51 protein-coding genes and 1 pseudogene (1 of these 52 running past the window's edge) are annotated in these 57,671 nt (G+C 32.8%); 29 read left to right on the forward strand and 23 right to left on the reverse strand.

Annotated elements, in window-relative coordinates; translation table 11 throughout:
* Both MSM_RS06880 and MSM_RS06885 read left to right on the forward strand, forming a co-directional pair.
* Window positions 1–139 carry the 3' portion of a DNA glycosylase gene (locus MSM_RS06880; protein WP_011954463.1) on the forward strand. The gene continues 797 nt to the left of window position 1, outside the view, so 139 of the gene's 936 nt are visible here — the last part of the coding sequence; its start codon lies beyond the left edge, outside the window; it ends in the stop codon at window positions 137–139.
* Between the two features lie 4 nt (window positions 140–143).
* Entirely contained in the window at window positions 144–500 is a 357-nt protein-coding gene (locus MSM_RS06885; RefSeq protein ID WP_011954464.1) for a VOC family protein, read from the forward strand.
* A gap of 10 nt (window positions 501–510) precedes the next feature.
* Here MSM_RS06885 and MSM_RS06890 read toward each other — a convergent pair whose 3' ends face one another.
* Entirely contained in the window at window positions 511–945 is a 435-nt protein-coding gene (locus MSM_RS06890; RefSeq protein ID WP_004032545.1) for a peptidylprolyl isomerase, read from the reverse strand.
* Between the two features lie 74 nt (window positions 946–1,019).
* Here MSM_RS06890 and MSM_RS06895 point away from each other — a divergent pair, with 74 nt between their 5' ends.
* A complete protein-coding gene (locus MSM_RS06895) occupies window positions 1,020–2,186 on the forward strand; it encodes an acetylornithine transaminase (RefSeq protein ID WP_011954465.1) in 1,167 nt (388 codons plus the stop codon).
* Here the strand turns inward: MSM_RS06895 and MSM_RS06900 are convergent.
* Window positions 2,183–2,587 carry an NUDIX hydrolase gene (locus MSM_RS06900; RefSeq protein WP_011954466.1) on the reverse strand — a complete coding sequence of 135 codons (405 nt, stop codon included), beginning with the start codon at window positions 2,585–2,587 and terminating at the stop codon, window positions 2,183–2,185. The two genes, MSM_RS06895 and MSM_RS06900, sit on opposite strands and share 4 nt — an antisense overlap.
* 161 nt (window positions 2,588–2,748) lie before the next feature.
* Here MSM_RS06900 and MSM_RS06905 point away from each other — a divergent pair, with 161 nt between their 5' ends.
* The 3 genes from MSM_RS06905 to dapF all read left to right on the forward strand — a co-directional run bounded on the left by MSM_RS06905 (window position 2,749) and on the right by dapF (window position 6,066).
* Window positions 2,749–3,825, forward strand: coding sequence for an acyltransferase (locus MSM_RS06905; protein WP_011954467.1), 1,077 nt, complete (start codon window positions 2,749–2,751; stop codon window positions 3,823–3,825).
* A gap of 88 nt (window positions 3,826–3,913) precedes the next feature.
* Window positions 3,914–5,197 carry a diaminopimelate decarboxylase gene (gene lysA, locus MSM_RS06910; RefSeq protein ID WP_004036328.1) on the forward strand — a complete coding sequence of 428 codons (1,284 nt, stop codon included), beginning with the start codon at window positions 3,914–3,916 and terminating at the stop codon, window positions 5,195–5,197.
* Window positions 5,198–5,205: 8 nt separating this feature from the next.
* Complete coding sequence (gene dapF / locus MSM_RS06915; RefSeq protein ID WP_011954468.1) at window positions 5,206–6,066, forward strand: diaminopimelate epimerase; 861 nt, start codon at window positions 5,206–5,208, stop codon at window positions 6,064–6,066.
* 18 nt (window positions 6,067–6,084) lie between these two features.
* Here dapF and MSM_RS06920 read toward each other — a convergent pair whose 3' ends face one another.
* The 10 genes and pseudogenes from MSM_RS06920 to polC all read right to left on the reverse strand — a co-directional run bounded on the left by MSM_RS06920 (window position 6,085) and on the right by polC (window position 17,529).
* Window positions 6,085–6,666 (reverse strand): HemK2/MTQ2 family protein methyltransferase, encoded by a 582-nt coding sequence (locus tag MSM_RS06920; RefSeq protein ID WP_004032535.1) that lies wholly within the window; start codon window positions 6,664–6,666, stop codon window positions 6,085–6,087.
* A gap of 6 nt (window positions 6,667–6,672) precedes the next feature.
* Window positions 6,673–7,584 carry a 16S rRNA (adenine(1518)-N(6)/adenine(1519)-N(6))-dimethyltransferase RsmA gene (gene rsmA / locus MSM_RS06925; protein WP_011954469.1) on the reverse strand — a complete coding sequence of 304 codons (912 nt, stop codon included), beginning with the start codon at window positions 7,582–7,584 and terminating at the stop codon, window positions 6,673–6,675.
* 9 nt (window positions 7,585–7,593) lie between these two features.
* Window positions 7,594–8,250 carry a DUF655 domain-containing protein gene (locus MSM_RS06930; protein WP_004032533.1) on the reverse strand — a complete coding sequence of 219 codons (657 nt, stop codon included), beginning with the start codon at window positions 8,248–8,250 and terminating at the stop codon, window positions 7,594–7,596.
* 249 nt (window positions 8,251–8,499) lie between these two features.
* Window positions 8,500–8,844, reverse strand: a complete 345-nt coding sequence (locus tag MSM_RS06935) for an RNA polymerase Rpb4 family protein (RefSeq protein ID WP_004032532.1) — start codon at window positions 8,842–8,844, stop codon at window positions 8,500–8,502.
* 10 nt (window positions 8,845–8,854) lie between these two features.
* The gene (locus MSM_RS06940; protein WP_004032531.1) at window positions 8,855–9,151 is read right to left on the reverse strand and encodes a 50S ribosomal protein L21e; all 297 of its coding nucleotides are present in this window, start codon (window positions 9,149–9,151) and stop codon (window positions 8,855–8,857) included.
* 194 nt (window positions 9,152–9,345) lie between these two features.
* Complete coding sequence (locus tag MSM_RS06945; protein ID WP_011954470.1) at window positions 9,346–9,642, reverse strand: putative quinol monooxygenase; 297 nt, start codon at window positions 9,640–9,642, stop codon at window positions 9,346–9,348.
* A gap of 49 nt (window positions 9,643–9,691) precedes the next feature.
* A pseudogene (locus MSM_RS06950) lies at window positions 9,692–10,766 on the reverse strand (NAD(P)-dependent alcohol dehydrogenase).
* A gap of 186 nt (window positions 10,767–10,952) precedes the next feature.
* The gene (locus MSM_RS06955; RefSeq protein WP_011954474.1) at window positions 10,953–11,564 is read right to left on the reverse strand and encodes a queuosine precursor transporter; all 612 of its coding nucleotides are present in this window, start codon (window positions 11,562–11,564) and stop codon (window positions 10,953–10,955) included.
* Window positions 11,565–11,722: 158 nt separating this feature from the next.
* The gene (nrdD, locus tag MSM_RS06960) at window positions 11,723–14,053 is read right to left on the reverse strand and encodes an anaerobic ribonucleoside-triphosphate reductase (RefSeq protein ID WP_011954475.1); all 2,331 of its coding nucleotides are present in this window, start codon (window positions 14,051–14,053) and stop codon (window positions 11,723–11,725) included.
* A gap of 170 nt (window positions 14,054–14,223) precedes the next feature.
* Window positions 14,224–17,529 carry a DNA polymerase II large subunit gene (gene polC, locus MSM_RS06965; protein WP_011954476.1) on the reverse strand — a complete coding sequence of 1,102 codons (3,306 nt, stop codon included), beginning with the start codon at window positions 17,527–17,529 and terminating at the stop codon, window positions 14,224–14,226.
* Between the two features lie 183 nt (window positions 17,530–17,712).
* Here polC and MSM_RS06970 point away from each other — a divergent pair, with 183 nt between their 5' ends.
* Together MSM_RS06970 and MSM_RS06975 are read left to right on the forward strand one after the other, a co-directional pair.
* A complete protein-coding gene (locus MSM_RS06970; RefSeq protein ID WP_019262465.1) occupies window positions 17,713–18,471 on the forward strand; it encodes a coiled-coil domain-containing protein in 759 nt (252 codons plus the stop codon).
* A gap of 23 nt (window positions 18,472–18,494) precedes the next feature.
* Complete coding sequence (locus tag MSM_RS06975; protein ID WP_004032520.1) at window positions 18,495–18,971, forward strand: nucleoside deaminase; 477 nt, start codon at window positions 18,495–18,497, stop codon at window positions 18,969–18,971.
* On the opposite strand, the gene lysS is transcribed toward MSM_RS06975, so the two are convergent.
* The 4 genes from lysS to MSM_RS06995 form a co-directional block, all read right to left on the reverse strand.
* Window positions 18,968–20,551 (reverse strand): lysine--tRNA ligase, encoded by a 1,584-nt coding sequence (lysS, locus tag MSM_RS06980; protein ID WP_011954477.1) that lies wholly within the window; start codon window positions 20,549–20,551, stop codon window positions 18,968–18,970. The genes MSM_RS06975 and lysS overlap by 4 nt on opposite strands.
* Window positions 20,552–20,854: 303 nt before the next feature.
* The gene (gene thiC / locus MSM_RS06985; RefSeq protein ID WP_011954478.1) at window positions 20,855–22,153 is read right to left on the reverse strand and encodes a phosphomethylpyrimidine synthase; all 1,299 of its coding nucleotides are present in this window, start codon (window positions 22,151–22,153) and stop codon (window positions 20,855–20,857) included.
* 186 nt (window positions 22,154–22,339) lie between these two features.
* Window positions 22,340–23,254 carry a carbohydrate kinase family protein gene (locus MSM_RS06990; RefSeq protein ID WP_004032517.1) on the reverse strand — a complete coding sequence of 305 codons (915 nt, stop codon included), beginning with the start codon at window positions 23,252–23,254 and terminating at the stop codon, window positions 22,340–22,342.
* Window positions 23,255–23,400: 146 nt separating this feature from the next.
* Window positions 23,401–24,270, reverse strand: a complete 870-nt coding sequence (locus MSM_RS06995) for a helix-turn-helix domain-containing protein (RefSeq protein ID WP_004032515.1) — start codon at window positions 24,268–24,270, stop codon at window positions 23,401–23,403.
* Between the two features lie 73 nt (window positions 24,271–24,343).
* Between MSM_RS06995 and hxlB the strand changes: the two genes are divergently transcribed.
* Window positions 24,344–24,934, forward strand: coding sequence for a 6-phospho-3-hexuloisomerase (hxlB, locus tag MSM_RS07000; RefSeq protein ID WP_011954479.1), 591 nt, complete (start codon window positions 24,344–24,346; stop codon window positions 24,932–24,934).
* Between the two features lie 8 nt (window positions 24,935–24,942).
* On the opposite strand, the gene fdhD is transcribed toward hxlB, so the two are convergent.
* Window positions 24,943–25,692, reverse strand: coding sequence for a formate dehydrogenase accessory sulfurtransferase FdhD (fdhD, locus tag MSM_RS07005; protein WP_011954480.1), 750 nt, complete (start codon window positions 25,690–25,692; stop codon window positions 24,943–24,945).
* Between the two features lie 133 nt (window positions 25,693–25,825).
* Here fdhD and MSM_RS07010 point away from each other — a divergent pair, with 133 nt between their 5' ends.
* From MSM_RS07010 to MSM_RS07025, 4 genes are read left to right on the forward strand one after another with little or no spacing between them, the layout of a single operon-like run.
* Window positions 25,826–26,926, forward strand: a complete 1,101-nt coding sequence (locus MSM_RS07010) for an ABC transporter substrate-binding protein (RefSeq protein ID WP_011954481.1) — start codon at window positions 25,826–25,828, stop codon at window positions 26,924–26,926.
* A gap of 9 nt (window positions 26,927–26,935) precedes the next feature.
* Window positions 26,936–27,949, forward strand: a complete 1,014-nt coding sequence (locus tag MSM_RS07015) for a FecCD family ABC transporter permease (protein ID WP_011954482.1) — start codon at window positions 26,936–26,938, stop codon at window positions 27,947–27,949.
* Window positions 27,940–28,743 carry an ABC transporter ATP-binding protein gene (locus MSM_RS07020; RefSeq protein ID WP_011954483.1) on the forward strand — a complete coding sequence of 268 codons (804 nt, stop codon included), beginning with the start codon at window positions 27,940–27,942 and terminating at the stop codon, window positions 28,741–28,743. Before MSM_RS07015 ends, MSM_RS07020 begins: the two co-directional genes overlap by 10 nt.
* Window positions 28,744–28,752: 9 nt before the next feature.
* On the forward strand, window positions 28,753–29,331 hold the full coding sequence (locus MSM_RS07025; protein WP_011954484.1) for an FmdE family protein: 579 nt from the start codon (window positions 28,753–28,755) through the stop codon (window positions 29,329–29,331).
* 72 nt (window positions 29,332–29,403) lie between these two features.
* Here MSM_RS07025 and MSM_RS07030 read toward each other — a convergent pair whose 3' ends face one another.
* Window positions 29,404–33,468: a right-handed parallel beta-helix repeat-containing protein gene (locus MSM_RS07030; RefSeq protein WP_048058636.1), complete on the reverse strand. Its 4,065-nt coding sequence runs from the start codon at window positions 33,466–33,468 to the stop codon at window positions 29,404–29,406.
* Between the two features lie 178 nt (window positions 33,469–33,646).
* Complete coding sequence (locus tag MSM_RS07035) at window positions 33,647–35,950, reverse strand: right-handed parallel beta-helix repeat-containing protein (RefSeq protein ID WP_011954486.1); 2,304 nt, start codon at window positions 35,948–35,950, stop codon at window positions 33,647–33,649.
* A gap of 439 nt (window positions 35,951–36,389) precedes the next feature.
* Between MSM_RS07035 and MSM_RS07040 the strand changes: the two genes are divergently transcribed.
* The 7 genes from MSM_RS07040 (at window position 36,390) to MSM_RS07070 (ending at window position 44,736) form a co-directional block, all read left to right on the forward strand.
* Window positions 36,390–38,300, forward strand: coding sequence for a right-handed parallel beta-helix repeat-containing protein (locus MSM_RS07040; RefSeq protein ID WP_048058691.1), 1,911 nt, complete (start codon window positions 36,390–36,392; stop codon window positions 38,298–38,300).
* Window positions 38,301–38,405: 105 nt separating this feature from the next.
* Window positions 38,406–39,065, forward strand: a complete 660-nt coding sequence (locus MSM_RS07045; protein ID WP_011954488.1) for a hypothetical protein — start codon at window positions 38,406–38,408, stop codon at window positions 39,063–39,065.
* An 11-nt stretch (window positions 39,066–39,076) separates the two neighbouring features.
* Window positions 39,077–39,718 carry a MotA/TolQ/ExbB proton channel family protein gene (locus MSM_RS07050; protein ID WP_011954489.1) on the forward strand — a complete coding sequence of 214 codons (642 nt, stop codon included), beginning with the start codon at window positions 39,077–39,079 and terminating at the stop codon, window positions 39,716–39,718.
* A 5-nt stretch (window positions 39,719–39,723) separates the two neighbouring features.
* Window positions 39,724–40,023 (forward strand): DUF2149 domain-containing protein, encoded by a 300-nt coding sequence (locus MSM_RS07055; RefSeq protein ID WP_011954490.1) that lies wholly within the window; start codon window positions 39,724–39,726, stop codon window positions 40,021–40,023.
* Window positions 40,024–40,592: 569 nt separating this feature from the next.
* On the forward strand, window positions 40,593–41,381 hold the full coding sequence (locus MSM_RS07060) for a formate/nitrite transporter family protein (RefSeq protein WP_302516559.1): 789 nt from the start codon (window positions 40,593–40,595) through the stop codon (window positions 41,379–41,381).
* 34 nt (window positions 41,382–41,415) lie between these two features.
* A complete protein-coding gene (gene fdhF, locus MSM_RS07065; protein ID WP_011954492.1) occupies window positions 41,416–43,524 on the forward strand; it encodes a formate dehydrogenase subunit alpha in 2,109 nt (702 codons plus the stop codon).
* A 6-nt stretch (window positions 43,525–43,530) separates the two neighbouring features.
* Window positions 43,531–44,736 carry a Coenzyme F420 hydrogenase/dehydrogenase, beta subunit C-terminal domain gene (locus MSM_RS07070; protein WP_004032501.1) on the forward strand — a complete coding sequence of 402 codons (1,206 nt, stop codon included), beginning with the start codon at window positions 43,531–43,533 and terminating at the stop codon, window positions 44,734–44,736.
* A 78-nt stretch (window positions 44,737–44,814) separates the two neighbouring features.
* On the opposite strand, the gene moaA is transcribed toward MSM_RS07070, so the two are convergent.
* Window positions 44,815–45,744, reverse strand: coding sequence for a GTP 3',8-cyclase MoaA (moaA, locus tag MSM_RS07075; protein ID WP_011954493.1), 930 nt, complete (start codon window positions 45,742–45,744; stop codon window positions 44,815–44,817).
* A 4-nt stretch (window positions 45,745–45,748) separates the two neighbouring features.
* On the reverse strand, window positions 45,749–46,798 hold the full coding sequence (gene mobB, locus MSM_RS07080) for a molybdopterin-guanine dinucleotide biosynthesis protein B (protein WP_011954494.1): 1,050 nt from the start codon (window positions 46,796–46,798) through the stop codon (window positions 45,749–45,751).
* Window positions 46,799–47,185: 387 nt separating this feature from the next.
* Between mobB and MSM_RS07085 the strand changes: the two genes are divergently transcribed.
* The 9 genes from MSM_RS07085 to MSM_RS07125 all read left to right on the forward strand — a co-directional run bounded on the left by MSM_RS07085 (window position 47,186) and on the right by MSM_RS07125 (window position 54,417).
* A complete protein-coding gene (locus MSM_RS07085) occupies window positions 47,186–47,647 on the forward strand; it encodes an indolepyruvate ferredoxin oxidoreductase subunit alpha (protein WP_004032498.1) in 462 nt (153 codons plus the stop codon).
* Between the two features lie 2 nt (window positions 47,648–47,649).
* A complete protein-coding gene (gene fwdF / locus MSM_RS07090; protein ID WP_011954495.1) occupies window positions 47,650–48,747 on the forward strand; it encodes a tungsten-dependent formylmethanofuran dehydrogenase subunit FwdF in 1,098 nt (365 codons plus the stop codon).
* 8 nt (window positions 48,748–48,755) lie between these two features.
* Window positions 48,756–48,986 (forward strand): ATP-binding protein, encoded by a 231-nt coding sequence (locus MSM_RS07095; protein ID WP_004032496.1) that lies wholly within the window; start codon window positions 48,756–48,758, stop codon window positions 48,984–48,986.
* An 11-nt stretch (window positions 48,987–48,997) separates the two neighbouring features.
* Window positions 48,998–49,567 (forward strand): molybdopterin dinucleotide binding domain-containing protein, encoded by a 570-nt coding sequence (locus MSM_RS07100; protein WP_004032495.1) that lies wholly within the window; start codon window positions 48,998–49,000, stop codon window positions 49,565–49,567.
* Window positions 49,557–50,933, forward strand: a complete 1,377-nt coding sequence (locus MSM_RS07105) for a formylmethanofuran dehydrogenase subunit B (protein WP_004032494.1) — start codon at window positions 49,557–49,559, stop codon at window positions 50,931–50,933. The genes MSM_RS07100 and MSM_RS07105 overlap by 11 nt, the downstream gene beginning before the upstream one ends.
* Window positions 50,934–50,939: 6 nt before the next feature.
* Window positions 50,940–52,652, forward strand: coding sequence for a formylmethanofuran dehydrogenase subunit A (locus tag MSM_RS07110; protein WP_011954496.1), 1,713 nt, complete (start codon window positions 50,940–50,942; stop codon window positions 52,650–52,652).
* 5 nt (window positions 52,653–52,657) lie between these two features.
* A complete protein-coding gene (locus tag MSM_RS07115) occupies window positions 52,658–53,533 on the forward strand; it encodes a formylmethanofuran dehydrogenase subunit C (protein WP_004032492.1) in 876 nt (291 codons plus the stop codon).
* Between the two features lie 191 nt (window positions 53,534–53,724).
* Entirely contained in the window at window positions 53,725–54,018 is a 294-nt protein-coding gene (locus MSM_RS07120) for a DUF2097 domain-containing protein (protein WP_011954497.1), read from the forward strand.
* 108 nt (window positions 54,019–54,126) lie between these two features.
* Complete coding sequence (locus tag MSM_RS07125; RefSeq protein WP_011954498.1) at window positions 54,127–54,417, forward strand: DUF2097 domain-containing protein; 291 nt, start codon at window positions 54,127–54,129, stop codon at window positions 54,415–54,417.
* A 5-nt stretch (window positions 54,418–54,422) separates the two neighbouring features.
* Here MSM_RS07125 and MSM_RS07130 read toward each other — a convergent pair whose 3' ends face one another.
* Together MSM_RS07130 and glnA are read right to left on the reverse strand one after the other, a co-directional pair.
* Complete coding sequence (locus MSM_RS07130) at window positions 54,423–56,102, reverse strand: DUF128 domain-containing protein (RefSeq protein WP_011954499.1); 1,680 nt, start codon at window positions 56,100–56,102, stop codon at window positions 54,423–54,425.
* Window positions 56,103–56,190: 88 nt separating this feature from the next.
* Window positions 56,191–57,549, reverse strand: a complete 1,359-nt coding sequence (gene glnA, locus MSM_RS07135) for a type I glutamate--ammonia ligase (RefSeq protein WP_048058639.1) — start codon at window positions 57,547–57,549, stop codon at window positions 56,191–56,193.
* Window positions 57,550–57,671: the final 122 nt, after the last annotated feature.

Below are 57,671 nucleotides of genomic sequence, written 5' to 3' on the forward strand. Positions count from 1 at the left end.
TGATGGTAAGGATATTAATGTTTCTAAAATAAGGGAATTTGGAATGGAAGAGTTTGGAGATTATGCAGGTTATGTTCAGTTATATTTATTCCATTATGCCAGAATGTCCGGTCTGATGAAAAAACTTAAAGGAATGTGATATTATGAAAGTAAAGTATGTTACAATTATTGTAGATGATATGGATAAGTCTGCTGAGTTCTATACAAAAGTTTTAGGTTTTGAAGTTGAGGAAGTATTTGATTTACCCGGCGGAAAAATTGTCCTGCTTGGCAATGGGAATGAAACAGGTTTTGAATTGATACAAAATAGTACTTTTAAAACGGGTTTTTATTCTGTAGGTCTGGACGTTGAAGATATCCATGAGGAGCTGGAAAATTTCAGGAAAAATAATGTTGAAATAGCTATGGAAGCAACTAGAATATCTGTTGGCATGATGGCAAGGGTTATTGATCCAAATGGTGTTAATATAGTTTTGATTCAGCATGATGAAAAAGAATAGTTAAAAATAACTATCTTTCTTCAACATGTAAATGGAGCATTTTGTCTCCTTGTTGGATTTTATTTACAACATCCATACCGTCACCAATAACATGACCAAATACAGTGTGTACTCCGTCTAAGTGTGGTTGTGGGGAATGTGTAATGAAAAATTGGCTTCCTCCAGTATCTTTTCCTGCATGAGCCATTGAAAGAGCACCGGTTCCATGTTTATTTGGGTTTCCTTCGGTTTCACATTTGATGGTGTAACCAGGTCCTCCTGTACCGTTACCGTTAGGACAGCCTCCTTGAATCACGAAATTTGGTATTACTCTGTGGAAAGTTAATCCGTCGTAAAATCCTTCTTCTATAAGTTTTTCAAAGTTAGCTACAGTATTTGGAGCATCTTCTTCGAATAATTCCAATTCAATTGTTCCTTTTTCAGTTTCAATTATTGCAACTTTCATTTTATCACTTTTAAATTTTAAATATCATTAATACTATAAATATAGTTAATATAAGTATTTTATGGAAGTATTTTATGAACACAAATGAACTTATTGAAGCTGAAGATAAATATTTTATTAACACTTTTGCAAGACAACCAATTGTTTTAGACCATGGTAAAGGTGTAAAAGTATGGGATAAAGATGGAAATGAGTATATTGATATGTTTGCAGGAATTGCTGTAAATGCTTTAGGACATGCGCATCCTAAATTAGTTAATGCACTTCAAGGCCAAGTTGAAAAGCTTATTCATGTTTCAAACATTTACTATAATGAACCAGCTATTGAATATGCTAAAAAATTACTTCCTTTAACAGAATTTGACAGATTATTCTATGCAAACAGTGGGGCAGAAGCTAATGAGGGAGCTATTAAATTAGCTTTAAAATACACGGGTAAAAGTGAAATTATTACAGCTAAAGACTCTTTTCACGGAAGAACTTTATTGACATTGGCTGCTACTGGTCATGAAGAATATAGGGAACCTTATTTAAAAAATCTCCCACAAGGATTTATTGAAGTTCCATATAATGATATTGAAGCTATTAAAGAAGCTATCAGTGATGAAACTGCAGCTATTATGCTTGAACCAATTCAAGGTGAAGGTGGAGTAAATGTTCCTTCCAAAAAGTATTTTGATGAAATAGCGGAAATCTGTGCTGAAAAGGATATTCTTTTAATTTTAGATGAAGTTCAAACAGGTTTTGGAAGATGCGGAACATTATTTGCTCATGAACTTTTTGATATAAAGGCAGATATCATGACTATAGCTAAAGGTGTTGGGGGAGGAGTTCCTATGGGAGCATTTCTTGCAACTGAAAAAGTAGCTGGCGGTTTTGCACCTGGAGATCATGGAACTACTTTTGGTGGAGGTCCTTTAGTATGTGCTGCGGCCAATGCTGTTTTAGATACTATTTTGGATGAAGATTTATTGGAAAACTCCAAAAAAGTCGGTGCTTACTTTAAAGATAAATTAAATGAACTAAAAGAAAAACATGATAAAATAGTTGATGTTAGAGGACACGGATTGATGATTGGTGTTGAATTGTCTGAAAGTGGTGCTGGATATGTTGATAAATTAAGAGAAATGGGATTCTTAATTAACTGCACTGCAGGCAATGTTTTAAGATTTGTTCCGCCTCTTATAATTACCAATGAGGAAATTGATAAATTTGTTGAAGCTTTAGACAAAGCTCTTTAAATTTTCCAATTTTTCTTTTTTAAAACTTTTTCAAATGCTGTTGATAATTCCAATGTTTTTATTTTTTCTAAATTGGCCCACATCCACTCATCATGTTCATCACTGATAGCTACATCTCCAGTGATATTTTTTAAATACATAACAACTTGAACAGTTCTTTTATGGACATAATCATCTTGTATTGCTTCGTAGAAGTCACCAACTGCTCCATCCAAATTAGTCTCTTCTTTTATTTCACGTACTAATGCTTCATCGAAAAATTCTCCGGGGTCTACCTTTCCTCCGGGTAATTCCCATTTGTGGGGGTTTGTTCTGGATTTTGGATGTCTTCTAAGTATTAATATTTCGTCATTGCTGTTTTTGACTATTCCTCTCATTGTAAGTCCATAAGGTTTATCCATTTTAAATTCACCTGTTTTACTCTTTGCCATTGGAATATTTAATTATTTTGCCTATTTATTTTGTTCATTTTCAGTATTTTTTCAAGAGTAATATTTATAAGATATTAAATTTTATATGTAGTTATTAGTTAATAGTTCAACTTTAAAGAGGGTAAAGCTCAATGGAAATTAGTGAAAGAATAAGATATGTTGATCAGTTAAGGGCAGTCAGTATACTTTTCTTAATTGCAATAAATGTAGCTATGGTTTTTAAGTATAAAAGTGTGGGAAATTTGCAGGAATATGTTGTTTTTACGACTTTTGGGTTTGGTGTTCCGATATTCCTTATGCTTTTAGGTTTATTAATGCTTGATAGGGATTACTCAGATATTGAAACATTTATTAAAACAGACTTTGTAAGGATTTTCATTCCTTTTTTAATCTGGAATACATTATTGGCTTTACTTATGACAGCATCTGCAGGCAAGCTTAGCTTTAGCTTTAGCTGTGTAGTTTATTTCATGTCTAAATTCATGACTCAGCACTGGTATGCATGGATGCTGCTTGGTCTTTACCTGTCTTTACCTATATTTTCCCCATATGTCAGGTCAACAAAATTAAGAGGTGCAAAATATTTCCTTATCCTTGCAATATCTGCATCACTTATCTATCAACTAATCGCATATATCGGGTCTCCGACCTATTTTAATCTAACTTTCTTCATAGGTCCAATCCTTTACATGTTTCTGGGATATTATTTGGAAAATCACAGGTTCAATATAAAATCCAAATGGCTGATTTTACTCGGTTTTGCCATATTTCTGATAACAACTGCTTACATGATTAATTTTGACATATTTGTAAATGGAATTCAAAAGACAATATTCCTGCATCATTATAACTTCCTTACAGAAAACTACGTAGATGTAAGTGTAGTGGCTATACTGCAGGCTGCAGGAGTATTTGTAATGATTAAATATTTGAATGATCCAAAACTTCAAAATAATAAGATTTTAAAAAGAATCCATAACAGCAGAAAGTTCAATTATTCTGTAATGACAATTAGTAGGGCCTGTTACGGGGTTTATTTACTTAACCAGTCATTATTGCTTATATTGACTACATTTGTGGATATTTCATTTTTGGATAATCCTGTTGGAATTGTTGTACTGACCTTTGTTTTAGCATTTGTATGCTGTGCAATTATTTTAGGTTTAATTGAAATGGGAGTTCCAGGTAAATATATAGGTTATGATTAAGCGGAAAATTTTTTTCCTTCCTTAATTTTAAATACAATATCTAATAAAAATTAATATTAATAATTTAAATTACAGGAGTTTTTACAAAATGGATTTAAATATTAAAATTAATGATAAAAACCACTTGGATATTGGTGGTGCTGATGCATGTGACATTGCTGAAGAGTTTGGAACTCCTACCTATGTCATAGATGAAAACAGAATAAGGGACAATTATAACAGATTCTACAATGCTTTTTCAAAATACTATCCTGATTTTCGAGTATATTATGCATGTAAAGCTAACACTAACTTAGCAGTAATGAGGATTCTTGAAAGTGAAGGATGCTGTATTGATGCAGTATCTCCTGGAGAAGTATACACTTCTAAAAAATTAGGATTCCCTGGTGAGAGGATATTATTTACAGGTAACAATGTAACTACTGAAGAATTGAAATTTGTAGCTGAACAAGGTGCAGTTCTTAACTTGGATTCAGTTTCAGCATTAAAAAGATTGGCTGAAGTTGTAGATCCTGAAGGATTTAAAATATCATTCAGAGTAAATCCTATGGTTGGTGCAGGACACCACGATCACTGTATTACCGGAGGGGTAATGAGTAAATTTGGTATTATGGATAATGAAGCTGTAGAAGTATATCAATTTGCAGAAGACTTAGGTTTCACTCCAGTAGGTATGCACTCCCACATCGGTTCAGGAATCTTGGATCCGGAACCATTTAAATTAGCTATCGAATCAACAATTGACATTGCAGGAAAAGTTCACACTGAAGCAGGCATTGATTTTGAATTTGTTGATTTTGGAGGAGGTGTTGGAATTCCATACACTCCTGAAGAAAACATTGTAGACATAGATACATTTGCAAAAGAAAATATTGCATTATTCAAATCTAAATTGGAAGAGCATGATTTAGGCAAACCAACAATGTATCTTGAACCTGGAAGATACTTGGTAGGAGATGCAAGTGTGCTTTTAACCCGTGTAAACAGTGTAAAACAAAGTTACAGAAAATTCTTAGGTGTAGATTCAGGATTCCATACTTTACTTAGGCCTGCAATGTATGATTCATACCATCATATTGTATTAGCTAATAAAATGGATGCACCAAACACTCAGGAAGTAGACATTGCCGGAAATGTATGTGAATCAGGAGATTTATTTGCAAGAGACAGGCCAATGCCCGATGTTGAAGAAGGAGATTTATTAGCTATTCTTAATGCAGGAGCATATGGATTTACCATGTCTTCAAACTACAACTCAAGACCAAAAGCATCTGAAGTCCTTGTTAAAGACGGAGAATGTTTCTTAACACGTGAAAGAGAAACTTTTGAAGATTTATTCAACAAACAAATAATTCCTGATTACTTGCAATAGGTGAAAATATGGATTTAAAAGGATTAAAATTCTCTAAAATGCATGGAATCGGTAATGATTTTCCAATAATTAATGAAAGTGCTGGAGAAGTAATACCTGAAGCAGATAAGGCTGAAGCATGTAGGTTCCTATGCCACAGACATTTTGGTGTAGGGGGGGATGGAGTATTGTTTGTAACTCCTTCTGATGTAGCTGATATTGGATACAGAATGTTTAATCCTGATGGAAGCGAAGCTGAAATGTGCGGTAATGGTATTAGATGTTTCGGTGATTTTGTATACAGGAAAGGTATTTTAAAACAGGAAAAAATGACTGTAGAAACAAAATCAGGAATTAAAACCATTGAAATTACATTAGAAAATGACGAACCGGTATTGTTTAAAGTTGACATGGGGACATCTACTTTTAAAACTCCTGAAATTCCAATGGCATCTGACATGGATGAATTTTTAGACTCTCCGTTAGAAGTATTGGACACAACATTCAATACAACAGCTATTAGTGTAGGCAATCCTCATGCAATCATTTTTGTCGATAATATTGATGAAATTGACATAGATAAATATGGTCCGGCTATTGAAACACATGAAGTTTTCCCTGAAAAAATCAATGTTCATTTTGTTGAAGTGATTTCCAAAAATGAAGGAAAAATGCTCACATGGGAACGTGGAGCTGGAGTTACACTAGCTTGCGGAACTGGAGCTACTTCAACAGCTATTTCAGGATTTAAATTAGGTCTTTTTGATAGTGAAGTTTTATTGCATCTTCCTGGTGGAGACTTAAAATTTAATGTATATGAAAAAGAAGAAGAATTAGGGGCTTTTATGGAAGGTCCTGCCCAATTAGTATTTGATGGAGAAATTCAGTAATTTCTCTTTTACTTTTTTTTATAAATAACCATTAATCAATACAACATCTTCAAAAAAGAAGTGTTCACTAACAGCTATTTCTGCTACAAACCCCTGTTTGTCCAGAATATCTAATGTTTTGTCATTGTCGCAAAGTGAAGACTGAATCAGCTGGACAATTCCACCATCGTTTAAGTAATTTTTCACTTCATTTAAAAAAAGATCAATAACTTTTCTACCGTCTAAGCCACCATCAAATGCATAATTTAAATTATCATCAAGAACTTCATCATTTTCAGTAGGCAGATATGGAGTATTAAATAAAATTACATCAAACTTTCTATCTTTTACAGGCTCAAACAGATTGCCGAACAGCAATTCAATATTTTCTATGTTATTAAGTTTAAAATTCTTTTTAGCTAATTCTAACGCATCAAAATTTATATCTGTAGCTGTAACTTTTTTGGTTAATTTTGAAGCATACATGGCCACTATTCCTGATCCGGTTCCAATTTCCAAAACGCTTTGGTCATTTTCAATTAAAAGATTTTCAGCTAGCATATAGCTGTCTTCAGCGGGTGTGTAAACAGTTTCGGCAGTATCTATTATAAAATTATCCATTAAAAATCACTTCTCTAAAACAGAATTTAAATGTATTGAAAGATAAAGTATTTCTTCAGGTGTCAAATTGGTTATTCTTTCAGATAGAAGTTCTTCAATTTTCTTTTGTTTAATTGAATTTAATTTAGCTTTCACTTCTTTTTTATCCAAATCAGTGATAATGTGTCGGGAATCAATTAAAGCATTTTTAACTTTTTTATTTCTGTGCTGGAATAGGGCTTTTACAAATTTAGAATAAGTTTTAAAATCTTTTTCATTTATTTCATTGATATTCAAGTGTTTCAATTGTCCGTTTAATTCAGGAAGCTTGGGAGTTAATCTGACAACAGTAGAATCCACTTTTGGCTTTGGAATAAAACTTTCAGCACTTACACCGGTTAATAAATCAACATCACATTTAAAATATAGCATAGCTGAGAGTCGGGAATAATCTTTACTTCCAACTTTTCCGTTCATTCTGGATGCAAACTCTTTCTGATACATTAAAATAGCTAGTTGGAAGTCATAATTCAGGAATTTAAATGTAATTGGTGATGAAATTTGATAAGGTAGATTTGAGATGATTTTGTCGAATTTTGGAAATTCCACATTCAGAGCATCATCATTGATTAATTCTACATTATCTATATTTTCTTTTTTCAATCGATTTTCTAATATCTGGCAAATATTAGAATCTTGTTCAATAGCTATTACTTTTTTAACTCTTTTAGCAAGTTCAATTGTTAGTGTGCCGATTCCGGGACCTATTTCTAATACAACATCATCTTTTGTAAGATTACCGAACTGGATAATCTGATCTCGTTTATTTCTGTCGATTAAATAGTTCTGTCCGAGATTTTTATTTAATTTTATCCCATATTCATTAAGGATAGCTTTTGTTGTTTTAGATAATGAAGTGGAAGCAGCATCACTATTCAAGGTTATCACTTACTTTCTTTGATTCCTACTGTTTCTTGGATTTCTGTGTTTCTTTTGAGCTTTTGGAATTGGAGTGAAAAGGTAATATTTTTTCTTACCTTTTTTAGCTGTTGTTGTATCTAGTTCTTGTTTCACTCTATTTACAATCATTTCAGCAGGATTATTTAATGAAGGTATTCTTTTAGTTATATCTTCGAAGCTTTCAAATGGTTTTTCTTTTCTAGCTTCAACAATTTCCCACATATATTTTTTACCAATTCCTGGAATCAATTCTAATTTGTGAAGTCGGGTACTAATTGCACCTGCGGTATTGAAGAATTCGACAAATTTTTCTTCGTTGTTTTTAACTATTTCGCGTATACTATATTCTAACTCAATTCTGCTGGTTGCAGTTAAGTTTTCATAGTCTAATTTTCCAAGAACTTTATATATTTTGTCTCTTTTTCCTTTTCCAATATATACAGTGTCCTGAATTTCTAAATCAACTCCTCTTTTAGGAACTAATTCTAGTAAAGTGAAATAGTCAGTACCAATAGCTTGAGCAATAGCTTTACCTTTAAATTTAGACATATCAGAGTTTACATAACCTAAACTAAGATAATCTAATATAACAGCATGTTCTTCAGTTGCTGCCGGTATTTTTTGTTTTTTGTTTTTTGTTTCCATTTTATCACTTCACGTTTGAATTACTCCGTCCTCATGGAGGATGGAATTTTCTTACATTAACTAATTAATTGTCAGTAAGGAAATATTAGTTGTTTTAATAGTTTACAATTTATTTTTTCTTAAAGTTTTATTGCCACTTTAATAAACTATACTTATATGTTTTAATTGTTAACTTAAATAAACATATCTAAAATTAGTAATTTGATTATTTGTTAATTAAAAAGTAAAAAAAGAAGAATAGTTTAAAAACTATTCGATGATAGTATACTGATCTAAGATTTCAAGAATATCTTCCATTTGCTCTTTTTCAATGTGTGTAGCTTCTTTAGCAAATATTAATCTTAAATCGGATAAATCTTGTGGAATTAAATCAACAATACGAACAGCTACTTTATGCCTTAAACCAATTTTATCTTTAAGTTCAGATATTATTTTTTCGCTGTCTTCAACAGAGTATCTTTTAAATCTTGAAAGATGATTTAAAGTGATATTTTGTTCGTAGTTTAATTCATTTTCCTGTGAAAATTCTTCGAGAGCTTCTTTAACTTTTACACTTTGAATTGGTTCGCTCTCAATTATTTTTTTCCCAATCATAGTTATCAATTTATTGGCTTGTTTGTAATTTTAAGTGATCAGGTCTGATAATTAATTCTTTTGCTTTGTTTCCATCAGTTAATGAAACAATGTAAGCTTTTCCTTTTTTATCAGTAATTTTACCAGTTTTTCCATGGAACCTTGGATGTGGTTGACCTTTTTGGATACTTGGGTTAATAGTAATGTGGACTAAGTCTCCTTCTTCAAATTTTTGAAGTTTGTTGGTAATTGGGTTGGATCTGCCTTCTCTTACTACTTTAGTCATTTTTCTTCTTGATTTACTTCTAAATCCTCTTGATCTTTGCATTTAAATAACCTCTTTTATATATTAATGCACTGGGTAAATGAATCTATGTTATCAGCTACCTAGTATAAAATGCCCATAATACTAGTAACATAGAATATAAAAATTATAAAAATATTATCATTTATTTGATAATATTAAATTATTTCTATAAAGATATTAATATACTTTTAGTTTTTTGGATTTGAAGTAACATATTAAAGTTCAACATTTTCTGCTGAAAACACATTAATATCTAAATCTTCTTTTAAAAGACCATCGATATCTGCTCCAAACTGATTGAAATGCTCTGTTTGAAGGTGAGCTTTCAATATGTCCAGATTTTCCCATTGTTCTACGAAAAGTAAGGTATCTTCCTGAACATTGGAATATAAGTTGTAGTTAATGTTTCCATTTTCCAATTTTGATTTTTCAATTAAATTTGCAGCTGCTTTGATAATTTTGTTTTTTGATGTTTCGTCTTTGGGAATTGCCTTTGCTTGAACTATTATCATTTTAAAGCCTCCTTTTAAAAAAGAAAAAGTAATGAAATTAATCATTACTTTAATCTATTTTTACGATTGGTTTAATCAGGTCTTTTGGTTTGTCTTTCATTAGGTATAATGCATCTTCAATTTTTTCAAGACCTTTAAACCTGTGGGTAACCAAGAGTTCCGGGTCTGCACGGTTGGTAAGTGCAAGGCGGGATAATCTTTCCATTCTCACACGTCCTCCAGGACATAATCCGTTTGTGATATTGATATTTGACATACCACAACCCCATTCTACTCTAGGAATTAAAACATCATCTGCTCCACTTAAGTAGTTTACATTTGATATTGTTCCTCCGGCTTTTGTACTAGCTACAGCTTCTTTCCAAGTGTTTGTTAAGTTTCCTCCTACAATAAAATTACAGAGTCAACACCTGCTCCATTTGTAGCTTCTCTAACTTGTTCATCAATTGGAGCTTCCCTGTAATTGATAATTTCTGTAGCTCCGTACTCTTTTGCAACTTTCACTGAAACGGGACGGGTTCCTGCAGCATAAATATCTGCAGCACCTAAAAGGGCAGCACCTGCAATTGCTGAAAGCCCTACAGCACCGATTCCAATTACTAATACGCTTCCTCCTAATGGTATATTTGCATTTTCAGATCCCATCATACCGGTAGACCACATATCTACAAGCATTACTGCAGCTTCATCAGTTAATCCTTCAGGCATTAGGGCTAAGTTAGCATCAGCTAAATTGACATGGAATCTTTCTCCAAAAGCACCGTCTTTGAAATTTGAAAATTTCCATCCGCCTAATGGTTCTGTAGTTTGTGAAGGATAACCTCTTTGAGCAGCTTCATCATCCCAGTCCGGAGTAATAGCAGGTACAATTACTTTGTCTCCTACTTTGATATTTTTCACTAAGCTGCCAACTTCTTCAACAATACCGACTGCTTCATGACCTAAGACCATGTCTTTTCTATCTCCGATAGCTCCTTCCCATACTGTATGTATATCTGAAGTACAAGGAGAGAGACACATGTTGGTCTTACAATTGCGTCTAATGGTCCACATTCCGGGACTTCTTTTTCAACCCAACCAGTTTCATTCAGTTTTTTCATTGCAAATCCTTTAAATGTTGCCATAAAATCCCTCAATAGTCTTTTTTATCAATTGGATTTTGGTTAGGAAATTTAAAAAAATAGTAGTTAAATATGTCACCAATTGTAATTTTAATAAGACTATGTTTATTAGTATGATTTATGAACTATATATTGTTTACTATTGGTATTAAAAAAAGAGTTAGAAAGATTTAAAGTAATCTTTCTTAATTAAGCAGTTATTGGTTCACCTTTTTTAGCCCATTGGGTAACTTTAACTGTAATAGGTTGTGCTACAAATGTCCAAATGAACATTATGATGAAATGAACAAGAATCATTATTGCAATATTTGCCCAACTTACAGTAAATGCAAATGCTAATGAAATGAATATTGTGTTGTCTAATATTTCACCAATGGCAATAGCTCCAATAGATTTGTATCCGACATTTCCGTCTTCGGATCTTTCTTTAATCATACGGGTTAATTTAGCATTTACAAAGTTACCAACAATATACGAAATAAAAGATGAAATCAACATTCTTGGTGTTTGTGAGAATATGTATACAAAACTATCCTGTCCTTCCCAGAAACCAGCTGCAGGTAGCATTAATGCAATTGTTGAAACAACAACGAAAAGCAAGTTACAGACTACTCCAAAAAGAATAGTTTTTTGTGCTGTTGATTCTCCATATGTATCAGCTATCACTGATGTGAGAATAAACACTAGCGGATAGATTATTACTCCGCAGGGAACTGTAAGTCCCCAGAAACCTAAGTCTAAAATTTTTACAGTAACAATATTTGTTGTAACAAAAGCCACGCAGAATATTGCTATTAACATTATTTTCTTTTCAAAATAATTTATATTTAAATTTATAGAAATTCCTCCTATTTTTTAAACAATATGTATTATTTCTGGAAGATTTCATATAATAATGTTCTGATAAAAATAGGATGGGGGTGATAGTTTTTTTTTAAAGGATGGTGTTTGGAAGAAGATTATTCATCTTCAAATCTTCTTCTGTCAATTAACTCTTGACGTTTTCCAGGGTTCCAACCACCTGATGATGATTTTGCACGTCCTACTTGTTGTACGTATCCGGTAATTCTGTCATACCATTCAACATCTTCACTTTCTCCACAGGTTGGACATTTGTTGTTTAAACCTTTCATTAAAGTTTTACAATTAAGACAGAAACTTAATGCAGAACTGTAAGCCCAGAAACCAATATCTGATTTTTTAGCTATTTTGTTAGTTAAACTCATTAATGAATCTGGATCGGAGTAGGATTCTCCCATAAATGCATGGAAGATATGTCCACCAGGAGTTAAACTGTGGTATTGTTCTTCGATTTTTATTTTGTCAATAAGGGAGACATCTGTGTTTACTGGAACATGTGATGAGTTGGTGTAGTAATTAGCACTTCCGTCACCTTGTACGATAGCTTGATCTCCGAATTGCTCTTTATCAAGAGTTGCAAATCTGTATGCGGTGGATTCTGCAGGAGTTTGGAGAACAGACCATCTAAGACCAGTTTCCTCTTTTAATTTGTCAGCTCTTTCATTTAAGTATTCAATACATTTGACACCAAATTTGTTTGCGTCTTTATCTTCGATACCTTTTCCAAATAAGGATAATAACATTTCGTTAAGACCAACAAAACCAAAAGATAATGTTGAATTTTGGATTCTGTAATAGCTGTCTTCTCCAACTTTTTGTTTAAGGAATGGTAATATATGGAAGTCATTTAAACATTTTAATCCTTGTTCTCTTCTAAGCATTAATGTTTCTGCAGCTAAATCCATGTATTCATCCAAATACTCGAATACTTGAGATTCGTCTTTAGATTGGTATCCTATCCTTGGAAGGTTTAAAGTTACATATGCAAGGTTACCTGTTCTTAAACAGTCTTGTTCCCAGTCACCAGTCCAGTTATCTTGTAAACAGGTTCTACATCCCATATAATTTGCCATTTTGCCCCTGTAATCCGGCAACATATTGATGAAATATGATGATCCGTATTTTGCAGATAATTCATGGACTAAATGTAAGTCTTCTTCATAATCTCCTTTTAATGTTTCTTCACGGAGTGTGTAAATAGTATTTGGGAAAAGATGAGGTTTTCCTTCTTGGTCACCGGCAAGTAATGTTTCAGTAAATGCTTTTTGGATTAATCTGGTTTCTTCTTCAAAATCACCATAGGTTCCGACGACTTGACCTTTCGGACCGTATGCAGTTACATCCTGTAAGAACTTTGGAACTCCGAATTCTAAAACCATACTTGTAAACGGTACCTGGGAACCTCTAGCTGCATAAGCCATATTTAAATTATAAATAAGCATTTGGACAGATTGTTTGATTTCTTCATAGGTTCTGCCTCTTGCAAATGGTGCTACAAATACGTTCCATAAGGACATAGCTTGTCCTCCGGACATGTTTTGTTGTGATGCAAGCATAATTTCTCCAGTATGGTTCATTAAGGTTTCCATGTGGTTTGGAGCACCTGCAACAGATGTATGATCTCCGGTTCCGTCTACTTTAAGTCCGTATTTGATGAAAGTTCTTATATCGTGCTGCATACAGTTTAGAGGTCTTCCTGCAAAGAATTCTAAATCGTGAATATGGATATCTCCGGACATATGTGCATCAGCTAAATGTGACGGAAGCATTTGTAAAAGAGCATATTGTTTTAATGCTTCATCAGCTACATGTTTGTGGATACTTTCAGGGTTGTGAATCATATTTGCATTGTCCCTGTTACCGTTTTCAATTAATGAAGTGATGTTGTATACAGGGATACCTAAACGAGTGTAACGGCTTCTTAAGTCTTCTAATCCATATTCTACAAGTTTGGTGTTTACCATTTCCCTAATCATTGGCGCGGTTAAGTATTCCACATTTAATTTTTTAAGCTCTTTCCAGACTTCAGTAGCTATTTCAAATGCGGTTTCTTGGGATGCACCTGTTTCTTCAATTAAAGTATTTGCGATTTTGGATAAATCAAATGCTTCAATGGTATCTCTGGAAGTACGTACTTTTAATTGGGTACTGGCTAAGTATTTGTTAGCTATTTCACCATCAATATCTTCTAAACATTCATATACGATTTTTTTAATTTCTTTGGTTTTAATGCCATCATAAAGTGAAGAAACAACCTGAGCTACAATTTTATCAGATTCAAAGAAAGGAGTTTCAACCATTACTAAGGATTTTAATAATTTTTCATAGCTAAATCTTTCTTTAATACCGTTGTTTTTTTCAACGTTGATTTTCTTGGAGTTAGCAAGTTCTTTCATTATTTCGGAAGTCTTTTCCATATATGTCACCATCCTATAAATTTTGACGAGAGAGTTTTCTCTCAGTTGTATTAATTATATATTCTTACTTGTATATATTATGTTCGCTTTGATACGAACAATGTATACTTCAGTTAAAATTATTTATCAATTTTTAAATATTATATTGAATTGCAAGAGCAATTAAAAAGTATTGATGTTCTTTAGAAGAAAACATCTAAAGAACTTTGTTTGGATTTGTCACTTTCAAAAAGCGAATGAATTCCAAACTCCTGAATTTCTAAACGCTGTCTTAAATAATGAGACACGGGGTATCTATTTACCAAATCCTGTGATATCTCAAGATATTTAGTTACTGAACCTTTAGAAACTGAAAGTATTAAATTTCCACCGCATTTGCATTTTCCGGTAAGGGGCATTCTTCTATATTTTGATCCGCATTTTGTACATCTTACTTTTTGTTTGGAAAACGCCCTTGAATTTCCCATAATATCCGGTAAAAAGTGGGAAGATAAAACTTTTTCCACAACTCCCCTTTGATCTACAGCTCTGATATTTTCAGCTAGTGCAATTTGAGCTTCTACTTTTTCCCTCATTGAAGGAAGCCTTTTATAAAGACATACTGTAGGTCCAGCATGAATACTTGAGGTATGGTGGGAAAACATCAATCCTTCGTATTGCTGTGGGGTTCCCAAATGCATTTCCACATTATCAATGTATTCTAAAACTTCAGCAGGTTTTAAAGGTTCATAAGTTTTTTCATAAAACTCAACAGGGAATCTTTCAAATATATCTAAGTTGTGAGATTCATCATCTATCTCTTCAGGGTCAATTCTTGAAGATAAAACTAAAGGAGCATCCATACTTCCTCCCCTTGTATTTGGCAGGTATGATTTTGAGAAGTTGATTAATGCATCTAAAAGCAGCATTACTGCATCTTCATCACTATCACAATTTCTACGTTTTGCAGAGTGGAAATAAGGATGGGCATAACAGCATAATGCCTTTGTAAATCCAACAATCCTGCCTAATACTCCTGCAGATGTGTGGGGAGCAAGACCGGCTACTAAATGTCCAATTAAATCAGATTTATCTTTGACATTGTAGAATCTTTCCATTCCATAATATCTTTCAAGTTCATCATCAATGAAATTGGCGGTGCGGACAAGGTAGTCTGCACAGTTATTGGAAATAACAATGTCCTGTACTCTAAGTTCTATGATTTGCTCATCATTTTCAATTGGATTTCCGTAACAGTCTTTAGTATAACCCATTTCAAGAAGTTTTTCAACAGTAACTCCAATTTCTTTTGGTATGAAATGAGTTAGAGGTAAATCTGTTGAATCGTGACGAATTGTTCCATCTTTAAAAGTAAATACTTCATTTTTGGACCTGAGTATTCCTTTTTCAAGAGGTTCTGGCAATTTGGATTCGGAAATCATACCTACTACTCCTTTCATTTCATCAACTTTCCTTACTTTTACATTGTCTGATGCTTTTTTAAGCATAGCTGAAAGGTTTATGTTTTTTACACTATGTGGGCTGATTTCTGTTGGAGCTCCACAATGCGGACAGATAGATTGGAAGGAACTGATTTTACATTGTGTACATTTTCTTCTAGCTAAATCTACTTTAACATTACCTTTTTTAGCAGCAGTAGCTACTAATCTTCTGCTCCCACCATAATTGCCGATTGGGAATAATCCATGTGGTGCAGGTCTCATTAATCTTTCTTTAGATTTTTCAGGTCTTCCTACACGAGTACCAATATAAGCTGGTGCCTTATTTTTAATTTCAATTGGTGAAACTTCGTTTAAAGCTTCCAGAGTATGTTCTTTAACTGGAATATTGTCTGATAATGTATTTATTAAAGCATAGCTGTGATCTTTATCTATTGTTATTTTCCCATCTTTTACGGTATGTGGAACACCTATAATTTCCAATACTCTTTTTCTGTAATCCAGATCAATAGTAAGACCGTTTTCTGGAGAATATTTTGATTTATTTTCAAGAATTACGTCAATCAATGAGTTTAAATCATTTACTGTTGCATCATTATAGCAGTAAGTGTATTTCGGATGTAGTGGAATATCATATTCTTCAGACAGTTTGAAAGCTTCAGTAGCAGGAATATAATCATATTCTAAGCGATGCAAATCTAAAGTTTCATCTGTGCTGTCAAATTTGTCGCTTTTTTGAAGTAGGCCAAGCCACCATTCCTCACACCATCCTGAAGGCATAAGTGGTTGGTTGTTTCTTAAAAATTCTCCAAATGCAACAAGCATGTCTCCTAAAAATAGGATTTCAACAACCTGATTTTTAAGTTCTTTTGCCTGTTTGATTTTATCTATCTTTACAACATCTCCATTTTTAAGCTTTACAATAGGTCCTTCTATGGAGTCTACTGGAACAACACAGTTACCTTTTCCAGGGTATTCGATTTTAAGTTGTGTTCCAACAGCTAAAAAATCAAGCAGTGCCATTGTTGCCGGATGAACTCCCATAGTTGCAAGTCCGGTGTTTCTGGAACGACCATATCTTAAACGGAATCCTCCTTTTTCGGAAGGATAGCCTAAAACAGGCCTTCCGCCAATAATATCCTGAATATATTTCGGTTCAGTTACTAAATCTGTGCTGTCATCATCAGATTTTTTATCATCACTTTTTGGTTTTGAATATTCGGAAAGCCAGCCCCAGCTATCTAATTTAAGTTTTTTGGATATTTTTAAAATCTTTTTAGATTTCTGAATAACTCCTTCAACCATAGCCAAAAGAGCTCCTCCTCTGATATTGTTGGTTTCAACACGTTCCAAATCCCTGTGGGATACTTCAACCTGGTCGGTTTGTTCTCCTGTAACTTCTACTGGAATGTGGTTAGCTGCAAATCTTACTTCTTCCGGTGTTGGGGAGTATTGCAGGTTGGTAACTTCTGATTCGTAGAGTTCTACCTCTTCCACATAACGTTCAATTTCATCATCAATAGGCTTAAAATCATCAATTCCTATAGCTTCTTTGATTTTGTCTCCAAGTAAAACAGCCAATGCAGCAGCAGTTCCTCCCGCACTTCTGATAGGTCCTGCAAAATAAACTGCAATATATTTTGTAGAATCAAAATTTTCTTTAATCTTTACCTGGGAAATACCTTCCAATGGAGCAGCTACTACTCCTTCTGTAAGAATAGCTAGTGCAGTCCTGAGGCCCTGGTCACATCTTTGCTCTTCGTTATAGTTTGCCTTTTCTTTGGTAAGTTCAAACTTTCCAGATGCTATTTCAGCAGCTATTTCAAAAGCCACTTCTTCTCTGGTTATATCCTGCTCTAATTCTTTAATACGTTTAGCAACACCTTCAGGACCAACAAGCCCTTCAACTCTTTCAGCTAAATCCTTTGCTAAAGGAACTTCACTTTTTGTTTCAACATCTAATCCTTTAGACCTTGCTTCATTAGCTATTTCATATAATGCTTTAGTATCTGCTTCCAATCTATCAAAATAGTCCATGTTTATCTCCATGAGTTTTTAAAAATTCGTTATTATAATGTATGTTTCGCTACTTATTTAATCATTGGGGAAGTGCAAAAGTTATCATGTGTAGTTGATAAAGATTTAAATAATTTAATAATAATATTATTATTTTGTATACTTGTTGTTGAACGTAAATTTAGAAAAGATTATTATTGCTTATATGGTGATATAGTGTCTGAAGAAAACGTAACTGAATTTGAAAGCCAATTGAAAGAAAAAGATCAAAAATTAGATAACCAGTCTAGTGAACTTAATTATTTAACTAATGAAATTATTCCTAATCTTAAAAAAGAAAATGCAGAGTTAAAGAAAATTAAAAATGAATTAACTGAAGCATTAGAAAACACTACTAGGAAATATTATGATCAATTAGATATTAATGCAGATTTAAGCGAAAAATTAACAAAAATTGGTGCTGAAGATGCAATTAATAAAGTAAGGGCTGAAAAGCTTGAATCTGAAATTGAAGATATTAAAAAAGATGCAGAAGCTAAAGTAGCTGATTTCAAAGCTAAACTTGATGATGTTGATGCAGATAAAGTTGATAAAATAAAAGCCGAAAATCAAGATTTACATTCAAAATTAACTGAAAAAACTTCTGAATTAGATAAACTTAAAGATTTAGTTCCTGATCTTAAATCTGAAATTGACAGTTTAAGAAAACAAGTTATTGAAATGGGAAATTATAAAGATGAAGTTGACGCTAAAGTTAAAAGTGAAATGAACAAGCTTAATGAAGAAATTAAATCACTCACTGCAGAACTTAAAGGTAAACAAAGCAGTTACGACAAATTACATAATGATTCACAAAAAACTATTGATGATTTAAAAGGACAAGTTTCTAAACTTAAAAAAACTTTAGAAAAACAAGCTAATAGAGGATTTTTAGACAGACTTTCCAACAAAAAAGTCTCACTTGATGATGATTAAATCATCACTTCCATTTTTTTATTATGTATGATGACACTTATTTTATAAATGAAGCTTTAAAGGAAGCTAAAAAATCTTTAGCTGAAGGAGGCATTCCAATTGGTGCAGTTCTGGTTAAAGATGGAAAAATTATTTCTCGTGGCCATAATAGGCTAATTCAAAATGATTCTGTAATTTTACATGCAGAAATAGATACTATTGAAAATGCAGGCCGTTTAAATCATGAAGATTATCTTCAGTCTGTATTATACACAACTCTTTCTCCCTGCCCTATGTGTTCTGGAGCCATATTATTATATAATATTCCAAAGGTTATCATTGGTGAAAATACAACTTTGATGGGTGCAGAATGTTTGCTTGAAAAAAATGGTGTAGAAGTAGTAGTTTTAAATAATTTGGAATGTAAAAAATTGTTTGAAAAATATGTGGAAGAAAACCCTGAATCTTGGAATAATGAATTATCCAAAGTAGGGAATTCTACTGATGTTTGTGATTTTTAAGCTTCCTGTCTTAATCTTTTAACAACAAAGTCTTTGTCAAGAGATAATAAGAATGATGCTGCTCTTGGCCCTTGTTTTTGACCTAAAATCATTTTATAAATAGCTTGGAATCCTTTTTGAGGTTTTAATCCTTGACCTTCAAGAATTTCGTACATTGCATCGTGTAAATCTTCAGCTTTGTTAAATTCTTTTGATTCCATTAAATCAGCTAATTTGCCTAAGAATTCTGTCTGTTCGTCAGTTAATGGTAATTTTGGAACACTTTTTTCCTGAACTTGGAATTTTACAAATTTAGGGGCATAAGTATCTAACCAGTTAACAACATTGTCAACACGTTCCTGGAATTGTTTTAATTCTGTTTCATTCAAATCACAGAATTCTTTGTTTTTAAAGCTTTTAGTTAATTGGGAATTGTTTTTAAGAATTGTAAATATTTTTTCTAAATTGTTTCCAGCTATTTGGTAAGCATTAACTAAGAATCTGTAAGGCGGTCTGAATGGTAGAGGACTGCCTTCATTTATTTGAGCTATTTCATAGATTTTTTTGAATTTTTTACCTTCTTTTTCAGATGGTGCTTCTTCTTCATTGTAGAATACTTTTTCTACTTTGTCAAATTGATCCATGAAGTCTAAAAATGACATTTTAGGTGAGAAATCTTTAGCTTTCATAGGTTTGCTTCTGAATAAGTAGTAGTTAAGACTTTCAGCAGGACCGATAGCTAACCATTGTTCCGGGCTGAAAAATACTCCATGAGATTTACTCATAGCTTCTCCGTCTAAAGTAATCCATTCATAAGGAACTGGGTATGGTGCTTCGTAGTCAAATATTTCTTTTGAAATAATGCTACTTACATCATATGATCCTCCACTTGCTGCATGGTCTTTTCCGAATGGTTCGCAGGTAACGTTAAATATTTTCCATCTTGCAGCCCATTCCACTCTCCATGTAAGTTTACCATTTCCGGATTTAATGTTCATTTCACCTTCATGACCGCAGTCACATCTGTATTTGATGATGTCTCCATCAAAATCATATGCATAAGTGGTATTTACCCTTCCACATTCTTCACAAATTGGATTGTATGGTAACCAGTCATCTGCTAGAGGTTCTCTTCTGTATTGATTGAATATTTCCTTGATTCTGTCTACATTTTCCAGAGCTGTTCTTATGTAGTCATTGTAGACTCCGCTTTTATACATTTCAAATCCGGATTTATGTTCTATTTCAATACCGTATGCATCCATAACTCCTAAAAATGGTTTTTCAAAGTGTTCTACAAAGTTATCACAACAGCCGTCAGGACATGGAATTGTTGAGTAAGGCATTCCAAGATATTTATCGTAATTTTCAGGTAATGGGTATGGAACTTTTCTAAGTGGGTCATGGTCATCAGCAATCCAAATAGTTTGAGCTTCTTTTCCCAATTCACGTAATTTTTTTCCGATTGCATTAGCTATAAATACATCACAGGAGTTTCCAATATGGATAGAACCTGATATTGAGGTTCCACTTGCAATTACATGTTTATCAGTATCTCTTTTACTTAATTCCTCAGCTATATTTTCAATCCAATGTTTCATTACATCACCGATAATTTATAATCATAAAAATAAGTTATACATTTAATATTTCTTGTTATTAATATAAAAAGATTAAGTAAAAATGTTACATTATTGTGAAGTTTATATTTGTATGGCTAAAATTCTCTATTATCTGAGATTATTTTAAAATTTTTTCATTTTATTTTCCCAGATGTTTTTTTTTAGTTATAATACTTTAAATTAAATTGAAGTTATTTAAATAAAATTGTAAGAGATATAAAAATTGTTTTGAGGAAATGGCAAATTATAATTTAAAAAAAGAATAAAATAGATAGAATCTATCTATTTAATTAAGTCGGAATCGGACTGGTCCAACCATTCGTTTACGATTTTTACTGCACAATAATTTCCACACATGGTACATGTGTCTTCTTCTTCAGGAGGTCTTTGGTCTCTTTTTGCACGTGCAGCTTCAGGGAACATTGCGCATGAGTATTGTGCTTCCCAGTCAAGTTTTTTACGAGCTTCAGCCATAGCTAAATCCTGTGAACCGTCGACTGCACCAGTTGCCAAGTCACCTGCATAAGCTCCAATTTTTGTTGCAATTACTCCTTCTTTTACATCATCAGGGTTTGGAAGAGCAAGGTGTTCTGCAGGAGTTACATAACAGATGAAATCTGCTCCTGCTTTTGCAGAAGATGCAGCACCAATTGCAGATACGATGTGGTCGTAACCTGGTGCCACATCACATACAATAGGTCCGAGCATATAGAAAGGAGCGTTAGAACACATTTTCTTTTGAATCATAACATTTGTTGGGATTTCGTTAATTGGAATGTGTCCAGGTCCTTCAATCATACATTGCACTCCAGATTCACGGGATCTGTCGATTAGTTCTCCTAAAATGATCAATTCTTGGATTTGAGCCCTGTCTGTTGAATCGGCAATTGACCCTGCTCTCATACCGTTTGCAAGTGAAAGAACAACATCATGTTCCTTAGCAATCTCTAAAACATAGTCAAAGTTTGAGTATAACGGATTTTCTTTTTCGTTTTCAACAATCCATCCGGACATAAATGATCCTCCACGGGATACAAGTCCGGTTACACGACCCTGTCTTTTGAGTCTGGTTAAAGTTTCAATGTTGATACTACTGTGAACAGCCATGAAGTCAATACCATCTTTTGCTTGTTTTTCAATGGTTTTGAATAAATCTTCTTCTTCCATGTAAACTACGGAGCCGTCCTTTCTAATTCTTTCAATAGCTGCCTGATAAACTGGTACTGAACCTACTGGTAATGGAGACATATCAAGAACTCTTCTTCTAATTACATCTAAATCTCCACCAATACTTAATTCCATTAAACAGTCTGCACCATTATCAATTGCAATTTGTGCTTTTAGTACTTCTTCATCAAAGTCAACAATATCTGTTGAGGTTCCAACAGTTGCATTTACTTTTGTTCTAAGTCCTGCACCAATACCTGAAGCTTCAATATCTCTGTTTACATTAGATGGAATTACTATTGTTCCGTTAGCTACTGATTTTAAAATGAATTCTTCAGAAACATTTTCCTTTGCAGCTACCTGTTTCATTTCATCAGTTAAAATACCTTTTTTTGCATCCATTATCTGTGTCATAGGTCATCACATTAATTTAGTCAAATGATTTTTAAAAATATCAAATAAGTTTTAAAAACTTATCATTTTTGGTTGATACTACTCTATTTTTGTGTAATAGTATTTAAATTAATCTGATTGAGTTTAATTCAAAAAAAATTGATATATCTAAAGTTTATTTTAAAAAAAATAAGTAAAAAAGAGTGATTAATAAAATTCACTCATTCTATCAAAGGCATCATCGAAAGTAGGCATGTTAGTTTGACATCCTTGTTCTTCTACAATAAAAGAGGATACTGATGATGCAAATTTAGCAGATTGTTCAAGTGATTCTCCGTTTAAGAATCTTGATAAAAATCCTGCCCTGTAGGAGTCTCCTGCTCCAGTAGGATCCACAGCTTCACGAACAATAGCATCAATTTTGATTTTTTCATTGTTTGAATAGATTTCACTCCCATTAGCTCCGCAGGTTTTTACAATAATTTTAGGACCGATTTCCCTTAATCCGTCTAAATCCACTTCTAATGATTCCAGTATTCTTCTAATTTCATGATGGTTTCCAAAAAGGATGGTAGTATTTGTAATAACGTCTCTTAATTTGTCTGTATCGTACATTCCAAGATCCTGACCAGGGTCAAAAGAAACAAGTAAATCCTGTTTTTTTGCTTCTTCACTACATTTCCAGTTAAAGTGAGGATCACCAGTAGCTAAATGAACAGCCTCTGCATTGGATATTGCTTGTGTAGGCACTTTACTTGATGCAAATTCTTTAGCAGCTCCCCAGTAGAAATAGCTAATCTGGTCATCATTTTCATCAGTTAAAACAAATGCTGTAGGACTTGTTTCTCCAGGAACTATGATTAATGAATCAGTATTTACATCTAAACTTTCCATTATTTCATAATAATTGGATTTTTTAAAGTCCCCACCTACTGCTGAAACTAATGATGTTTTTAAACCTAGTTTTGCTCCAACAAGTGCAACATTAGCTGCAGCACCACCATTAAATGTCTTCATATCGTTTATTGGTGCTGAGAAATTAGCTTTAGGAAACTCTGGTACTCTAATGATATAATCAAGTGCAGAATGTCCGATAGATAGTAAATCTCTGTTTTTTGCCATGTTCTTTTCTCCTTTTTTGTTTGTCTATTTATTGTTTATTTTATGATTTTTAAAAAATTTTTGGTTGCTTTGGTATAAATTTTTCAACAAAAATAACTTTTATATGTTTAATTAAATTTTTATTTCCTTAGGGCATTTGAAAACTTTTAATCAATAGGAATGAAACCCTGGTTTTTAATGGCTGTTTGTCCATCAGTTAACAGATATTCAATGAATTGGTCCAACTCTTCTTTTTCATCATTTACTTTTATTAAACTGATAACATGCCTTGTATCGAACTTTAAAATGTCATTTCCTTTGAAATAACTGGCATTTAAAAAACTATATAAATTTTCAGAATTTCTGACTAATTTGAATGCATCAAATTGTGAATTTACATTTGATTTAATTTTATAATTGATGTCATAGTGTTCTAGAGTATTCCATGCAAGCCTTTGGGCAGAACCCTGAACATTTACAAAATTCAATCCTTCTAACTCATGTATACTTTTAATAGGTTTGGAATTGGGGCTGGCTATCAGTACCAGATAATCATAAGCTATTGGAATCATATTCAAATCCCGTTCAAAAGCTATTAGTGGATCATCTAATGTTAATAAATCTACAACACCTCTTTTAGCCAGTTTAAAAGCATCTTCATCATTGCTGCTGTAAATGTTTGTATTGAATGTTGTATCAATACTTTCTAAAAGCCCTGTACTGATATGGCCTCCGCAGATATTGATTTCAGAGGTTTTATCTATTTGGATTAAATATTTTTTATACTCTTCAAGCAATGCTTCGCCTTCAGGTGTTAATAAAGTACCATTTCCCTGTTTTTGAGTAATTTTAACTCCCAATTTGTCTTCAGCTTTAAGCAATCTTCTATTAAAAACAGTATGTGAAATATTTAACTCTTTAGCTGATTTTCTCTGTGAACCTGTTTTAGCTAATGAATTTAGACTTTGATATAATTTATAGTCATAAATTTCACCATTTATATCTAAATTGATGATACCTTTGCTTTTTAGTTTCATAATTAATTATATATAAAGCTGTAATCATAATTAATAATATTGTTTTGATAATATATTTTGGGAATTGGATAAGATGGAATTGATGAAAACTTCAATTAAAGCTATTTTAGATAATATTGTTTGTGCTGAAGAATTTTTAGATGAAGATGCTATTAATGAATTTGAAGACATTATAATGAACTCAAAAAATGTTTTTGTAACTGGTGCAGGAAGGTCAGGTCTTGCAGCTAAAGCTTTTGCAATGAGATTAATGCATTTGGGAATTAGTTCTTATGTTGTTGGTGAAACTATTTCTCCAGCTATTTATGATGATGACTGTATTATAGCTATTTCCGGTTCTGGAGAAACCAACACTATTGTATCTGCAGCAAGAATCGCAAAAAATAGGGGTTCTAAAGTATTGGCTGTTACTTCATATCCTGAATCAACTCTTGGCCAATTGGCTGACGGTCATTTACTTGTTAAAGGAAGGACTAAAAAAGAAGTGGATGATCAAAATTATATGAAACGTCAAATATACGGAAATTATACTTCTTTAACTCCTCTTGGAACTGCTTTTGAGTTAACTACATTAGTATTTTTAGATGCAATTGTTTCCGAATTAATGGAAAAAATGCATCAAACAGAAAGTGATTTAAAATCAAGACACACTGTTTTAGAGTAATTTTAACTCTAAAATATTATTCTATTTTTATTATTGTAAACATTAAATCTTTGACCTCTTAAAAATCCAACAAGAGTTACATTTCCTTTTTTAGCTGTTTCACATCCTGAATATGCCGGAGCAGCATTTGATGCAAGTACCGGTATTCCGGATCTAACTATTTTTATTACCATGTCTGCAGGCATTCTGCCGCTGTAAATTACATAGCTGTTGCTTAAATCATAATTATGCAATATGCCATAGCCAATAACTTTATCTACTGCTACATGTCGACTTACATCTTCTTTTACAATGAAATTATTTTTATAAACAATTCCAGCTACATGTGTCCCTCCTGTGGCCTGCCAGATTTGAGCATTATTTTTCAGTTCTTCAATTCTGTTAATCAGTTCATCAGCTTCAACCTGAAAATCAGAGCTTATCGGTTCAATTTCTTTTATTTTACTTCTCCAGCCTCCTGAAGAATCGGAACATAAAACTGTTTCTTTTGTTTTAAGAAGTTTATCATCAATTTCTACATTAATATGATTTTCATTGATTTCAATTTTTTCAATGTCATCTATGGATTTTACCATATTCTCATTAAATAAATAACCTACAGCAAATTCTTCAAGTGAATCTTCAATTGCAGATAGGCTGCGGCTGATTTCATTGTTTATTGTTAATGTTATGGTAGAATCTTTAACGACTTTTTCTGTAACATAATTTATTTTTCCATTTTTATAATTTTGGGCTTTTTCTTCCATTATCTGTTTCATATAATTCCCCTTTAATTCATTATTTGATTTTTGAATATAAATAACTTAAAAGTTTTAGTAAATTATTTATCTCTTTAAGTAAATAATTTCATATCAATATATATTTTATTTGACTGAATGTTTAGTGATATTTATGGAAAAGAAGAGTAAGATTATTATTTTAATTTTGGCTGTTTTAGTTATATGCGGAGTTGCTGCTCACTTATTTTTAACTCCTTCTACTGTAGAAACAGTGGGATCTAAAAATATAACTGATATGGTTGGAAGGACAGTACAAATACCTGCTTCTGTTGGTAATGTGGTAGCTACTAGTCCTCCAATGACTACTGTAATTTATATGATTGCTCCGGAGAAGTTAACTGCAGTTAATTTCCAATGGACTGATGACGAACTTAAATACATCCCATCTCAATATGCCAGCCTTCCTGTTGTTGGAGGTTGGTATGGAACACAAGATGGTAGCTATGAAGAATTCATAGCATCTGAACCTGATATGGTTATTGAATCTATTGATGAGGGAGGAGATGGAGATTTAGCTACTGTTCAAGAACGTCAGAATAAATTTGGTGAAATTCCTGTTGTTGCAGTTAATGACACTACAGATGTTGAAAAAGTCGATGGATCAATAACTTTCATTGGAGATGTTTTGGGAGCACAGGACAATGCTAAAAAATTAACAGATTTCAATGATAAATATTTGAATATCGTACATCAGAAATCCGGCCAGATTACTGATAAGAAAACAGTATATTATGCTCAGGGTAATGACGGACTTCAAACAAATCCATCTAATTCAACTCATGGCCAATTAATTGATCTTGTTGGTGGAGAAAATGTGGCTAATTCTTTAGCTCAGGGAAATACTACTTCTGGTATTCAGGTATCTATGGAGCAGATTATTAAATGGAATCCTGATGTTATTATTACTACCAATCCTGATTTCTATGGAAAAGTATATGACAATCCGAACTGGGCAGGGATTACAGCAGTTAAAAATCATGATGTGTATTTATCACCGCAGTCTCCATTTAAATGGTTTGACAGGCCTGTCGGAGCAAACATGATTATTGGTGTTCCATGGACTGCAAAATGTATTTATCCTGAGGAGTATCAGGATATAGATATGATTTCCACTACTCAGGAGTTTTACAGTGAGTTTTATCACTTTGATTTAAGTGATGAGCAAGCTAAACAGTTGTTGCTTGATTCAGGACTTAAGGAGTCAAACTTGTAAGGGATTTATATGAATGAGGAAAATAAGGAAATATTAAGTATTGTGCTTTTAGTTTTCCTTCCTATAATTCTTTTTTTTGCATCTTTTTTGATTGGAAGATATCCGATTGACCCGGTTGATGTGATTAAAACTATATTGTGCCCTATATTTCCACAATTGGAAGTGTCTCAAACTATTACAACTATTGTATTTGAAATAAGACTTCCACGTATTATTGGGGCATTTGTTGTAGGGGCAGCATTGGCTATGGCAGGTTCTGCGTTTCAGGGAATCTTTAAAAACCCGTTAGTATCTTCAGATTTGCTCGGAGTGTCTAACGGTGCAGGTTTTGGAGCGGCATTGGCTATTTTACTTTCAGGATTAAATGTTGTAACTCAAATATTCGCATTTGTATTTGGACTGATTTCAGTATCAATTACATATTTGATTTCAAAATCTTATAAAAACGGTGGAATTTTAGTTTTAGTTTTATCTGGAGTAGCTATTTCAGCATTCTTTGGAGCATTAGTTTCAGCAGTTAAGTTTATAGCTGATCCTGATGATAAATTACCTGAAATTGTCTACTGGCTGATGGGAAGTCTGGCTTCTATTACTGTTGATAAACTGATAATGATTTCAGTTCCGATAATCATTGGCGTTGTTGTTTTAATGTTGCTTAGATGGCGTATTAATCTATTGTCTATGGGTGATGAAGAAGCACAGGCTTTAGGTTTAAATCCTTCAAGAACCAGACTGGTTGTAATTGCAGCATGTACTTTACTTACTTCCGCGGCAGTTTCCATTAGCGGAATCATCGGATGGTTAGGTTTGGTTATTCCCCACATGACAAGAATGATTGTAGGTCCGGATAACAAGATTCTGATTCCTGCTTCTTTAAGTTTGGGAGCCAGTTTCTTACTTTTAATTGACAATATATCCAGAGCAGTAATTTCAATTGAAATACCTATAGGAATTTTAACAGCAGTTATCGGTGTTCCGATATTCTTGTATTTACTTAGAAAGGGGTATTCAGAATGGTCGTAGAAGATAAAATATTGGAAGTTAACAATATATCCTTTTCTTATGAGGATAATTTAATATTTGAAAACATCAGTTTTTCTATAAAAAGAGGAGATGTATTATGTATTCTTGGACCAAATGGGACAGGTAAAACAACTTTAATTAAATGTCTAAACGGGTTGCATGATATTGATTCCGGTGAAATTTTAATTAATGGTGAAAATATTGAAACATTGTCCTTTTCTCAAATTTCTAAACATATTGGTTATATTCCACAATCACATGTTCCGTCGTTTCCATTTACAGTTTTTGATGTTGTGCTGATGGGTAGAGCACCATATCTTAATTTAACTCAGTCTCCAAGAGCTGAAGATGAGAAAATAGCTATAAAATCATTAAAAACATTGGGGATATATGATTTAAAGGATAAAGAATATACTAATCTTAGTGGTGGTGAAAGGCAACTGGTATTTTTAGCCAGAGTACTTACACAGCAACCAGATATTTTAATATTGGATGAACCAACATCTCATTTGGATTTTGGTAATCAGATTAAACTTTTAGAAATTATTGATAGGCTGGCGGAAGCAGGTTTGTCAGTTATAATGTCTTCACATTTTCCTGATCATGCATTTTTAAGCTCTACTAAAGTAGCTATTATGAAAAATAAAAAGTTCATTGATTTTGGAGCTCCTGGAGATGTAGTAACTGAAGACAACTTAAAAGAAGCTTACTCTATCGATGTTAAATTAATTGAATTAGATGAAAATAGAAAAGTTTGTGTACCTATGAAAACAAACTTAAAATTAGATATATAAGGTGATAAAATGATGACTGAAGAAGACTATGATGAACAATTAGCAAAAGCAGGTGATTTCCACGGAGAAATATGTGGTGGAATAGCTATTGGAACTAAATTAGCCATGTATGGTTTAGATTTAATGGGGATGGAATTAAATCAAAGACACAAAAACTTAATTGTCTTTTTAGAAATCGACAGATGTATGGCTGATGCAGTTCAGGCTGTTACAAAATGTTCCATGGGTAAACGTTCATTAAAACAAATGTATTATGGTAAATTTGCAGTAACTTTCTATAATATGGATACTGGTGAAGCTTTAAGAGTATCTGATGCTGATGCAAATAAAAAAGATAAATCTCAGGAAACCAGAGAAGAAATGATTCACCGTTTCAGAGTCACTCCTCCTGAAGAGTTATTTAATGTAGAAAAAGTTAAAGTAGAATTAACTCCATCTCAAATGCCTGGTAAACCTCATACTTCTGCATGGTGTTCTGTCTGTGGTGAAAAAGTAACTGATGGACGTCATTTGGTAAGAGGCGGAAAACCTATCTGTATTTCATGTGCAGAAGGTTCTTACTATGAAGTAATTGAAGATGATGAATAATTAAGCCACATTTTGTGGCATTTTACTATTTTTTTTTAAAATAAAAAAAGTTAGATAGTAAATAAGTACTATCTATTTTGGAATTTCACTTTCGGGAACATTATAAGTGTATATTACTGTTTTTGGCCTATTTGGATCAAATACTGAAAATCCTTCTATAATATTGTTTGATGAGTCATAATTTTTAGTTGAAAACTCAAAGGTAGCTTTTCCTTGGTGTACAACAACTTCCACTACTTCTTCTTTATCAGTATTATAGTTTAATACAAAGTATGTTGTTAAATCGGGAAGTTTGCTAGCTATGCTGCCATTATTGTAGAAAGTTACTTCGTATTTTCCAGGGGAAATGCAGCTTATGTTGTATGGAATTAGGGTAGTATGAATCCTAGGACAGATTGTTCCGGGCCCGGTTTGATTTAATCCCCAGGTTGTGTACCTGTTTGTTCCGTACCAGTTAGGTCCTAATTCTAATTTTAAGGTGTCATTCCATTCACCCGGTCCATAAATTCCATTAGGGTTAGCACTAACTTCTCCCAGAATTATTTGGCTTGGTCCTTTAGCATTATTGTAAATGGCATTATTTTCTACAACAAGAACAGCTCCTGGAGCATAGGTGTAGTTTTCATTTACAGTTAAACCTTCAATGGTACTGTTTGAAATTTCATTACCTGTAATTACAATTCCGCTACAGTTTTTAGCATCAATAAATACTCCCATGTAGTTATTATTAATTCTATTGTTGGTTACAGTTACATTTACTCCGGAATGCCTCATGCTTATTCCGTATCCATAAGGACCTTCAATCATTGTCATGGTTTTAAAACCAATATTTTCAATAATGTCATTGTCATTAATTAAGGTGTTTGAAGCACCCTTATCAAATTCAACACCGAAATTGTTTTTGGTTATGGTGTTCTTTTGAATGGTGGTGTATTTTGCACCATTTAAGTAAATCCCATTGTAATAATATTGGATGTTGTTGTTTTCAATGACTGTGTTTTTGGAGTTTAACAGTGCAATACCATTTCCAGGAAGTAATGTTTTACCAGAGTTATAGTTGTCCATATTGCTTTTATTTAATAAGTTGTTAATGTTGTTATTTTCAATGACTGTATTTTTAACATTATTAACTACAATTCCAGACACATTATTTCCATTAATATTTAAGTTTTTAACTAAAACATTGTCTGCTTTAATATTTAAAACACAGGTATTTAATTTTCCGTTTAATGTGGTGTTGACATCACTTGTAAGAATGATGCTTTTTGTAATGTCTAGGGAAATATCATTGTAAAATTTACCTAGGAATTTAACAGCACCTTTATTATCGATAGAGTTTATAATATTTTGAATTTCGCTGTTTGTAGCATTTTCTTTAACTACTTGCGGATTTAAAACAACGACTTTGGCACTTGCAAAAGTTGATTCATGTGTAATGGTTGCAATATATTCTCCAGGATTTAAGTTAATATTTAATTTAGCTATTCCATTTACATCAGTAATTTTATTGTAGAATACTCCGTTGATGTTGTAAGTTACAGTTTGATTAGCTAAAGGATTGCCTTGCCCGTCAACTAATTTTGAATTTAATGAAGCAGGAATTCCAAAGTATTTTGTTAAATCATCAGCAGTCAATACAGGCAATACTGTGATGTTGTTTGAAACAAAGCAGTTGTTGTATATTGCGGTTATTATGTATTTTCCTGGGTGTAAATTGATGTTTAGGGTGGCTATTCCTTTGTCGTTTGTGGTTTTGGTGTAGAATACTCCGTTGATGTTGAATGTTATTTCTTGGTTAGCTAGTGGGTTTCCTTGTCCGTCAAGAGCTCTTACATTGTATTGTGTGCCGTTTTTGTAGTATTTTACTAAATCAGTATTTTGATCCATGTTAGGCAATACTGTGATGTTGTTTGAAACAAAGCAGTTGTTGTATATTGCGGTTATTATGTATTTTCCAGGAAGTAAGTTGATGTTTTGAGTGGCTATTCCTTTGTCGTTTGTGGTTTTGGTGTAGAATACTCCGTTGATGTTGAATGTTATTTCTTGGTTAGCTAGTGGGTTTCCTTGTCCGTCAAGAGCTCTTACATTGTATTGTGTGCCGTTTTTGTAGTATTTTACTAAATCAGTATTTTGATCCATATTAGGTTTTACAATAATTGTGTTGGAGATTGACTCGCCAGTTGCTGTGTTTGTACTTGTTATTATGTATTTTCCGGGAAGTAAGTTGATGTTTTGAGTGGCTATTCCTTTCTCATTTGTAATTTTGGTGTAGAACACTCCATTAATGTTCATAGTTACTTTTGTATCTTTTAATGGGTTTCCGTTACTGTCTGTAAGTTTTGGATAGTACTGAGTTTGATTTCTAAAGATTTTTTCAACATCTTCTGCAGTAATTGTTGGAATTACTGTTATTGTGCTATTTAATGTAGTTCCCTTGTAGTCATCAGTTCCTGCATATGTTGCAGTTACATTGTATTGTTTGCTGGAAACCAACCTGATGTTCATATATGCAATTCCATCTTTATCAGTGGTTTTATTGTAGGTTTTACCATTGATTGTAAGGCTAATATTAGCATTTGCAATTGCAGTTCCATCATTGTCTTTTAAAATGTAGATTAATTTTCCTCCGTAGTAAATATTTGTATTTTGGATGGTTAAATCACTACTTTTAGTATCATTTGACGGAATGTCGGAATCAGGTATATTATAGTATGCACATGGTCTTGTTGAAGTATTAGTTTGGCTTATTGTACCGTATCCAGGTCCAAGAGCAATCAATACATTTTGGGTAGGTTTAAAAGTAGCATTTTTAAAGTTTACAGTAGCAGTTCCATTTATTATTGATACAATTTGATATGTATCTCCCGGTTTTATGCTGCTGTCAGTTCCTTCTTTATTTAAGAAGAAAGTTACATTTCCGGCACTTAAACATTTTACTACTTCACCGGTTTTTGCATTAATAAAGGTTATTTTATATATGCCTTTTGATATTTTGGTCATTTCTCCAAATATCATATCCTGTGTACCGTCTTTTAATATTCCAGGTTCATAGAATGTACTTGGACAAAGCTGTTCAAAGGAATATGCATTGCTTCCAACATAAATGATTCCGGTTTGTCCAGCTTCATTTTGCTGTGCAAAGATTCCTCTAGTGTTATGCCCTACAAAAATGTTGAAGTTAATTTCCTGTGATTTATAGTTTTCTTCAAAACTTTCTTTAGTTTTGTAAGTATCAAATATTCCGTAATTTCCATTTTCAAAAATGTAATTGCCGTTTATTTTTAAGCTATCTACTGCACAGTCAACATATATTCCTGCTCCGTTTTTTGCTCTTGCTTGAACAGGATTGTCCCTATTTGCCATAATGACATTGCTTATTATGTTCACATTATTTGCAGAATTAACAACAACACCTTTCCAATTATTTTTCACAATGTTGTTGTTTATTATGTTGATATTTTTATTGCCTTCTCCAATGTAAATTCCGGAATTTTTATTATTTTCAATATCATTGTCTTTTATAGTAATTTTATTATTATTTTCTATTAATATTCCATTTTGGGAATATTGGATATTGTTATTGTTAATTGTAATGTTTGAAGCATCTTTTATATATATTCCAGGACCATTGGTTACCTGGTCTATTATATTGTTAGTTATCTGAATATCTTTTGCACCTTCAATATAAACTGCATACGGATCAACTTCTCCGTTTTTAGCAGCATCATTTACAAAAGTAAATCCTGAAAGAACAGATCCTGATGCCTCTGGGCTGAAGTAAAATATCCCAACACCATTTGATCCTTTAATATTACTTGGGCATGTAGACATTGTTGTTCCTACATTACTTATGATATTTAATTTTTTATCTACGACAAAATGGCAGTGTTCATAGTTTTTTCCAGTAATTTCTATGGTGTCTCCAGCTTTTGCATTATTTATTGCAGTCTGTATTGTCGGGTCGTTCATTTGATTTTCTGCAGAACCATCGACAACATATGTGGTTCCTAGTACTTCATGTGTTTCTGCCTGGCTTATTGCATTAGTGCTATTGTCCATATCTGCAGCACTAATGCCTTGTGCAAATGCAAATAACACGAAAATACTTATTAAAATTAATATTATTTTCTTATTCATATTATTTACCTCATATTTTATAGCGATATGATTAATAATAAATATCATATCTGTTGTTATATATTTGTTGTCTTTTGATTTGGGAGGTTAAATAAAAAATAAGGGATGGACAGCAAGAGCGTCTAAAATTTTTAAAAAAAAGAAAGAAGTAGAGGTTATAAAACCTCTAATTTAATATTTATTGGTTAACAGTTACGTGATTACCAACTTGATAACCGTTATATTCGGAGGTAATGATGTATTGGCCTGGTAATAATCTAATATTTAAGCTAGCTTCACCAGCTTCGTTGGTTGTTTTTGTGTATAATACACCGTTAATATTAAATTTCACAGTTTGGTTAGCTAATACTTTACCTTGTCCGTCTAATGTTTTTGCAACAAAACTTTTATTTTGACCGTAAGTCATTTCTAAGTCGCTGGTTTCTAAAGTTGAGAGTACAGTAACTTTGTTGGATATTTGAATACCTCCGTAAATGGTAGTAATGATATATTCGTCAGGTAATAATTTAATACCTAATTTTACCATACCATTTTCATCAGTAGTTTTGGTATAGAATACACCGTTGATGTTGAAAGTTACACTTTGTCCTTCTCCAACAGGTTTTCCTTCACCATCTAAAATAGTAGCTTCGAAAGAAGTACCGTTTCTGAAGTATAAAGTAATGTCTTTAGTGATGATGTTGGAAGTTACAGTAATAACATCTTTTGAGGTTATGGTATCATTTCCAACTTTACATGTTGCAGTAATTGCGTAATCGTTAGGTTGGAGGTTAATGCCCATGAAGATATTACCGTTTTCATCAGTTACTTTTGTGTATTCTCTTCCGTTTATTTTTAATGTAACAGTTACATTTTCAATAGCTTTGCCGTTTGCATCAGTTAAAGTGTAAATAAGTTTTCCACCTTTAATGATGGTAGTGTCTTTAATGGTTAAAGCGGTTTTACCGGATACGCTTACTTTTACTTTGGATTCGGATGCACCGTATATGTATCCGTTGGTACTTGTTGTGGTTCCTGCATAAGCAATGTTTAAAGTCCAGTCTCCAACGCCTAATCCTTCAACAGTGAATAAACCAAATGCATCAGTAGTAGCTTCGATAGTTTTGGTTATGTCTCCGCTGGTAGCGGTAATGGTAACTTTTGCATTAGGGATAGTAATACCGTTTGCTGCAAGTAATTGCATAGTGATTGAGTCACCAACAGTTATTGCAGTAGTTGGTGCTTTTACGGTAGTGTCTAAAGTTATAGGGCTAATAATGTAAGTATTATTGTCACCTTCCCAGTTTTTATCCATGAATGATACAGGAGTGATTCCTTTTTCATAAGTGTTGTCAGCAACAGTTATGGTTCCGAGAGGGAGTAAAGGACCACCGTTACTTTGAATATGGACAGCATCGATGGTGTAAGGGTTGGTGTTGTTGTAAGCTTTAAATATATTGTTTTGAATGGTAATAGTTTCAATGTTACTTGGATAACCGTGTTCGGTGTTACCTTGTTCTATGTAGATAGGAGTACAGGTTCCAGCGATGGTTTTTCCATTTGCTGTTACGGAATAATTTCCAGTAATGAAAGTGTTGTTTATTATTTTGGTTTCACCAGCAGCTTTAACAAGTCCTAAGTCATAAACTTTGTTGTTTATGAAAGTGTTACCTTGAACAACAATTCCTCTTACTCCTCCTCCGTAGAATACACCGTACCAGTTTTCTTCAAAGGTGTTGTTAATAAATTGGAAGTTGTTTTTAGAGTTACTTGCAATGGATACTCCGTCAAGTAAATCTTTTCCAAAGTAATTGTTTAGTATTTTGTGGTTGGATCCACCCATAATAGCTACTGCTTTGGTACCTATTTCTTTTTTACCAATGGTTGTTACATCAGTAGTTCCAATAAATGAACATCCGTCAACTGTAATGTCTGAACAGCTGCTGGTTCTTACTCCTGCATTACCGTTTGCGAAAGTACAGTTAATAACTTTAATATTAGTTACACCGGATAAATCAATTCCACGTCCGTTTATTAAGTTTGCTTGTTTTATATTGAAGTTAATGTTTTGGAAAACAGTTCCTTCAACACTAGCACTTTTACTGTTAGCTATAAATCCATTGTCACAGTCAATAGTAGCATTGTTTCCTTCAATAATTAAAGTATGTGGAATAGTTATAGCACTTAATACTTCAGAACTATGCCAGTTGTAAACAGCATCTTTGGTGAAGTTAATGGTATCTCCACTTTGTGAATTGTCAATTATTTTTTGTACATCTTCGTAAGTTGCACTTGAATTTACATTCCAGGTTTTAGATTCTGTAGCAGGTTCATTTATTACTCCGCCCATATCGATGCTGGAAATTTCTACAGCTTCAACTTGTTCTGCAGGGGAAGATACTACAGTACTAGCAGCATCATCTGCAGCTGAAACAGCAGAAAGTGAAACAGCAGCAATAAGGACAATCAATAATGATACTAAAATCTTATTGTTTATTTTCATTTTTAATTTCTCTCCATAAAAGTTATAAATTAGCTAATAACATCTAACGACAAAAAAGATAGTTACTATCATTAAGGTATTATTAGTAATTTTTAGTTATGTTTCTATTTAGTATATAATCGTTGTGTTTCTTCTTTCAGTTTGTTTTAATGTAAGCTTTGAAAATTCGATAGCATTGGTGTAATTGTTTGTTTTTGTTTTTTAATTGGAATTTAATTGAATTGTTTGTGTTATTTCATTTTTTAATGTTTTATAAAAATTTTAAGATTTTTAAATGAAAAATAACCGAATTACATGATATTTATATTATAAGATTTATGTAATAATTAAATTACATAATTATTTATATTACCTATCGCTATAATCATGTATATAATTACAATTTTCGTTCTGTAATTAGGTGAATAATTTAAAAGGGGGTGAAAATATAGTTAAAAAAGTGTTTTTCATTTCAATTTTAATATTCTTTTTGGCAATAAACATTGTAGCTGCTGAAGACAGTGATAATGCTACAGCTGATGCATATGATAAGTCTCAAGTAGAAAATGTTGTATTGCAGAATATAGAAATAGATAATGTTCGATTAAATACATCTGATGTGTCAGTATTTTCTAAAGGTGAATTTTATAATGCTACCCTTACTTATGATGATGGAACTCCAGTTTTTAATAAAACAATCACTTTTGATGTTAATGGAGTCAAATACAATAAGGTAACCAACAATCAGGGTATTGCAAGTTTGAGCATACGATTAAATCAGGGAACATATGTTATTTCCACTAGTTTTACAGATTCTTATGACAGAATTTTAACTCACTACAATTATGTCTATGTGTCTGATGTTAAAGGAACTGTTATTCCAGAGGGATTGTCCAATATTGAAATTCAAAAAATCCTTGATTCTGCAAATGCGGGAGATAATATAATTTTTGCGGGTAAAAACTATGAAAATATATCATTGACAATATCTAAAAACCCTGTTAATATTTACAGTTCAGTTAAATCTACTTTAAATGGAAATTCCAAAAGCCCAGTTTTTACAATTGAATCATCTAAAGCTGCAGGAACTGTTATTTATAACTTAATTATTCAAAACGGTTCTGAAGGAATTTTATTGAAGGGAACTAATAATATTACGGTTCTTAATAATGATATAACTAAAAATAGTCGTGGCATTAGTGTAATCGGTACAGATAAATCAAATATTATTGGAAATTTAATTTCCAATTCAAAAAGTTTTGGAATTTATCTTAAAGATTCAACTAATACTCTTATCTACTCTAATTGTATTACTAAAGGTGGAAATGGTATTTATTTTGACAATGGTGTAAAATATACAACTATTGAACATAATCAAATATCATACAACAAAGGATATGGAATAAATCTCCATGGGTCAGGACCTTACACAAACATAACTGACAATAATGTTTCAAATAATGATTATGGAATCAATATTGATTGTAAGGGTGATTCTGAATTATATATCACTAACAATGCAATTCATAATAATGACGTAGGTCTTAACATCGGTGAAAATTATGTAAGATCCGATGAGGAGGGATTAACTGGTGTCGGATACAATTTTATAGGTCTTAATAATGAATTTAATATTGCAGCTAAGGAAAATGATAATTACCCTGCTTTTAAGATGGGTCCGGTACTTACTGATGGGAATGATGAACCATTTATTAAGATTTGTAATAAAATAAAAACCGAATTCTTAAGTTTTGATGTTAAGCAAATTGATAAAGGTTCTATACTTGTATCTGTAGACAGCAAAATCACCACAGCTATTCCATGGAAAGTTTCAGTTAATAATGGCGGTAACTGGGGATATATGGAAATTAATAACGGAAATGGTATTTTGCATGTCAATAATGGTGACGGTATTGTAAAGTTCGGTTATTATGGCAGTTCTGGTCAGGAAACTTATAAGTTATCTGATTACGAAGCGTATATTAAACCAAATTATCCTGTTCCACCTTCTAATCCTACAAACCAAAATACGAATGGAAATGGAACTTCATCTAACACACAGCAAGGTCAAAGTTCTGCAACTACTTCTGGAGGATCAAATGACGGTTCTTTAAGTGTGGCTGGGGCTAATTCAGTATCAGCATCATCTGCTCAATGTTCTGCTTCTGCAAGTGACTCTGGTTCTAGTGATGGTGCTTCTTCTTCTGCATCAGCTAGTTCTTCTCAATCTGTTGCAAAGGTTATAGATATTGATGAAGAAGTTGTAAGAATTGCAGGAATAAGTATTTTAATATTATTAATAATAGCTGTCATTGCTTTGTATTATAGGAATGATATAAAATCCATGATTGAAAAGAAAAATGGCAAATAGTCATTTTTCTTCTTTTTACTTTTTTTAAAAAAACTTCAACGATATGTTTATATATTCAGGTAGCAAATATTATTACTCATAATAAAGAGTTAATGAGCTGTTGAAATGTTAAGTTTATTTGAGGGATATTTATTAATATTTGTTGCATTATTTGCAGTTAATATTGGTCTTTTTTTAGGAAATTTTAAAACTAATAATTTGAAAGCAATTATTGTTGCAGTTTTATCTGGAATTTTGCTGATTGGTGTTAACAGTATTTCTGGCTATTTTAAAGATAGTCTGTCATTTTTGGCAGGTAATTTTGGATATCTGTTTATAGTAGCGGCAGCTGTCTTATTTGTTTTAACATGGATTTTTTTAAAAAAGGAAAATAATTTAAAGGAAGTTACTTTGATAACTGCCGTCTTATTTTATATATCTATATTATGTATTGATGCACATATTGATGGATTTTCAGTATTTAATAGCTTATTATTAACTTTATTTTTAGTTATAATAATGTTTGTAGTTTATCAGCTTTCTAAATTATTATTTTATGCAAAAAGAGAGTATTCCCTTATTGTTGGGGAGTTTATGATTTTAGAATCAATTTTAATTTTTATTTTAGGATTAACTTACTGGTCTGTTAAAGAATTGGATTATAGTATGTTTAGTGCTTATCTGATTTTGACTCCTACTTATAAGCTGGTGTATGTTATTATTTTAATGATTTTTATTTTGATTGTGGGATTATATTATAATGATAAACAGTTGAAAAAAAGATAGTGAGGTAATTTATGATAATTCAAGGAACTGAAACATTATCTTCATTTATTCATATAGTATCTGAAAGCTTACTGACTCCGGTAATGATTTTGATTGTGGTTGGTTTGATAGTTGTTATATTATGTATTGGAGGACTTATTAATGAACGCATTTCAAGAAAAACAATTAGCTCTGAAGAATTGGAAAGTTTAGTTAGGGATGTTTCATTTTCACAGTCTCACAGTGAAATTGAAAAACTTATAGAAGAAAGCAATTTATTTGACTTTCAAAAGAATGTCCTTGTTAAGATAGCTAACAATTATGATATCGGAAGTGAGGCTAGAAAAGCATTAGCCAGTGAATTAATTTCAGCAGAAGAAACTAAATTAATTAAAAGTACTAATAAAACAGATGTTCTTGTAAGAGTAGGTCCTATTTTAGGTCTTTTAGGTACTTTAATTCCTTTAGGTCCGGGGTTAGCAGCATTAGGTTCTGGAGATATTGTTACATTAGCTGAAGCATTAACTGTTGCATTTGATACTACTGTCACTGGTTTGGTTATAGGTGCACTTGCTTATTTGGTATCTAAATTTAAAAAACAATGGTATGAATCAGATTTAATAGTTCTTGAAACTATTGCTGAAGCAGAATTAGAGACTTTAAATAGAAAGTGAGTATTATGCTTAGGAAAAAACGTAGAATTAGTGAATCTTTAGATGATGACCCGATGAGTGGTTTATCTAACTTGTCTGATGCAATGCTAGTTCTGGCACTTGGATTTTTAATTTTTGCTATTATGGCATTATCTGCAAATCCGGAATTAATCTCTCAAACACCTGATACTCAGGATGTTTCTAGTGCTGATACTTTTGAACAGAATTATACTGATGCTGGCGGTATGGAAGATAGCGGATACAGTGAAGTAGGTAAAGTTTATGAAGATCCGACTACTGGTAAGCTAGTGATGGTATCGGGATAATATTAACTTTTTTTTATTTTTTCTTTTTATATTTGTTTTTTTTTAGTATTACAATTTGATAATTATCTTTTATTTTCTATTTTTTATTTGTTTTGTTCATTATTTTGCAGTTTTTTTAATTTCTTTTTCCTAAATGTTTATGGAATGTTTTACACATTGTTTTAGGTTTTACAAAAATCATTAGGTATAACGAAGTTTATTATTTTGGAATATTTTTTGGAATCCTGTGATTTAGTTAGTATAAATGTTAAAAAGGATGTAATTTAAATTATTTTTAATAAATAACTGTTATAAAATCTGTAATAATGTTTACAAGTATTTTAAGTAATAATTTTATAAAAAAATAGATTTTTCACGATGTGAAAGTATTTTATCATGATTTATCAATTATATATACATTCTGTTAGTGGATATATTTAAATATTACTTTTTAAGGCAGATAACAAATCCTTTTTATATTAACTGATATACTTATAGTTATAATACTATGAGTCAAAATTTAAGGGAGATTTTCATATGTATTATAAGTTTTTTCCCCTGTGGAAAAATTAAAAATGAGGTTGATATTAATGAGTTCTTTTAAAAGTCCTGTTGATACAGCAAAAACTGTGTCTTCAATAGGTGGAACAAAAAGTTCCGCAAATGTTCTTAATGTAATATTGTTATCCTTCTTAGCAGGTGCATATATTGCATTTGGTGGATTGTTAGCTGAAGTTGCAAATGCAGGAATGCTCGCAGCAGGTTGTCCTCTTGGATTATCTAAATTTGTATTTGGTGCAGTGTTCCCTGTTGGTTTGATGCTTGTTGTACTTGCAGGATCTGAATTGTTCACAGGAAATGTTATGTACATGGTTATGGGTGTTTTAGATGGTAAAGCATCTGTTGGTGGCCTTTGTAAAAACTGGGTTCTCAGTTGGGTTTTCAACTTTGTTGGTGCTTTATTTGTTGCTTATGTATTAGCATATATGAGTGGTATTGCTACTGATCCAGTAATTGCTGCAGGAGCTACTAAAGTTGCTGTTGCAAAAGTTGGATTATCATGGGATGTAGCACTCATTAGGGGTATCGGTTGTAACTGGCTTGTTTGTCTAGCTGTATACTTAGCATTAGCATCTGATGATATCATTGGTAAAATTTTTGGTATTTGGTTCCCAATTATGGCGTTCGTAACTATCGGATTTGAGCACAGTGTTGCAAACATGTTCTTTATTCCATTAGGTATGTTCTTAGGTGCTGACGGTGTAAACTGGGCAACTACTCTTGGAAACATTATTCCAGTAACTATTGGAAACATAATTGGTGCAGCAATATTTGTAGGTTGTATTTATTATATAACTTACCTTAAAGATGCAAGTTAGAGGTAGAACTGAATTAAAATAAATAAGAAGCTTTATGCTTCTTATTAATTTATATTATTTAAATAAATTATTTGGAGATTATAAAATGGTTGAGATAAAATATGTCCCAACAATTTGTCCATACTGTGGTACTGGATGTGGACTTAACTTCGTTGTAAAGGATGATAAAATTGTAGGTGTCGAACCATATAAAAGACACCCAGTAAATGAAGGAAAAGTATGTCCAAAAGGTAACTTTGGCTATGAATTTATTAATAGGGAAGATAGATTAACAACTCCATTAATCAAAGAAAATGGGGAATTTAGGGAAGCTTCTTGGGATGAAGCTTTAGATTTAGTTGCTAATAAACTTAAAGAAGTATCTGATGATGATCCAAATAAAGTTGGATTCTATGCATGTGCTCGTTCACCAAACGAAAACATTTACATTACTCAAAAATTAGCTAGGGTAGCTTGTGGTACTCAAAACGTTGACCACTGTGCACGTATTTGTCACGGACCTACTGTAGCTGGTCTTGCTACCACCTTTGGTTCAGGTGCTATGACCAACGGATTCGACAGTATTAAAGAAGCAGACTACATATTCTGTATTGGTTCAAACAACATGGAAGCACACCCATTGTTTGGTCGTAAATTAATCCAAGCTCAAAAAAATGGTGCTAAATTAGTTGTTCTAGATCCAAGATACACTCCAACTGCTAAAATAGCTGATGAATATGTACAATTCAAAACAGGTACTGACGTAGCATTAATGAATGGTATGATTAAAGTTATTATTGATAATGACTTACAAGATGACGAATTTATTAAAAACAGAACAAAAGGTTTCGATGAACTTAAAGAAACAGTACAAAAATACGACCTTGAAACTGTATCTGAAATCACTCACATTGCACCAGAAGTCATTGAAGAATTAGCTATTGAATATGCTAAAGCTGATAAAGCAGCTATTGTTTACTCATTAGGTATTACTGAACACTCTCACGGTGCAGATAACGTAATGTCTACTGCTAACTTAGCTATGTTAACCGGTAACATCGGAAGAGAAGGTACTGGTGTAAACCCATTAAGAGGACAAAACAACGTACAAGGTGCTTGTGATATGGGTGCATTACCTTCAGATTATGTAGGTTACAGAAAAGTAGCAGATCAAGAAACTACTGACTGGTTCAATGAATATTATGGAACAAACCTTCCTGCAAAACCAGGTTTAACCTTAGTAGAAATGATGAATGCAGCTCATGCTGGTGACTTAAAAGTATTATACATCCATGGAGAAGACCCAGTACTTTCTGATGCAGATATCAAACATACTAAAGAAGCATTAGCTAACTTAGACATGTTAATTGTTCAAGAATTATTCATGACTGATACTGCACAATGTGCTGATGTTGTTTTACCTGCAGCAGGTTGGGGTGAACAAGAAGGAACATTCACCAACGGTGAAAGAAGAGTACAATGTTTACACAAAGCTCAAGAACCACCTGAAGGCGCAATGTTAGATTGGAAAATTATGGAAGAAATCGCAGTTAGAATGGGAGTTCCAAGAGAAAAATTCCATTACGAATCTGCTGAAGAAATCTTTGAAGAAATCAGAGAATGTGCTCCAATCTTCGCTGGTATGAACCGTGAAAGATTAGACACTCCTGAAGCTCTCCACTGGCCATGTCCATCTGTTGACGACCCATGTCAACCATTAATGCACAAAGATAAATTTGCACATCCTGATGGATTAGGTATTTTCCAAGCATTAGAACACAGAGGTCCTGTAGAAGTTCCTGATGAAGAATATCCATTGTTATTAACTACTACTAGGGTTTTATTCCACTATCACGCAGCTATGACTAGAAGATGTAAAACTTTAGACAACGAAGTTAAAACTGGATTTATAGAAATCAATACAGAAGATGCTAAAGAATTAGGAATTCTCAATAATGAAATAGTTAAAGCTAGTTCCAGAAGAGGAGAAATTGAAATTCCTGCAAGAGTAACTGATGACATTAAGAAAGGTATTGTAAACATACCTATGCACTTTACTGAATGTGCAGCTAACATGTTAACTAACTCTGATTCTTTCGATCCAAAATGTAAAATGGTAGAGTTAAAAGCTTGTGCTATTAAAGTAGAAAAAATTGAGGAGTAGATTTAAATGGCTGTAAAAAATAGCGACATGTATTATGCATACTCTAACAATGAAGGTATTAAAGAAAAAGGTGAATACGGAGGAGTAGTTACAACTATCATGAAACATCTTTTAGAAAGCAATGTTGTTGATGGTATTGTAGCTGTAAAAGAAGGATTTGATTTATATGATGCAGTTCCATGTCTTATAACTGATCCTGAAGAAGTTATTAAAACTGCAGGTTCAATTCACTGTGGTACTGTAAACTTAGCTAGTTTCATATACAAATACTTAGACGGTTGCAGAGATATGAAAATAGCAGTTACCTGTAAACCTTGTGACGCAATGTCTATAAGAGAATTAATGAAAAAGGGCAAAATCATCGAAGACAATGTCATAATGATTGGAGTAAACTGTGGTGGAACATTACCTCCTGTACCAACTATGCAAATGATTAGAGATGTTTATGAGTTAGATCCTAGTGACGTAATTAAAGAAGAAATCGCAAAAGGTAAACTCATTATGGAAACTGCAGAAGGGGAAAAAGGTTTCGGTATTGAAGATTTAGAAGAAGACGGTATGGGTAGAAGAGAAAACTGTCAAAGATGTGATTTAAAAATACCAAGTAACGCAGATTTAGCATTAGGTAACTGGGGAGTAATCGGTCCTTTAGCAGGAAAAGCTACTTTTGTTGAAGTATTCTCTGATAAAGGTGCAGATATTCTTAATGATGTGATTGAAGCTGATTTAATCGCTGTTGAAGAACCACTCGAAAAAGGAATTGCAATAAGAGACAAAATTAATAATTTCATGCTCTCTGCATCTGCAAAGAAAAAAGAAGCAGATTACGCAGGTACTTCCGGAGATATCATCGAAGTATTCAAAGAATATGAAGACGAATTCTCTAAATGTATGAAATGTTACGGTTGTCGTGAAGCATGCCCATTATGTTTCTGTGATGACTGCTGTCTTGAAGCTGAAGGTCCTGAATGGGTACCTGGTGGATACACTCCTGCAGCACCATTCTTCCACTTAACTCGTATGGTGCACATGGTAGATTCATGTACTAACTGTGGTCAATGTACTGAAGTTTGTCCTTGTGAAATACCTGTAGCTAAAGTATGGAGTACAGTAAACAACAAAATCCGTGACGTATATGGATATCTCCCTGGATTTGATAATGGGGAACCAATTCCATTCACTGAACACAAACCAAAAGATAACTGGAAATAGAGTTTTTACTCTATTTACTTCTTTTTTTTAAAAAAAATTAATTTTAGAAGATAAAAATCTTCTGTTTAAAAATAGCTTTTAATTGTTATAAGGCTCTCTTTTGTCAATGCCTTTAATGAAAACTTCTTTTAGTTGAGAATCTGATTCATTATTTCTTATATGTGATATTAATTCTACCAGATTGTCATTTCTAAGTAAGCATGGCTTTATTTTTCCGTCAGGAGTTATTCTTAATCTAGTACAATTTGCACAAAAGTCGCTGTTTTCAATAGGTTTTACTACTTCAATTTCTCCTCCGTCTATGAAGTATTTTTTACGGTTTTGCATAAATTCACGTGTTTTGACTTCATCACATATGGAAAGCAACTTTTCATTGATGGGATCTAAATTATAATGATAATCTCTGCTGAATTTTTCATCATCACAGTTTTCACTGTCCATTAATTCAATAAGCTGAAGTATGATGCCATGTTCTTTACAAAATTCAAACATATCATCCACTTCGTTTTCATTTATTCCTTTCATTAAAACCATATTGATTTTAACGGGATAAAGGCCAACTTCAACAGCTTTCAGAATTCCGTTTTTTGATGATTCAAGCAGATTTTTAGTGGTAACTTTTTTGTAAGTTTCAGGATTTAAAGTATCTAAACTGATATTTACCCTATTTAATCCAGCTTCTTTTAGATCTTTTGCATATTTTCCAAGTAAGGTTCCATTTGAAGTAATGGATATGTCATCAAAATCAAGGCTGGCTATTTTACTTACAATTTCAACGATGTCTTTTCTTATTAAAGGCTCTCCACCAGAAATCCTTATTTTTCTAACACCAATATTTTTGGCTATTTCACAGATTCTGTAAATTTCATCTGCATTCATTTCCTCTTGAGAATCATCCATCCCATCATGGTGGCAGTATAAACAATTTTCATTACATTTGTTTGTTATTGTAATTCTTAATGAAAGTATTGGTCGTTCATATTTGTCTTTGATAGCTTCTATACTCATAAAATCATTTTTTAACAGTTATATTAATAGTTTCGATTTCATTGATGTCTAGTTCTCCAAGTTTCAATGATTTAATCATACCGTAAATTGTTTCCTTTAGGATGCCCTTTACAAATGCATTAATCTCAACATCTTTATTGTTTACTGTGAGTCTGGCTTCACTTTCTTTAAGATGTTCCTGATTTATTTTAGAAATATCTACCTGTGCAATTCTTGCATCTTCATCAGTGTTTAGGGAATTAATCATTCCAAATACTGAATTTGCAACGAAGTTGTTGGTATGATGATTTAAACTAATTTCTTTATTGTTAATTAGAACATTAGCTTCCACTTTTGGGTTTAAATCAATGTTATCTTCATTGTTTATTATTAGTTCAACTTTATTAATATCTTTTACTCCATACTCTTCGATATGCAATGTTTTTATTATTCCAAGCACTGTTTTTTTGATAAAATCGCTAACGAATTCATTTAAACCGATAACTGTATTATCAATTGACATAAACGTATTAACTTTGTCCAGGTCTTCGGTTTTTACAGTTCCTTTTCTGATTTCTTTAGCTATTGCGTCTCCATCATTAAATCCGCATTCATCTAAAAAGAGGGTATCAACAATATCATGGCCTTTTTCTTCAACAGTATCCACTAGATCTGACACACCTTCGGGAGTTATTGAAAAGGAGTCCACTTCAGCTATTGTGTATTCATCAACTACATCAAGGGATGTTACTATTTTTGGATAGTTGTAGCTTTTAAATCCTTCAATAACTACAAAATCGACATTGTCCATAAATTTAATTAAAAACAGTAATCTGTTTAGTTCTAAAATATCTCTTACATTAAAAAATGATGTAGACCCGATTCCCACAACAACATTTGATCCTGCCAGCTTATGTCTCCAGGTATCGGTATGTTCCCTGTCCATTTCCATTTCATGATGGGAATGCTTTATAGATGCCACATTATATCCTCTTCTGGTAAGTTCTTCAATAATCTTTACAGTTAGGGAAGTTTTTCCAGTATTTTTTCTACCTACTACAGATACGATTTTCATAGTAAAACCTCTACTTATTATTATGTATTATCTAGTTATTATAATAGATGTGTAGTTACTCCACATTCTCTTAAATTTTAGTTTTTCCTTAATTTTTTATAGATTTAGTAATACATTTTTTTTATTTTTTTATTATTTTTCCAATAAAAATATCCGATATTACTTTTTTTCAAATCGTATTTTAACCTTTATATCTTAAATTAAATTATTAGGATAATTTTTGTAGGAATATAACTATTTAAATCACTTATTTTTTAAATTAAATTGTTCTAATCTTTTTAACTAATTTTTTTGTTGTAGTATTAGCACAGTCATATATATTACTTTCGCCTTGCTTCTAGTAGACAAGTATATATTAATAATAAACAAAAGTTTATATCATTACACATGGTGGTTTATATGCCAAAACATATTGCATCTGGTTTGAAATATTTAGCTGCAGTGAAGCTAAAAGAGCAAGGTGAAAGCCAACAAGCAATAGCTAATGAGTTAGGTATTGATAGGTCTACAGTATCCCATTATTTAAATGGCAGTAATTTATCTTGGAATTCTATAGACGTTGCCAAAACTATCACTGACCTGACTCCTAGAGATTTCTTAAAAATGACCAGTGCAATATTTGATGAACCTGAACAAAGCCGTAAAATTGTTTCTATTTGTAATGATAGGGAATTTGAGGCAGTTGTTGCAGATTCATGTATCGGTTGTGGCTTATGTGTAAGCATGTGTTCTATGAAAGCTATTAAATTAGAATCGTTAAAAGCACATGTAGACTCCATACAATGTTGCGGTTGTCAGCTATGTAAAGATGAGTGCCCAACGAATTCTATTAAAATTTTGGAGATTTAATAATGATTAAAAATAAAAAAGAAGCTATAGACAATAACTTTGCTATTACAAGGGCAGCTGAAGAAGTAAGAAAGTTGTCTTTTAATGATCAGATTTGTCTTGGATGTGGAGTTTGTGAATCTACTTGTCCTGTTGAAGCAATTACTTTAAATCCAATTGCTATCGATGCTCGTCACAGACGTTCCAACGATGTCTATTTCAGTGGTCATAAAAAAATAGCACAAAATTTCCATGCTGAATTTGATGTTCAAAAAATCAGCATTGATGAAAATAAATGTGTTTTATGTGGTATGTGTAGTGGATTATGTCCAATAGATGCATTAGTTTTAACTATTGATGATGTTCCAATTAGTGAAATTGAAGCATATCCTCATTACAACTCCTATTCTAAAATCGATGACGACAAATGTATCTACTGTAAAAGATGTGAAACTGCATGTCCTCAAGATGCAATTACTGTCATGAGAAAATTGCCAGAACGTCAAAACTTAGTATCTGGTGAAATTAGTGTAAGTGATGATGACTGTGTTTACTGTGGAATCTGTCAAGAATTATGTCCTGCAGAAGCAATTGTAGTAGATAACACTACAGGTCAAGAATCTATCGTAATTGACAAAGACAAATGTGTATATTGTCTTGTATGTAAAAGGGCTTGTCCAGTTGATGCTATTTCTGCAGTATGTAGGGCATGTTCCTATGGTGAATATGATTTCAAAGCTGAAGATGAAGTTACTACTGGTAGTGCAGTTATTGATGATGAACTTTGTGTATACTGTGGATGGTGTGAAGGAGTATGTCCAACTGATGCTGTTGAAACCAACAAACCATTCAAAGGTACTTTAGAAATTGATCAGGAAGCATGTCAAACCTGTGGAGCTTGTGTAGATACTTGTCCATGTGATGCTTTAGCATTCCCTGTTTCTACTGCACCAGGTCAAAGATTAGACCGCATTACTAAACATGATCAATATTGTATCCGCTGTAAAGCTTGTGCTAAAGTATGTCCAAACGGAGCTATAACTGTTACAAGAACTGAAATAGATCACACTCCTATAAAATCTGTAACATGGCTCGATGCATTCGATGCAATTAAAAATTAGGTGATTTAATGGAACTTAAAGTTAATCAAGATAATTGTTTAGGATGTGGAATTTGTGTAATTGCATGTCCTGTTAACGCATCTATCAGCCCTGAAAATGCAGGTGGTAACGGTGCAAAGACTGATGAAGTAGTTATTATGGTCGAAAATGGATTCATTAAAATTTTCTCACCAGATAAATGTGAATTATGTGGAACTTGCCAAATGTTCTGCCCTGTAAATGCTATATGGATTGAATAGGAGGAATAATTATGCATTATGCTAATACTTATTTATCAAAACCTGTTGTTCCTGATGTAGAAATTGTTGGTGATGGAAAGACCAAAGTACTTAAATGTATGTTAAATACAGGTTCTGACATTTATCAAGGAGCTTGTAAAAAAAGAGGTTCTACATTAAAAGAAGAATATAAAAATGCTTCTGGAACTTGTTATATGGACCCAAGAGACATGGGTAAATTAGGTGTAAAAAATTGGGATACTGTCCTTGTTAAAACTGAATGGGGAGAAGTTGTAGTAAATGCTGCAGTATCTAGAGATGCACCTCACGAAGGAACTGTTTTCATTTGTAAAGGTCCTTGGGCAAATACTGTTGTAAGTCCTGATACTTACTGCTGTTCTGACCCAACTTACAAAGGTATTCATTGTACTGTTGAAAAAACAGACAGAGAAGTATTACTCATGGCTGATTTAATGAGATGGGTTTACAAAAAATATGTTGATTCCGACGACGATGATGTTGTTGAACATATGGAATCATTAGGAGAAAGACCAGTATATAAAGGTCGTAAATGGGAGGAGTTGATTGATCATGACATATGAGCCACCTGTAACCGATTATGATTACATCGTAGAAAATTGTACTTGTGCATTTTGTGGATGTAACTGTGATGATTTAGATTACTTAGTTAAAGACAACCATGTTGTTGCTGTAAGACATGCTTGCAGATTAGGTGCAAGTAAAGTTATGGAAGATATGGACCAAAGATTAGTAGTTCCTATGATTAGGGATGAAGACGGAGAACTTATGGAAGTAGATTGGGATACTGCTTTAGATAAAGCTGCAGAATATATTGCTAACTCTATCAGGCCAGTATTCTACGGTTGGTCTGAAACTTCCACCGAATGTATGAAAGAAGGATTAGAATTAGGTGAATACATAGGAGCAGTTTTAGATAACCAAGCTACTATCTGTCACGGTCCAAGTTTACAAGCTGTGCAAAATGCAGGTTACCCTATTCAAACTTTAGGGGAAGTTCAAAATAGGGCAGACATGGTTGTTTACTCTGGAAGTAACGCAATGAACTCTCACCCAAGACATGCAGCTCGTTATGCTATCTTCTGTAGAGGATACTTCAGACAAAGAGGTAGATTTGACAGAACTGTTGTAACTATGGATCCAAAATTCTCCGATACTGCAAAAATTTCTGATAAATGGATAGGATTCGAACAAAATGGAGATTATGGTTTTTACAATGCTATCAGAGCAGTATTAAGAGGAAAAGAAATATATCAAGATACTATTTCCGGAATTCCTAAAGAAGACATTTACGAATTAGTAGAAGAAATGAAAAACGCTGAATTCGGTGTTTTATTCTTCGGTTTAGGATTAACTCACACTTTATCCAAACAAAGAAACATTGATATAGCTATTAAAATGATTCAAGACTTAAACAAATACAGTAAATGGGGTCTTACTCCAATGAGGGGTCACTTTAACGTAAATGGTTTCAACATTTTCATGGCTTTCGAAACTGGATTTGCATTTGGTGTTGACTTTGCTAGAGGTTACACTAGATATATGTTAGGAGAAACTAACACCATCGATTTATTAACAAGGAAAGAGCCTGACTGTTTCATGGTTATTGCAGCAGACCCTGGTGCTCACTTCCCTAATGGTGCTAACCAACATTTAGCTGACATTCCTGTTATTCAAGTGGATATTCACTGGGGACCATCTACTGAACTTGCTGATGTAGTATTACCTGGTTCATTCATTGCAGTAGAATGTGCTGGTACCAGTTATCGTATGGACGGAGTTCCTATTTACATGAAAAAAGCAATTGATAAACCTGAAACATGTCGTGACGACGAATGGATTATCAGAGAACTTAAAGAAAGAGTCATGAAACTCAGAGAGGAGCCAAATGTAGCTCCAAAATATGTGCCTAATCCAAACGCATTATAAGGTGATATGATGGAATTTATACTTAAAAATGGTATTGTTTATGACCCAGCTAACGGAATAAATGGTGAGAAAAAAGATATCATGGTTAAAGATGATATCATTGTTGAAGAAGTCTCAGCTAATGCAAAAGTCATAGATGTTACTAATAAAATCGTTATGCCTGCTGGGGTAGATCCTCACGCTCACGTTGCAGGTCCAAAATTAGTTGTAGGTAGATTATACAGACCTGAAGATTCAAGAAGAGGAGTTACTCAAAAAACAAAAGTTACAAGGGCAGAATCTGGTTTTTCCATTCCAAGTTGTCCATCAACTGGTTACAGATACTCCAGATTAGGTTATGGTACTGTTGTAGAAGCAGCTATGCCTCCTCTTGAAGCAAAACACACTCACGAAGAAATTGCAACTATTCCAAACATAGACATTCCAGCTTTAGCATTATTTGGTAACAACTGGTTTGTAATGGAATACGCAAGAGAAAACAATATTGAAGACTTATCCGCATTTGTATCTGCATGGTTAAAAGTCTCCAAAGGTTACGGAATTAAAATCGTAAACCCATGTGGTAGTGAAGCATGGGGTTGGGGTATGAACGTACATGGATACAATGACAAAGCACCTTACTTTGATGTAACTTCTAGAGAAGTTGTAACTTCTTTAGCAAAAGCTAACGAAAAATTAGGTCTTCCTCACTCTATTCACATTCACCCAAATGATTTAGGACACCCTGGTAACGTACCAACTACTCTTGAAACATTAGATTCTCTTAAAAATATTAAGAAAAGTCCTAAAGCAGATATTAGGGATCAAGTTGTACATATCTGTCACCTTCAATTCCATTCATATGATGGAACCAACTGGAGAGATGCAAGTTCCGGTGCAGAAGAAGTTGCTAAATACATAAACGGTCACGACCACGTAACTTGTGATATTGGACAAGTAACTTTAGATGAAACAACCACCATGACAGCAGATGCACCAATGGAATACGACTTGTTCAAATTATCTGGATTAAAATGGGCTAACAAAGACATTGAATGTGAAACCGCAGCTGGTATTATTCCATGTATCTACTCAGGTAGAAGTCCGGTTGGAGCACTTCAATGGGCTATTGGTTTAGAATTGTTCTTACATCTTAAAAACCCATGGCAAGTATGTTTAACTACTGACCACCCTAACGCAGGTCCATTCATAAGATACCCAAGAATTATCTCCTGGTTAATGAGTAACCAAAGAAGAATGGAAATGATTGAAAACGGTGAAGTTCACAAATGGGTACAAAAAAGAACTACTCTCCCAACTCTTGAAAGGGAATACGACTTCAACGACATTGCAATTATTACAAGAGCAGCACCTGCTAAAATCTACGGTTTCAGAGACAGAGGAGCTCTTACTCCTGGATACAAAGCAGATATTGCTGTATATGACATAAATCCTAATGAAATTGACCCATCCAGACAATATGCAGAAATCGAAAAAGGTTTCTCTCTTGCTGATTACACAATTAAAGATGGTCAAATCTTAGTAAAAGATAAAGAAATTGTAAAAGTTAAAGAAAGTCAAAACATGTGGGTTAATGTACAAGGATACGAACATGAAGAACAAAATGTTATTAATAAAATCATGCCGTTCTTTACTCAATATTACTCCGTAAAATGGGAAAACTATCCAGTACATGATCATTATGTGTCCAATCCTATAAGGATAGATGTTAAAAGATAAAAAGGGTGTTTAATTTGAAAACAATAACATTTGATCAATTAAAAACTTCTTCAATCGCTTTAGAATTTGATGAATTAATTCCTGATGAAATTTATGCATGGAGCGAAGAAGATTTTGCAAAATATGAAGTACCTATTGGAAACTCAAGATTCCCAATTACTGATTTCTTCGATATTACTGTAGAAGGTGATGCAGAAGGACCTAATGATGTTAAAATGATTCTTAACGGTGACTTAAACAGGGTTAAATACATCGGTTGTAAAATGAGTGGAGGAGAAATTGTCTGTAATGGTAATGTTGACCTTCACGTAGGTGCAGAAATGAGTGGCGGATCCATCTATGTTCACGGTAATGCAGCTGCTCATGCAGGAAGGGAAATGTCTGGCGGATACCTTGAAATCGACGGTGACACCAAAGAATTCACTGGAGCTTCTTACATTGGTGAATGGAGAGGTATGACTGGTGGTAAAATCGTTGTTAAAGGTAATGCTGGTAAACAATGTGGTGAATGTTTAACCGGTGGAAGAATTCACGTTTTAGGTAACTGTGATATTTTAGCTGGTATTCACATGACCAAAGGTATCATTGAAATTGACGGTGATGTAAACCGTTGGCCTGGAGGTCAAATGAAAAACGGTAACATTGTCATTCACGGATTCCTTGGAAGATTACTCGAAGGTTTCGTTCTTGAAGGCGTTGTCGACGACCCTGAAATTGACGGCGAAGTATTCAAAGGAAAATATATCCAATACAAAGGGGACATTGGTCTCAATGGTAAAGGTGCTTTATACTTAGATGCTGAAGCTAACAGGGAAAAATTAGCTCATTATAATGAGATTGACGACGAATATACTTCAATTAGGGAATACAGGAATTTATAATTCCTTTTCCTTTATTTTTTTTTGAAAAAAGTTTAAATAATAATCCTTTTCTGATTTTGATGGATTTTAATACATACTTCAAATGTATGCATAACGTTTAAATATTCTTTTATTAATAAATTATTATATATTGATTTGACAAATTTTGTAAACTGATTATTAATTTATTGTATGGTTTTATGTGTGATAATATGGTTAAGGAAATTAAAATGTCTGCTGAGGAAGCTATTGAATATGTGAGAGAAAACGTCCAAATAAGAGATATTTTAGAAATATCATACAATCGTATTTTTGCTCCCGGTGAAGTATTAAATATAATTTCAGAAGACGAAGAAACTGGTGAGGGACTCAGGGTTAGTTTACAATTAAATGGTGAAATTTTAAATCAGGTTGTTGATGTAGATTTTAAGGAAATTAAAGATGATCTTTTAGAATTGCGCCATATTAAGGATGGTAAAATAACAATCGTGGAAGTTTATGATTAAATTTCCCATATATTTTTTTAAAAAATTATTTTGTTTTATACATTACAAACAAATTTTTATATTATGAAAAATATACTTATTATTTAACAATATAATGAGGTGTTTTCCATGAAAAAATTAAGTTTAACTCCAGATAAAGCTGTAGAATATTTAAAAGATAATGTGAAAATCCATGATAATTTAGAAATTTCTTATAATAGAATTTTTGGAAGCGGTGAGGTTTTAAACATGGACTTTTCTGAATATTTTGGAAAACCAGGGTTTAAAATGTTGCTTTCATTAGATGGTGATTCAATTAATCCGACTATTGAAATTGATGTTTATGAGATTGAAGACGATTTGATTGAATTTATTCACCATCCTGTTGAAGGAGATGATGTGGAAGTTACTGTAGTTTAAAATAGCTACAGTCTTTCCATTTTTTCAAATTTCATTAATTTTGCAATAGCTTTAACTTCAACATCTATTCCTTTTTCTTTAAGTGCAGCAATTAGGTTGAGACCACTGCCTGCAACAACACCAAAATTGTAGTTATCTACTTTAGCATTATATGTTAGTTCTCTTGGTTTGCCTATTTTATAAATTGAAAATCCAATATTCTTTAAGATGTTTAATAAATGTACTGCATAGTCTCTTGAAATATAGGGGATTTCTTTTAAACTGGCCAGTATTTTATTGGATCCGATATTTCTTGTTATTGAAGTCATGTTTTTAGCTATGAATATTTTATGGGGATCAACAGAAGAGCCATTATAAGAAATTAAGTCAATAAATAAGGGAGATTCGTTTAATTCCAATAATCCGCCATATTTCGGGTTGCTCATTATTCCATTGTTTATTAAAAGTCCGTCAATACTTAAACTGCATATTGTAGCTATTCCTATTTTGGTATAATCGGTCGGATGTTCTACAAGCTGATAGTAAGGGTTGATGTATTTCGGATTTGATTCATAGGTTTCTTTCATAATATATATTGCTTTATCTAAGCTGTCTTTGTTAATGTATGAAACATTTACTATAATGTCTCCTTTTCTAGTTTCCACATCGAAATTAACTTTTTGAATTAAATTCCATGATTTTGAAAGTAAAAATGGAGTTTTTGCATGAATTTTATCATCAGCAGGTTTAAGTATTTTTTTAACATCAGCTATTGGGGATAATGTTTCAAAGCCTTCAATTTCTTCAGCTATTTTTATGTCAATGTCATATCCGAGTTCTTGAGCTGCACAAAATGGGGTCACTCCTCCGCTGACGGCTATTCCAACCATTCCTTCAGGTACGGGAACTCCCAACATATTTTTGCCTTCTTCAGAAACTGCCATTACTCCCCCAATTCCAATTTTTTCCAATTTGTTTATGATGTTTAGGGCACGTTCCCGCCCTACACTTGGAATGAGGCGTAAATTAGCAGGTATTGTTCCGGTCCCGGTATTTATCACATCTAATACAGAAGTCATTCCCGGAGCTACAAATGCATCAAGAGGTGTTACAGATGTTTTTTTGTAGGAAATCAGTTCTGTAAATTTTGTCGGAACATAATCTCTGATTTTAACTAATCCTCCGTATAGTGGGATTGTAGGTATTCCTTCGTTTAACAGAATTCCGTCAATTGTGGTTCCGCATATTGTTTTTATCTGTATTTCTTCTTTGCTGTTACCTTCTTTTAAATTGATGTAAGGACTAACACAAAGACCACTTTTGAAAACATCTTTGATTATATTAAATGCTTCTTCATCGTAAATAGTTGAAGTATTTACTACAACATTTCCCGCCCGGTTCATGTAGTTGAAACTAGTCAAATAAATCATTTCTTCAAATTTTGAATAAATGAAATCAACCTGATCATAGATTATACCTTTATCAAGCTTTTTCCTGCCCAGTTCTGTAATTTGTCTGCCGGAATATCCCATTCTTTCAGTATATCCTTTTTCATCAAGAATTTGCATATGATATCTAACAGCACGTTCTCCTAAGTTAAATCCTTTGTTTTTCAACTCTTCTGCTATTAATTTAGAACCAGTAGGTTTATTTTGCTCATTTAATATTCTTAAAATTTCAATTATTTTGTGTTCTGATTCAGTCATATGATGCTCCCTTTTTTCTTAAATATAATCATGCCTAATTTTACTTAAGAATCATTATATTTAAAAAATAAAAAAAGTATATTTAGATTTAAATATCTAAATATTTGTTTTGTTCGTATCCGAATACTTGTACACGGTATTCGTCCCATTCTTTGTATTTGAGCTCTAGGAATTTTTCACTGGTGTGGTCTCCTAAAGTGGATAATATCAATGGGTCTTCTTCAAGTGCATGGTAAGCTTCCCATAAACTGGATGGTAAAACTTGAATTCCCATAGCTTCTCTTTCTTCTTCGGTTAATGAGTAGATGTTAATTTCGGTAGGTTCTCCAGGATCAATTTTATTTTGAATACCGTCAATACCTGCTTCTAACATTACTGCAAATGCTAAGTATGGGTTACATGCTGGGTCTGGTGCTCTGTATTCAATACGGGTTGCTTTACCACGAGCTGCAGGTACCCTGATTAATGCAGATCTGTTTTTAAGACCGTATGCTCTGTATACTGGAGCTTCATAACCTGGCACTAAACGTTTGTATGAGTTTACAATAGGGTTGGTAATTGCGGTTAATGCTGGAGCGTGAGCAAGCAATCCTCCCATGAAGTGAAGTGCGTCTTTAGATAATCCGGTTTCGCTGTTTGGGTCAGAGAACAGGTTTCTGTCTCCTTTGAATACTGACTGGTGACAGTGCATACCACTACCGTTTACACCAAAGAACGGTTTTGGCATAAAGGTTACTCTGTAATCCATTTGGTCAAAAGTAGCCATGTTGTCTACAATAGCTTTAATAGCTTGTTTAAAGGTAATTACAGCATCTGCAGTTTTTAATGCATCTTTAAATTTAAATGCAATTTCGTTTTGACCAGGTCCTACTTCGTGGTGAGAAGCTTCTACTTCGAAATCTAATTCTTCTAAGTTTAAGGTTAGTTCTCTTCTGAAATCAGGTCCTTTATCTAAAGGTTCAACATCAAAGTATCCTGCTTCATCGTAAGGCATTGGGTATCCTTCATCGTCAATATCTACAATAAAGAATTCTGGTTCAGGACCTATGTTATATTGTAATCCCATTTTTCCAATTTTAGCTAAAGATTTTTTCAGGATACCTCTTGGGTCTCCAACAAATGGTTTTCCGTCAGGAGTCCAGACATCACAAATAAATCTACATACTGCAGATTCTTCAGGCCTCCAGGATACTCTTGAGTAAGTGTGGATATCAGGTTTGAGAACAAGGTCACTTTCATTGATTCCTACGAATCCTGCAATTGAAGATCCGTCAAATAACATACCTTCAACAAATAAGTCTGCCATGTCATCTTCTTTAAATGGAATTACAATGTTTTTAGCAGTTCCATTTATATCAACAAATTGTAAACGGATAAATTTAATATTATCCTCTTTCATTTGTTTAATTACGCTTTCCATTAATTCTTCGTTAACTTTTTCAGTCATTAAATCATACTCCATATAAATCTTATGGATATTAGTTTCAAAAGGTTAGTCGGAAAATACCTTCCTCCCTTGGCAATACATTTCCTTCTCATATTATATAAATGTTTTGAATAAATGTACTT

This window comes from Methanobrevibacter smithii ATCC 35061, from assembly GCF_000016525.1.
Taxonomy (GTDB): Archaea; Methanobacteriota; Methanobacteria; order Methanobacteriales; family Methanobacteriaceae; genus Methanocatella; species Methanocatella smithii.

What these genes read in the sequence shown, in the direction of transcription:
- MSM_RS07120 (WP_011954497.1), top strand. Translation starts at nt 53,725, where the DNA reads ATGGTTAAGGAAATTAAAATGTCTGCTGAGGAAGCTATTGAATATGTG.
- MSM_RS07070 (WP_004032501.1), top strand. Translation starts at nt 43,531, where the DNA reads ATGGCTGTAAAAAATAGCGACATGTATTATGCATACTCTAACAATGAA.
- thiC (WP_011954478.1), bottom strand. Translation starts at nt 22,153, where the DNA reads ATGACACAGATAATGGATGCAAAAAAAGGTATTTTAACTGATGAAATG.
- MSM_RS06900 (WP_011954466.1), bottom strand. Translation starts at nt 2,587, where the DNA reads ATGGATAAACCTTATGGACTTACAATGAGAGGAATAGTCAAAAACAGC.
- MSM_RS06945 (WP_011954470.1), bottom strand. Translation starts at nt 9,642, where the DNA reads ATGATAATAGTTCAAGCAAAGGCAATTCCCAAAGACGAAACATCAAAA.
- MSM_RS07030 (WP_048058636.1), bottom strand. Translation starts at nt 33,468, where the DNA reads ATGAATAAGAAAATAATATTAATTTTAATAAGTATTTTCGTGTTATTT.
- MSM_RS07050 (WP_011954489.1), top strand. Translation starts at nt 39,077, where the DNA reads ATGATAATTCAAGGAACTGAAACATTATCTTCATTTATTCATATAGTA.
- moaA (WP_011954493.1), bottom strand. Translation starts at nt 45,744, where the DNA reads ATGAGTATAGAAGCTATCAAAGACAAATATGAACGACCAATACTTTCA.
- lysA (WP_004036328.1), top strand. Translation starts at nt 3,914, where the DNA reads ATGGATTTAAATATTAAAATTAATGATAAAAACCACTTGGATATTGGT.
- MSM_RS06920 (WP_004032535.1), bottom strand. Translation starts at nt 6,666, where the DNA reads ATGGATAATTTTATAATAGATACTGCCGAAACTGTTTACACACCCGCT.
- MSM_RS07105 (WP_004032494.1), top strand. Translation starts at nt 49,557, where the DNA reads ATGACATATGAGCCACCTGTAACCGATTATGATTACATCGTAGAAAAT.
- MSM_RS06975 (WP_004032520.1), top strand. Translation starts at nt 18,495, where the DNA reads ATGTATGATGACACTTATTTTATAAATGAAGCTTTAAAGGAAGCTAAA.
- MSM_RS06935 (WP_004032532.1), bottom strand. Translation starts at nt 8,844, where the DNA reads ATGATTGGGAAAAAAATAATTGAGAGCGAACCAATTCAAAGTGTAAAA.
- MSM_RS06930 (WP_004032533.1), bottom strand. Translation starts at nt 8,250, where the DNA reads ATGGAAACAAAAAACAAAAAACAAAAAATACCGGCAGCAACTGAAGAA.
- lysS (WP_011954477.1), bottom strand. Translation starts at nt 20,551, where the DNA reads ATGAAACATTGGATTGAAAATATAGCTGAGGAATTAAGTAAAAGAGAT.
- nrdD (WP_011954475.1), bottom strand. Translation starts at nt 14,053, where the DNA reads ATGGTGACATATATGGAAAAGACTTCCGAAATAATGAAAGAACTTGCT.
- MSM_RS07130 (WP_011954499.1), bottom strand. Translation starts at nt 56,102, where the DNA reads ATGACTGAATCAGAACACAAAATAATTGAAATTTTAAGAATATTAAAT.
- MSM_RS07085 (WP_004032498.1), top strand. Translation starts at nt 47,186, where the DNA reads ATGGTGGTTTATATGCCAAAACATATTGCATCTGGTTTGAAATATTTA.
- MSM_RS06905 (WP_011954467.1), top strand. Translation starts at nt 2,749, where the DNA reads ATGGAAATTAGTGAAAGAATAAGATATGTTGATCAGTTAAGGGCAGTC.
- MSM_RS07045 (WP_011954488.1), top strand. Translation starts at nt 38,406, where the DNA reads ATGTTAAGTTTATTTGAGGGATATTTATTAATATTTGTTGCATTATTT.
- MSM_RS07020 (WP_011954483.1), top strand. Translation starts at nt 27,940, where the DNA reads ATGGTCGTAGAAGATAAAATATTGGAAGTTAACAATATATCCTTTTCT.
- MSM_RS06995 (WP_004032515.1), bottom strand. Translation starts at nt 24,270, where the DNA reads ATGAAACTAAAAAGCAAAGGTATCATCAATTTAGATATAAATGGTGAA.
- MSM_RS07110 (WP_011954496.1), top strand. Translation starts at nt 50,940, where the DNA reads ATGATGGAATTTATACTTAAAAATGGTATTGTTTATGACCCAGCTAAC.
- dapF (WP_011954468.1), top strand. Translation starts at nt 5,206, where the DNA reads ATGGATTTAAAAGGATTAAAATTCTCTAAAATGCATGGAATCGGTAAT.
- MSM_RS07095 (WP_004032496.1), top strand. Translation starts at nt 48,756, where the DNA reads ATGGAACTTAAAGTTAATCAAGATAATTGTTTAGGATGTGGAATTTGT.
- MSM_RS07015 (WP_011954482.1), top strand. Translation starts at nt 26,936, where the DNA reads ATGAATGAGGAAAATAAGGAAATATTAAGTATTGTGCTTTTAGTTTTC.
- MSM_RS06885 (WP_011954464.1), top strand. Translation starts at nt 144, where the DNA reads ATGAAAGTAAAGTATGTTACAATTATTGTAGATGATATGGATAAGTCT.
- MSM_RS06890 (WP_004032545.1), bottom strand. Translation starts at nt 945, where the DNA reads ATGAAAGTTGCAATAATTGAAACTGAAAAAGGAACAATTGAATTGGAA.
- MSM_RS07060 (WP_302516559.1), top strand. Translation starts at nt 40,593, where the DNA reads ATGAGTTCTTTTAAAAGTCCTGTTGATACAGCAAAAACTGTGTCTTCA.
- polC (WP_011954476.1), bottom strand. Translation starts at nt 17,529, where the DNA reads ATGGAGATAAACATGGACTATTTTGATAGATTGGAAGCAGATACTAAA.
- glnA (WP_048058639.1), bottom strand. Translation starts at nt 57,549, where the DNA reads ATGACTGAAAAAGTTAACGAAGAATTAATGGAAAGCGTAATTAAACAA.
- MSM_RS06955 (WP_011954474.1), bottom strand. Translation starts at nt 11,564, where the DNA reads ATGTTAATAGCAATATTCTGCGTGGCTTTTGTTACAACAAATATTGTT.
- MSM_RS07100 (WP_004032495.1), top strand. Translation starts at nt 48,998, where the DNA reads ATGCATTATGCTAATACTTATTTATCAAAACCTGTTGTTCCTGATGTA.
- MSM_RS06990 (WP_004032517.1), bottom strand. Translation starts at nt 23,254, where the DNA reads ATGGCAAAAAACAGAGATTTACTATCTATCGGACATTCTGCACTTGAT.
- fdhD (WP_011954480.1), bottom strand. Translation starts at nt 25,692, where the DNA reads ATGAAACAGATAATGGAAGAAAAAGCCCAAAATTATAAAAATGGAAAA.
- MSM_RS07025 (WP_011954484.1), top strand. Translation starts at nt 28,753, where the DNA reads ATGATGACTGAAGAAGACTATGATGAACAATTAGCAAAAGCAGGTGAT.
- MSM_RS07035 (WP_011954486.1), bottom strand. Translation starts at nt 35,950, where the DNA reads ATGAAAATAAACAATAAGATTTTAGTATCATTATTGATTGTCCTTATT.
- MSM_RS07010 (WP_011954481.1), top strand. Translation starts at nt 25,826, where the DNA reads ATGGAAAAGAAGAGTAAGATTATTATTTTAATTTTGGCTGTTTTAGTT.
- MSM_RS06940 (WP_004032531.1), bottom strand. Translation starts at nt 9,151, where the DNA reads ATGCAAAGATCAAGAGGATTTAGAAGTAAATCAAGAAGAAAAATGACT.
- MSM_RS07125 (WP_011954498.1), top strand. Translation starts at nt 54,127, where the DNA reads ATGAAAAAATTAAGTTTAACTCCAGATAAAGCTGTAGAATATTTAAAA.
- fdhF (WP_011954492.1), top strand. Translation starts at nt 41,416, where the DNA reads ATGCTTCTTATTAATTTATATTATTTAAATAAATTATTTGGAGATTAT.
- MSM_RS07055 (WP_011954490.1), top strand. Translation starts at nt 39,724, where the DNA reads ATGCTTAGGAAAAAACGTAGAATTAGTGAATCTTTAGATGATGACCCG.
- MSM_RS06895 (WP_011954465.1), top strand. Translation starts at nt 1,020, where the DNA reads ATGAACACAAATGAACTTATTGAAGCTGAAGATAAATATTTTATTAAC.
- mobB (WP_011954494.1), bottom strand. Translation starts at nt 46,798, where the DNA reads ATGAAAATCGTATCTGTAGTAGGTAGAAAAAATACTGGAAAAACTTCC.
- fwdF (WP_011954495.1), top strand. Translation starts at nt 47,650, where the DNA reads ATGATTAAAAATAAAAAAGAAGCTATAGACAATAACTTTGCTATTACA.
- hxlB (WP_011954479.1), top strand. Translation starts at nt 24,344, where the DNA reads ATGGAATTGATGAAAACTTCAATTAAAGCTATTTTAGATAATATTGTT.